This is a genomic window from Streptomyces sp. NPDC023838 (assembly GCF_040639555.1).
Lineage (GTDB): Bacteria > Actinomycetota > Actinomycetes > Streptomycetales > Streptomycetaceae > Streptomyces.
Window position 1 is genome coordinate 1 of record NZ_JBFAAD010000024.1, and the last position, 55,362, is coordinate 55,362.

Here is a 55,362-nt window from a genome sequence, read left to right on the forward strand (position 1 = left end):
CTCCGCGTTCAGCAGACGGCGCGAGACCGGCATCATGCGCCTGGTGGGTGCGTCGAGCTTCTACATCCAGGCGCCGTTCATCATGGAGGCCGCCTCCTGGCCAGGACTCGGGGCGACGGGCGGTTCGCGGCGTCGGTGCCGGACGTTCTCGCGCTTGGACTGTTCTGGGTCTAGCTGTCCCGGCGGCGCAGATAGAACATGAAGCCGCCGCCGGCCACGGCGACGAGTGCCAGGCCGATCGCGATCTCGCCCTTGTCGATGCCGTCCGAGGCGCCGCCGAGGCCGCCCCGCACGCCGCGCGACGGCGCGGTGGTGGTGCTGATGGTGGGCCTGGTGGTGGGCCGTGGCGTCGGGAAACCGCCGGCGATCGTGAGATCGGTGGTACCCCGCTCGCCGCCGCACGTGAACGCCACGGTGTAGGTGGCACCGCGCCGGGCGTTGAAGTCGACCTGGGCCGTCGTGGAGCTGTTCGGCGAGATGGTCACCGTGTTGAAGACGCCGGAGGAGGCGGTGGCGGTGGAGGAGCACCCGGTGACGTTCAGCGTGACGCTACCGCCGGGGGCGATGGTGGAGGGGGTCACGCTGAACCCGAACGACGTGAAGTTGCTGCCGTGCGCGCCGCCGCCGTCGGCGGCCAGGGCCGCCGCGGGGGTGGCGAGGGAGAGAGCCGCGGCGCCGAGCAGGGTGGCGGATGCAATGCGTATCGCGCCCATGGACAATCCTCCGGGTCCCCGAGGAGCACTGCGGAACTGTTTTCCACAAAAATCGGGAAATGCACCTCGATGCCCGACACGCTAGGAGTGGGCGGCGCCGACCGCGATCGGTGTCCGGCGAATGGGGCATTCCGTTCCCCCACCCGGCGGACCTGCCGGGGTGTCACCGGTGATTTCGGTCAACTGAACAGTTCGGGGAAGAGGTCGTGGAACGGCGCCGCGGTCGCCGACAGGCCCCGCCCGAGCGGGGCGTCGAAGTCCCAGATCAGGAAGAGCAGGAAGGCGATGAGCACGCTGAACAGCCCGGCGAGCAGCAGCTCGCGCCCGGTGCGGCGGATCTGGAGCGTGAAGATCAGGCCAACGGTCACCACGGCCCCGGTGATCAGCCCGAACCAGACGACCCCCGGCATGGTGGCCCCGGCGCCCTGCCCGCGCGTGGTGCGGGCGTCGTCGACGGCCGCCACCTGGTCGACCAGCGGCTGGTACGCCTGGCCCTCGTGGTCGTTCTTGGGCTGGTAGTCCGTCACGTCCCGGCGCAGCTGGGAGAGCAGGACCGCGCCCTTGTCGCCGAGCTCGCCCTTGACCTCCATGTGGTGCCACTCGGAGCGGACGACGTAGGTGACGTACGAGTCGACGTCGGCGCGGATGCGCTCGCGGACCGGGCCCGGGTAGACCTGGGCGCGCTCGCTCACCTCGTGGAGCGCCTGCGCCTCCTGGCGGACGGTCTCCGAGGCGGCGCCACGGGCCTCCCAGACGCCCGCGATGGCGAGGCCGAGGACGATCGCGTACACCACTCCCATCATCATCGTCATGTACTCCATGACGTCCGGGGTCTGGGAGGGGTCGTCGTCCTCCCCGATGCGGCGGTGGTTGACGACGACGATGGTCAGCACGACCGCGCAGGCGGCGGCCATCGCGATGACGAGGACGATCCAGTCCTTCAAGGGGGAACCTCCGACGGGGGAGAAGCGGAACGGCGCCGCGCGGCACGGACGGGGCGGGCGGGGGCGGACGGCTAGTGCGAGCGGGAGCGGAGCACCGCGACGGCGACCACCGCGGGCGCCGTGATCAGCAGGGTCAGCGTCACCGGGGAGAGCCCCGGCGCGGCCTTCTTCCGAGGCGGCCTGCGGTACGCGGGCAGGGCGACGGGACGCAGCCGCGGCGGCGGAGTGGCCGACGGGCTGGGCGGCGTCGGCGCGGGCGGCGGCGGAGGAGCCGGCTCGGTCGGTGCGGGCGCCACCGGACGCGGCTTCGGGGGCTGCGGCGCAGGCGGGGCCGGCGGCGCGGGCGGGGCCGGTTTCGGCGGGGCGGGCGGCGGCGCCGGCGGGGGCTTGGGCGCCGGGGGCTTGGGCTCGGGCGGTTTGGGTTCCGGCGGCTTCGGCGTGGGTGGCGCAGGCGACGGCGTACAGATGCCGCCCCCGGCGATCGCCACCGCCCAGTCGTCCCCGGCACCGCCCGAGACCGAGGCGTACGCGCAGGCGTCCGCGCGCGCGTACGGCGCGGGGCCGGTCAGCAGCAGGGCGAGAGCGGCGGCCGAGAGCAGCCGTTGGGCCAACTGGGGTACGTGCACGCCGAGGATCATCCGGCCCGGCGGGCCGCTCTGCCATGAGACCGGCGTGGATTCGCCTGATGGGGGGAGGTTGGCCGGGTTTGCGTTTGGAACCGATCGGGGGCGGTTCGGCGGCGGCGGGAAAATTCTTTCGCAGGAGTTGAACGCTCCGGGGGCCGTCACGCGTACCTAGGGCCATGAAAGGCGCACCCAGGCGCCACAAGAAGCAGACAATCAACGGGAGTTGACATGGCAACCTGGCGCAACGCCTCGCTCGCGGTGACGGCGGCGGCAGTACTGGCACTCACGGCGACGGCGTGCGGTCAGGACAAGGGAAGTGCCTCGCCCAAGGGCCAGCCGGTCGGCAACGCCGCCCCGGCGGCCGGCAGCGACACCGGATACGGATACGGGGACGGCGGCTACGGCTCGGCCAACGGCTCGGCCTCCCAGACGGCCGCCAAGTCGGCCGGGCAGCTCGCGGTGTGGGACAGCAAGGAACTCGGCAAGGTGGTGACCGACAGCGCCGGGTTCACGCTCTACCGCTTCGACAAGGACACCGCGAGTCCGCCGAAGTCGAATTGCGACGGCGACTGCGCGAAGCTGTGGCCGGCCGTGCCCGCCGGCAGCGTCACCGCCGCCCCCGGCACCGACGCGAGCCTCATCGGTGAGGTCACCCGCACCGACGGCAGCAAGCAGCTGACGATCGCCGGCTGGCCGATGTACCGGTACACCAAGGACGCCAAGCCCGGCGACGCCACCGGGCAGGGCGTGGGCGGCACCTGGCACGCCTCGGCCCCCGACGGCAAGAAGGCGGTGGCCTCGGCGGACAGCTCCGGAGGCGGGGAGCAGGAGCCGAGCCTGCCGGGCCTGTCGGTCCGAAACGACCCCAAGCTCGGCAAGATCATCGTCGATGCCCGGGGGATGACCGTCTACCGGTTCAAGAAGGACTCCGCCTGGCCCATGAAGTCGGCCTGCACCGGGGACTGCCTCAAGAAGTGGCCGGTGGTCGCGCCGGTCGACAAGAAGGACACCGAGGGCATCATCCAGAAGGGCTTCGTCACCTTCAACCGGCCCGACGGCGTCAAGCAGCAGTCCATCAACTGCTGGCCGGTCTACACCTACTCCGGCGACAGCAAGCCCGGTGACACCAACGGCCAGGGCGTGGGCGGCACTTGGTGGGCCGTGTCGCCCGAGGGAAAGCTGATCGCAACCGCCAAGTAACCCCCCTCCCAAGGCCGTCGGCCCGTCACCGTGTCCCCCGCGCGGTGGCGGGTTCGACGTGCGTTCGGGGAGATGCGGGGCCCGTTCGGGAAGATGTGACCGAACTTGTGTGTGACCAATAACGGATCGGCATTTTCCGTTTTTACTCGCCCTCCTGGCTGACGATCAGTAGCCTCAGCTCGAACACTGACCATGCACATGGCCACCACATCCCCCCGCGGCGAGTCGTTGGAGACATAGATGGAGCGTCCTGCCTGGGCCCCTACGGGCATCGACATCTCGGTGCCGAGTGTGTCCCGCATCTACGACTACTACCTGGGCGGCTCGCACAATTTCGAGGTCGACCGGGAAGCCGCGCGCAAGGCCATGGAGTTCATCCCCGGGCTGCCCAAGGTGATGCAGGCGAACCGGGCGTTCATGCGGCGGGCGGTCCGTTTCGCCCTGGATGAGGGAATCACGCAGTTCCTGGACATCGGCTCGGGCATCCCGACGTTCGGCAACGTCCACGAGGTCGCCCAGAACGCCACCCCCGAGGCCCGGGTCGTCTACGTCGACCACGACCCGGTCGCCGTCGCGCACAGCAGGGCCGTCCTGGAGGGCAACGAGCGGGCGGGCGTGCTCGCCGCCGATCTGCGCAAGCCGCAGGACATCCTCGGCAGCTCCGAGGTGAGCCGGCTGCTCGACCTGGACCGGCCGGTCGCGCTGCTGCTGGTCGCGGTCCTGCACTTCGTGGAGGACGCGGACGACCCGCGCGCCGCCGTCGCCGAGCTGCGCGACGCGCTCGCCCCCGGCAGCCTGCTGATCCTGACCCACGCCGCGTACGAGGGCACCCCGCTGAGCGAGGACCGGGCGGGCGGCGCGGTGGGCGTCTACCGCAACATCCGCAACCCGCTGGTCATGCGGACGAGCGAGGAGATCGCCACCTTCTTCGACGGGTTCGAGATGGTCGCGCCCGGACTGGTGCAGATGCCGATGTGGCGCCCGGAGTCCTCGCCGGAGCAGGAAGACCCCTATGCCTTCTCGGGGTTCGCCGGCGTGGGACGCATAGCGTGAGCACCCCGATCCAGTCGGACGGGCAGCTCCTCGATCCCGACGGCCCGGAGTCCAGGCTCAGACGGTTCGCCACGATCTGGAGCCGGGCGATCTTCCCGGTGACCGCCACGTCGCTGACCCGCCCCGAGTTCGAGCGCCATCTGCTGCCGCTGGCCCGCCGGCTCATCGAGGCGCTGCACCGCCGCCACTTCGACCCGGCGCCCGCGCACGAGATCGGCGCCGGCCTGGTCGGCGTCCACTGCACGGACCCGGACGCGCTCAGCCGTACGCTCGGCGTGGTCGACTCCTATCTCGTCCTGTACTGCGGTACGGGCGGCGAGCTGCGGGCCGAGGAGGCCCGGGCCCGGTGCGCCCGCCTCCAGCACGCGCTGGCCGCCGGGTTCGCCCAGGCGCTGCGCGAACGCACCCTGCGCGAGCAGGAGGCCATCGCCCGCTCCGCGCTCTCCGCGCGCAGCGCCGCCGAGGAGGCCCTGCACACCACCGAGGCCCGGTTCCGGGCGATCTTCGAGGGCGCCGCCGTCGGCATCGGGATCGCCGACCTCGAAGGCCGCGTCCTGGAGGTCAACGAGACCCTCACCCGGATGTTCGGCGGCGTCGAGGGGCAGATCCGCAGCCGCAACGTCAGCGAGTGGGTGCACCCCGAGGACGCGCCGCAGGTCTGGAAGCTCTACGAGGAGCTGGTCCGGGGCGAGCGCGACCACTACCGGGTCGAGAAGCCGTACTACCGCGGTGACGGCACCGTCCTGTGGACCAATCTGACGGTCTCGCTGCTGCGCGACGCCGAGGGCCGCCCGCAGTACCAGCTGGCCCTCCTGGAGGACACCACCGAGCGGCGGCTGCTCAATCTGCGCCTGCGCTACGAGGCCACCCACGACGCCCTGACCGGCCTGCCCAACCGCACCCTGTTCTTCGAGCGGCTCGACAAGGCGCTCGCGGCCGGCGACGGCAGGCGCTTCGGGCTCTGCTACCTCGACCTCGACGGCTTCAAGGCGGTCAACGACAGCCTCGGCCACTCGGCGGGCGACCGGCTCCTGGTGGAGGTCGCCGACCGGCTGCAGAGCTGTGCGACCGGGCCCGGCGAGATGGTGGCGCGGCTCGGCGGCGACGAGTTCGTGGCGCTGACCACCGGCACCGACACCCTGCGCGAGGTCGACGAGCTCGCCTCCCGCATCCTCAACGTGCTCTCCGCCCCGATCCGCCTGGAGGGCCGGGAGCTCACCGTGCGCGGCTCGATCGGCGTGGTCGAGGGCCCGGCGGGCGAGCGGGGCGCGGCGGAGGTGCTGCGCAGCGCCGACATCACGATGTACCGGGCCAAGGCGGCGGGCGGCAACCGCTTCGAGCGGGCCGACCCGGAGGCCGACGCCCGGGCGATCACCCGCCATGGACTCACCAACGCGCTGCCGGCCGCCCTGGAGCGCGGTGAGTTCTTCATCGAGTACCAGCCGCTGGTGCACCTCGTCGACGGCAGTGTGCACGGGGCGGAGGCGCTGGTGCGCTGGTCGCATCCGCAGCACGGCGTGCTCGGCCCTGACCGGTTCATCCCGCTCGCCGAGCACACCGGTCTGATCGTGCCGCTCGGCCGCTGGGTGATGGCCGAGTCCGTACGCCAGGCGAGGTTCTGGCAGGAGCTCCACCCGGGCTCGCGGGCCGGCGGCCCGCTGCGGATCAACGTGAACCTCTCGCCGACGCAGCTGCACCACCCCGGTCTGGTGGCCGACACGGTGGAGGTGCTCGAGCGGTCCGGTCTGGAGCCGGGCGCGCTGTGCCTGGAGGTCACCGAGTCCGCGCTGATCGGCGCCGACGACGACCTCCTCAAGCCGCTGCGCCAGCTCGCGGACATGGGCGTGGACATCGCGCTCGACGACTTCGGCACCGGCTACTCCAACCTGGCGAACCTGCGCCGGCTTCCGGTGAGCGTGCTGAAGCTGGACCGCTCGTTCACCCAGTCCATGCAGCAGCACCCGGCCGATCCGGTCGACATCAAGATCGTCGAGGGGATCGTGTCCCTGGCCCACAGCCTGCAACTGGCCGTGACCGTCGAGGGCGTGGAGACCGGGGCGCAGGCCGAGCAGCTGCGCGAGCTGGGCTGCGACACGGCCCAGGGCTGGTACTACGCCCGCCCGGGCGCCCCGGACCGCATTCACTCACTGGCCCTGACCGACGCCGTCTGACCTGAACCGATGCCGAGGGCCGGGGCCCGGCCCCGGCCGGGCGCGGGTCAGACCCCGACCCGCAGCAGGACCCGCTGCAACTCCCTCGCGGCGCGCGGCGGGTCCACGTCGCTGCGGTGGGCGAGGGCGATCGTGCGGCGCAGGCCCGGGCGGGCCAGCGGGGTCACCCGCAGATCGCGGCCCGCCCGCGCCGCCACCATGCTCGGCACCACCGCGATGCCGAGCCCGGCCCGTACGAAACCGAGCACCGCGTCCATCTCGCCGCCCTCGACCGTGAACACCGGCTCGAAGCCCTCCGCGCGGCAGGCCCCCACGGTGAGCTCGCGCAGGTCGTAGCCGTGCCGGAACATGACGAGCGGCGCGTCGCGCAGATCGCGGACGTGGACCCGCCCGCCGCTGCCGGGCGCGGGTTCGGCGGCGGCCGAGACCACCACCAGATCCTCGTGGAAGAGCTCGACGGTGGTCAGCGCGGGGGAGCCGGGGGGCAGCGGCAGGACCACCAGGGCGAGGTCGAGCGCGCCGCGCGCCAGCTCCCGTACGAGATCGTGCGAGCCGCCCTCCTCGATCAGGAGCTGGATCCCGGGATGGCGGTCGTGGAAGGCGCGCAGCACGTCCGGCAGCAGGCCGGTGCACAGGCTCGGGGTGGCGCCGAGCCGCACCCGGCCGCGCCGCAGCTGCGCCAGCTCCTGCACCTCGATCCGGGCGGTGTCCGCGTCGGCGAGGATGCGGCGGGCCAGTGGCAGCAGTGCCTCGCCCGCGTCGGTCAGCGCGATGTTGCCCCGGGCGCGGCTGAACAGCTCGGCCCCCAGCTCCTTCTCCAGTGCCCTGATCTGCTGGGAGAGCGAGGGCTGCGAGACATGGACCCGCTCGGCGGCGCGGGTGAAGTGGCGGGTCTCCGCGACGGCCACGAAGTACAGGAGCTGCTGGAACTGCATGGTTCATCATAGGCCATGGCTATGGAAATGAGCGTATTCATGTCTTGGACCTCTTGGTTCCCCGGGCCCTAGCGTCTATGGCATGGCTCTGGCAACGCGGACGGACCGAAAACCGTCCTTGACACGCACCGTGTGGGACTCGACCGTCGGCAAGAAGGCCGTCATGGCCGTCAGCGGCCTGATCATGCTGACGTATCTGGCCGTCCACATGTTCGGCAACCTCAAGATCTTCTTCGGAGCGGGCGACTTCAACGGGTACGCGCACTGGCTGCGCACCATCGGCGAGCCGTTCCTGCACCACGAGTGGGCGCTCTGGATCATCCGGGTGGTGCTGGTCGCCGCCGTGGTCGCGCACGCGGTCTCCGCGTACCAGCTGAGCCGCCGCGACATCAAGGCGCGCCCCAGCCAGTACGTGCACCGGCGCCCCCGCGCGAGCTACGCCACCCGCACCATGCGCTGGGGCGGGATCATCCTCGGGCTGTTCATCGTCTGGCACGTCCTCGACCTGACCACCGGCACCGTGCACTCCGGCGGCTTCCAGTCCGGCCACCCGTACCAGAACGTCGTGGACACCTTCTCCACCTGGTACGGCAACACCATCTACATCGTGGCGATGCTCGCCCTCGGCCTCCACGTCCAGCACGGCTTCTGGAGCGCCGCCCAGACCCTCGGCGCCGGCAACGCGGCCCGCGACCGGGTCCTCAAGACCCTGGCCAACGTCCTCGCGCTGGTGCTGACCATCGGATTCATCTCCGTCCCCGTCGCCGTCATGACCGGAGTGGTGAGCTGAATGACCTCATCCAACGACTACACGCGCTACGCGCTCGGCGAGCCGATCGCCGACACCAAGGCGCCCGCCGGACCCGTCGCCGAGCGATGGGACACCCGCCGCTTCGAGGCGAAGCTGGTCAACCCGGCCAACCGCCGCAAGCACACCGTCATCGTCGTCGGCACCGGCCTCGCGGGCGGCTCGGCCGGAGCGACCCTGGCCGAACAGGGCTACCACGTCGTCCAGTTCTGCTTCCAGGACTCACCGCGCCGCGCCCACTCCATCGCCGCCCAGGGCGGCATCAACGCGGCCAAGAACTACCGCAACGACGGCGACTCCATCCACCGCCTCTTCTACGACACCGTCAAAGGCGGCGACTTCCGGGCCCGCGAGTCCAACGTCCACCGCCTGGCGCAGATCTCCGTCGAGATCATCGACCAGTGCGTGGCGCAGGGCGTGCCCTTCGCGCGCGAGTACGGCGGCCTCCTCGACACCCGCTCCTTCGGCGGAGTCCAGGTCTCCCGTACGTTCTACGCACGCGGCCAGACCGGCCAGCAACTGCTGCTGGGCGCCTACCAGGCGCTGTCGCGGCAGATCGCGGCCGGCAACGTCGAACTGCACCCCCGCACCGAGATGCTGGACCTGATCGTGGTGGACGGCCGGGCGCGCGGCATCGTCGCCCGCGACCTGGTCACCGGCCGCGTCGACACCTACTTCGCGGACGCGGTGGTGCTCGCCAGCGGCGGCTACGGCAACGTCTTCTACCTCTCCACCAACGCCATGAACTCCAACGCCACCGCCGTGTGGCGGGCCCACCGGCGCGGTGCCTACTTCGCCAACCCGTGCTTCACCCAGATCCACCCCACCTGCATCCCGCGCACCGGCGAGCACCAGTCCAAGCTCACCCTGATGAGCGAGTCACTGCGCAACGACGGCCGGATCTGGGTGCCGAAGGCCAAGGGCGACACCCGCCCGGCGGCCGAGATCCCCGAGGACGAGCGCGACTACTACCTGGAGCGGATCTACCCCTCCTTCGGCAACCTCGTCCCGCGCGACATCGCCTCGCGCGCCGCCAAGAACGTCTGCGACGAGGGGCGCGGGGTGGGCCCCGGCGGCCAGGGCGTCTACCTCGACTTCGCGGACGCCATCGCGCGGATGGGGCGCGACAAGGTCGAGGAGAAGTACGGCAACCTCTTCGAGATGTACGAGCGGATCACCGCCGAGAACCCGTACGAGGTGCCGATGCGGATCTATCCCGCCGTGCACTACACGATGGGCGGGCTGTGGGTCGACTACGACCTCCAGACCACCGTGCCGGGCCTCTTCGCCATCGGGGAGGCCAACTTCTCCGACCACGGCGCCAACCGGCTCGGCGCCTCGGCCCTGATGCAGGGCCTGGCGGACGGCTACTTCGTGCTCCCCTCCACGATCAACGACTACCTGGCGCGCAACCCGCACCAGGAACCGGTCACCGCCGACCACCCGGCGGTCGCCGAAGCCGTCGCGGAGACCGAGGACCGGCTCAACCTGCTGCTCGCGGTCGACGGCGACCGCACCCCCGACTCCTTCCACCGCGAGCTCGGTGAACTGATGTGGGAGTACTGCGGAATGGCCCGCACCGAGGAGGGGCTGCGCAAGGCGCTGGAGCGGATCCCGGAGATCCGCGAGGAGTTCTGGCGCCGCATCAAGGTCCCGGGCACCGGCGAGGAGTTCAACCAGTCGCTGGAGAAGGCCAACCGCATCGTCGACTACCTGGAGCTCGCCGAGCTCATGTGCCTCGACGCGCTGCACCGCGCCGAGTCCTGCGGCGGCCACTTCCGCGAGGAGTCCCAGACCCCGGACGGCGAGGCCGCCCGGCGCGACGAGGAGTTCTCGTACGCCGCCGCCTGGGAGTTCACGCGGACCGGCGCCGCCCCCGTCCTGCACAAGGAAGACCTCGTCTTCGAGTACGTCCACCCCACCCAGCGGAGCTACGCATGAAGCTCACCCTGCGCGTCTGGCGGCAGAAGAACGCCGACGCCGACGGAGCGATGTCCACGTACGAAGTGAACGGCATCTCGGCCGACATGTCCTTCCTGGAGATGCTCGACACGCTCAACGAGGAGCTCATCCTCAACGGAGAGGACCCGGTCGCCTTCGACCACGACTGCCGCGAGGGCATCTGCGGCGCGTGCAGCCTGGTGATCAACGGCGACGCGCACGGGCCGGAGCGCACCACCACCTGCCAGCTGCACATGCGGGCGTTCCGGGACGGCGACACCATCGACGTCGAGCCGTGGCGGGCGGCCGCCTTCCCGGTCGTCAAGGACCTGGTGGTGGACCGCTCGGCCTTCGACCGGATCATCCAGGCGGGCGGCTACATCAGCGCCCCGACAGGGGCCGCGCCCGAGGCGCACGCGACACCGGTGCCCAAGCCGGACGCCGACTTCGCCTTCGAGCACGCCGAGTGCATCGGCTGCGGCGCGTGCGTGGCGGCCTGCCCCAACGGCTCGGCCATGCTCTTCACCTCCGCCAAGGTCAACCACCTCAACGTCCTGCCGCAGGGCGCGCCCGAACGCGAGACCCGGGTGCTCGACATGGTCGGCCAGATGGACGCGGAGGGCTTCGGCGGCTGCACCCTCACCGGAGAGTGCGCCACCGCCTGCCCCAAGGGCATCCCGCTGCCGTCGATCGCGGCGATGAACAAGGAGTGGCTGCGGGCGACCAGGAAGGCGCGGAAGGTCGGCCGCTGAGCGGTACGACAACCAGCCGCTGAAGGTCGGCGGGTCGATGGCGGCGGAGACGGGCCCTGCGGCGTTGTGGTCGCCGGGGGCGAGGGCGCTCGCGGCGGTCGTGGCGCCGAGAGTGCGGTCGGGCGTCAGCCGTCGAGCGCCTTCGCCAGATACGGGGCCGTGCGCCCGACACCCTCCGACGCGACCTCGCGCGGTGGGCCCGCCGCCACGATCCTGCCGCCCTCGTCGCCGCCGCCCGGCCCGAGGTCGACCACCCAGTCGGCCCCCGCCACCACGCTCATGTCGTGCTCGACGACCACCACCGAGTGGCCCGCGTCGACCAGGCCGTGCAACTGGCGCAGCAGCACCTCGACATCGGCCGGGTGCAGCCCGGTCGTGGGCTCGTCCAGCAGGTACAGGGTGTGCTCGCGCCGTACCCTCTGGAGCTCGGTCGCCAGCTTGATGCGCTGGGCCTCGCCGCCCGAGAGCTCGGTGGCTGGCTGGCCCAGGCGCAGATAGCCCAGGCCCACGTCGAGCAGCGCGGTCAGGCTGCGTGCGGCGGCCGGGGTGTCGGCGAAGAACTCCGCGGCCGCCTCCACCGTCAGATCGACCACCTCGGCGATGGTGCGGCCCCGGTGGGTGACCTCCAGTGTCTCGGGGTTGTACCGAGCGCCGTGGCAGTCCGGGCAGGGCGCGTACGTACTCGGCAGGAACAGCAACTCCACCGAGACGAAGCCCTCGCCCTGGCAGGTCTCGCAGCGCCCGCCCGGGACGTTGAAGGAGAACCGCCCCGCCTTGTAGCCGCGTGCCCGCGCCTCCTCGGTGGCGGTGAAGAGCTTGCGTACGACGTCGAAGAGGCCGGTATACGTGGCGAGGTTGGACCGGGGCGTGCGGCCGATCGGCCTCTGATCGACCGTCACCAGCCGCCCGACACCCGGAAGTTCCTCCGTGACCTCGCCCACCAGCGTGGACTTCCCGGAGCCCGAGACACCGGTCACCGCGGTGAAGACGCCCAGCGGCAGCTCGGCCGTCAGCCCCCGCAGATTGTGCCGGGTCACCGGGCCCACCTTCAGCCACCCGGACGGCTCGCGCACCTCGCGTACGGCCGCGGGAGCCGTGTCGAAAAGGAAGCGGCGGGTCTGCGACTCGGCCACCTCCGCCAGCGCGTGCGGCGGCCCGCTGTGCAGCACCTGCCCGCCGTGCACCCCGGCGTGCGGACCCACGTCCACCAGCCAGTCGGCGTGCCGCACCACGTCGAGGTGGTGCTCGACGACGAACACCGAGTTCCCGGCCGCCTTCAGCCGGTCCAGGACCGTGAGCAGGGCCTCCGTGTCGGCCGGGTGCAGCCCCGCCGACGGCTCGTCCAGGACGTACACCACCCCGAAGAGCCCCGACCGCAGCTGGGTCGCCAGCCGCAGCCGCTGCAGCTCCCCGGCGGAGAGGGTGGGGGCGGTCCGGTCCAGGCTGAGATAGCCGAGGCCGAGCTCGGTGACGGGGTCGATCCGGCTCAGCAGGTCGGCCGTCAGGACCTCGGCCGTGGGGCCGGCGTCGCCCGAACGCAGCACGTCGGCAAGGGAGTTGAGGGGGAGCGCGGCCAGCTCCGCGATGGTGCGGCCCGCGAAAGTGACCGCCAGTGCCTCGGGTCGCAGCCGGCTGCCGCCGCAGACCGGGCAGTCGGCGCTGGTCAGGAACCGCTCGGCCTTCGTCCGCAGCGTGGGGCTCTTGCTCTCGGCGAAGGTCTTCATCACATAGCGGTGGGCGCTCATGTACGTGCCCTGGTACGGACGTTGGATGCGGCCCGCCTCGCGCACCGGGTGCACGGTGACCACCGGCTGCTCGTCCGTGAACAGGATCCACTCGCGGTCCGCCGGGTCGAGCTCGCGCCAGGGCCGGCCGACGTCGTACCCGAGTGTGTCGAGCACATCGCGCAGGTTCTTGCCCTGCCAGGCGCCCGGCCAGGCCGCGATGGCGCCGTCGCGGATGGACAGCGAAGGGTCGGGGACGAGCAGCTCCTCGCTGGTGCGGTGGACGCGGCCCAGGCCGTGGCACTCGGGGCAGGCGCCGGCGGCCGTGTTCGGCGAGAAGGCGTCCGAGTCCAGACGCGCGGCGCCCGGAGGGTAGGTGCCCGCGCGGGAGAAGAGCATCCGCAGCGAGTTGGAGAGCGTGGTGACCGTGCCGACCGAGGAGCGCGAGGTCGGGGACGAGCGCCGCTGCTCCAGCGAGACGGCCGGCGGCAGCCCCGAGATCTCCGCGACCTTGGGCGCGCCCACCTGGTGGATCAGCCGCCGCGCGTACGGAGCCACCGACTCGAAGTAGCGCCGCTGGGCCTCCGCGTAGATCGTCCCGAAGGCGAGCGAGGACTTTCCCGACCCGGAGACACCGGTGAAGACCGCGAGCGCGTCCCGGGGGATGTCCACGTCGACGCCGCGCAGATTGTGCTCGCGCGCCCCTCGCACGCGTACGTACGGGTCGTGGGCGCGGTCGGTCTCGCTGGGTCCGGCGGGGCTTCGCATACCGGAAATTCTAGGCGGGCTCGCTGGTCAGGCCCGCGAGCCGGGCGAGGCGCCGGTAGGAGTCCAGCATCGCGCCCCGGTCGTATGTACTGGTCGTGACCAGGTACTCGTCCGCCGCGCTGCGCGAGAGCAGCTTCTCCAGGGCGTCCGCGACCTCGTCCTCGGTGCCGTGGATCTGGCCGCGCAGCGCCTCCTCGTACAACCCGCGCTCCCGGTCGGTCATCGCCAACGCCAGGATCTCCTCGGCCGGGGAGAGCGGCGGGAACTCGCCCCGGGTGCGCGAGTGCGCCGTCGACCAGGCCTCGGGCAGCAGGATGCGGCGCGCCTCCTCGGTGGTCCCGGCCAGGGCGACCGTGCCGGAGACCACCACGTACGGGCGGTCGTTCAGCGCGGACGGGCGGAACGCGTCGCGGTAGTCGTCGATGGCGCGCAGCATCGCGTCCTCGCCGCGCACATTGGCGATGACCAGGGCGAGACCGGCCTCGGCGGCGAGCCGGGCGCCCTGCCCGGTGGCGAGGACGAACGCGGGCACCCGCAGCCCCTCGGCGGGGCGGGCGTGCACCTGCGGATGGACCCGCTGCGTACCGTCGAAGTAGCCGAGCAGCTCGGTGAGCTGGGCCGCGAAGTCGTCGGCGTCCTCCTTGCCGCGCCCGAGCGCCCTGCGGATGCCGTCCGTGAACCCGACCGAGCGGCCCAGGCCCATGTCGATGCGGCCGGGGAAGAGGGACTCCAACACCCCGAACTGCTCGGCCACCACGAGCGGTTGGTGGTTGGGGAGCATCACCCCGCCCGTGCCGACCCGGATCGTCGAGGTCGCGGCGGCGACGGCCGCGGCGAGCACGGTCGGCGCGGAGCCCGCGACGCCGGGCACGCTGTGGTGCTCCGAGACCCAGAAGCGGTGGTAGCCGAGCCGCTCGGCCTCCTGCGCGAACGCCACGGTGTCCCGCAGTGCCCGCGGGCCGTCGTGTCCCGCGCGGATGCGGGAGCGGTCCAGGACGGAGAAGCGCGTGGAAGCGATCACTGAGCTCACACACCGTTCAACGTCTGTGCCGCGCCAGGATTCCCTAGGGTGGGCGCATGACTGGGAACAGCAGGCCACTGGCCGTATTCGACCTGGACGGCACGCTCTCGGACAGCGGTCACCGCCAGCACTTCCTGGAGGGCGCCAAGCGCGACTGGGCCGCCTTCTTCGCCGCCGCCCCGGCCGATCCGCCGCTGGCCGAGGGCGTCGCGCTGTGCCTGGCGGCCGCCGAGGAGTGCGAGGTCGTCTATCTCACCGGCCGCCCCGAGCGGTGCCGCCGGGACACCCGGGCGTGGCTGGCCGCGCAGGGCCTGCCCGACGGGACGCTCCACATGCGCCCCAACGCCGACCGCAGGCCCGCCCGCACCACCAAGCTGGAGCTCCTGCGCCGGCTCGGCTCCGGCCGCGAGGTGCGGATGCTGGTGGACGACGACGAGCTGGTGTGCGACGCCGCCGAGCGGGCGGGGTTCCGGGTCGTACGGGCGCGCTGGGCGGTGCCGTCCGAGGCGCTGAAGGACGCGCAGGAGCGGGAGGGCCGGACCTGAGCGGGCGGGGCCGAGCGGACCCCGCCCGGCCCCGGCCGTCGCGCTTCCCGGCCGTCACACCTCCTGGTCGTCGTCCAGCCGGAATCCGACCTTGAGGCCGACCTGGTAGTGCTCGATCTGCCCGTTGGCGATCTGGCCGCGCACTTGAGTGACCTCGAACCAGTCGAGATTCCTCAGGGTCTGCGAGGCGCGGGCGACGCCGTTGCGAATGGCCTGGTCGACGCCCTCGGGGGAGGTGCCGACGATCTCGGTGACGCGGTACGTGTGGTTGGACATGGAGGTGCACTCCTCTTCGTCGCGTCCCTCCACCGTGCCCCACCTCGCGCCGGTTCGCGAGGCGTCGGGCCGGGCAGGGGTGCGGCCTCGGTTCCGTAATGGGGCTTGACCGGTCCATTGGTACAGACCAAAATCGGCCGCACCCGAACTAGCCGACAGCGCTTTCCCCCCAGAAGAGCCGTCTGCGCTTTCCCCACGTCGGGTCATGACTGCCCGTGCCATGACGCAGAAGGTGACCTCCGTGAAGAACCGCTTCCTCCATGCCCCCGTCGTGCTCGTCACGGCCCTCGCACTCGGCAGCTGCGGCGCGCTGCCGGGCGTGGGCGGGGACTCCACCACCGCCGTCACCGTGTGGCTGATGAAGGACAGCGCCTCCGACGACTTCATCCAGCGGTTCACCGACGAGTTCGAGAAGGAACACCGCTCGGTCAGGCTGGACGTACGGATCCAGGAGTGGACCGGCATCGGCCAGAAGGTCACCACCGCCCTCAGGACGGGCGAGGCGCCCGACGTCATCGAGGTCGGCAACACCCAGGTCTCCCAGTACGCGGCGAGCGGCGGGCTGCTCGACCTCACCCTGGAGTCGCTGCGCGACTGGGGCAGCAAGGACTGGCTGCCGGGCCTCGCCGAACCCGGCAAGGTCGACGGGGTGCAGTACGGAATCCCCTGGTACGCGGCGAACCGCGTCGTCATCTACAACAAGGACCTGTTCGACGCGGCCGGCATCACCAAGACCCCGAAGACCCGCGCCGAGTGGCTCAGCGACACCGAGAAGCTGAACACCGGTGCCACCCAGGGCGTCTACCTCGCCGGACAGGACTGGTACACCCTCGCCGGGTTCGTCTGGGACGAGGGCGGCGAGCTCGCCCAGGAGAGCGCCGGGGAGTGGACCGGCACCCTCGCCACCCCCGCGGCCCTGCGCGGCATGGACTTCTACCGCCGCCTCCAGGCGCTCGGCGACGGCCCCAAGAACGCCGACGAGGCCACGCCCCCGCAGGCCGAGGTCTTCGCCAAGGGCAAGGTCGCCCAGATCATCGCCGTCCCCGGCACCGCCAAGGCCGTCCAGAAGGCCAACCCCGCCCTCGCCGACAAGCTCGGCTACTTCCCCATCCCCGGCAAGACCGCGGCCCAGCCGGGCGCGGTCTTCACCGGCGGCTCGGACCTCATCGTGCCCAAGCGGTCCGCGCACCGCACCGAGGCCGTGGAGGTGGTCAAGGCGCTCGCCGGGGAGAAGTGGCAGCAGGACCTCGCCGCCACCATGAGTTACGTACCGAACAAGCCCGCGCTCGCGGCCGCCGTGGAGAACCAGGCGGGCACGGCCGCGATGGCGCAGGGCGCGGCCCGCGGCAGGGCCACGCCCAACTCGCCCCAGTGGGCCGCCGTCGAGGCCGACAACCCGATCAAGCCGTACATGACCGCCGTGCTCACGGGAGCCGACCCGAAGACGGCGGCCAGTACGGCCTCCGCGCGGATCAGCTCGCTGCTGTTCCCCTGACGGGGGCGTCCGCGGCCGGGCCAGCGGTCGCGAGCGACAGCGCGAAGCGGCCGTCGGCGTCGGTCCACCAGTGGGTGGCCGTCAGCCCGGCGGCCGCCAGCTCGGCCCGTACGCCCTCGCGCCGGAACTTCGCCGAGATCTCGGTCCGCAGCTCCTCGCCCTCCTCGAAGCGGACGACGAGGTCCAGCTCGGGGATCTTCACGGTGAGGTCGGCGCGGGCGCGCAGCCGCATCTCGATCCACTCGTTGCGGGCGTCCCAGCGCGCCACGTGCGCGAAGTCGTCGAGGTCGAAGTCGGCGCCCAGCTCGCGGTCGATGACGGCCAGCACGTTCTTGTTGAACTCGGCCGTCACCCCCCGCGCGTCGTCGTACGCCCGCACCAGGACCGACTCCTCCTTCACCAGGTCGGTGCCGAGCAGGAAGCTGTCGCCCGGCTCCATCATCGCGGCGACGGACGCCAGGAACTCCGTGCGCTCGGCGGGCAGCAGATTGCCGATCGTGCCGCCGAGGAAGACCACCAGACGCGGCCCCGGAGTGGCGGGCAGGTGGAGCGGCCGGGTGAAGTCGGCGATCAGCGCGTGCACCGCGAGCGCCGGCCGCTCCTCGATCAGCGCCTTGGCGGCCCCGGTCAGCGCGCTCTCGCTGACGTCCACCGGGATGTACGTGAGCGGGTCCGGCAGCGCGTCGAGCAGCAGCCGGGTCTTCTCCGAGGAGCCCGAGCCGAGCTCCACCAGGGTGCGGGCTCCGGACGCGGCCGCGATCTCGGCGGCCCGCTGGGTGAGGATCTCCCGCTCGGCGCGGGTGGGGTAGTAGTCGTCGAGGCGGGTGATCTCCTCGAACAGCTCGCTTCCCCGGGCGTCGTAGAACCATTTGGGCGGCAGGGTCTTGGGCGTACCCGTCAGCCCGTGCAGCACGTCGGCGCGCAGCGCGGCCCCGGTGGCGTCCTCGGGCAGGGTGCGGGTCAGCTGGAACGGGTGGGACTCGTGCACGAGGAAGGCTCCTTGAGGGTGGTCAGTACGAGGTCGGTACGGGTCGCGACCAGCAGGGTGCGGTCGGGGACCTCGTGCCAGAGCGGATCGTCGTCGTAGGGCTCCGAGGCGACGACCGTGCGGTGGCCCGGCCGGACCAGGTACCACAGGGTGTCGCCCCAGGCCGTGGCGGCGATCGTCGCGCCGTCGGTGAGCAGCAGGTTCAGCCGTGAGCCCGGGGCCGCTTCGGCGACCTCGGTCACCGTCTCGGCCAGCGCCCGGCCCATCTCGTCACCCGCCCGCAGCCGGTGCAGCAGCAGGGCCCACACCAGCGCGGAGTCGCAGCGCGCCTCCAGGCGCAGCAGCTCCTCGGCCGGCAGGGTGGCGGCGAGCGGCGCGAGGGAGCCGGGCCAGCCCCTGATGGCCCCGTTGTGGCTGAACAGCCAGTTGCCGGCGGCGAAGGGCGCGGCCGCGGCCTCGCCGTCCGCGCTCGGCTCGGTGGCGTCCCGGACCGCCGCGAGCAGCGCGCCGGTGCGCACCACCCGGGCCAGGTCCGCGAAGGACGGGTCGGCCCAGATCGGCCCCGGACGGCGGTAGCGGCCCGGCACCGGGTCGCCCTCGGCGTACCAGCCGACCCCGAAGCCGTCGGCGTTGACCGTCCCGTACCGCTGCCGACGCGGCGCCCAGGACTGCCGGTACAGCGCGTGCGGCGGGCTCACCAGCAGCTCACCGAGCGTCAACGGCTCGCCCAGAAAGGCGATATGACGGCACATCAGGCATCCCTCGCGGTCCGGAACCCGGCGAAGATCTGCCGCCGCACCGGAAGGTCCCAGTTGCGGAAGGTGCCCCGGCAGGCCACCTGGTCCACGGCGAACGAACCGCCGCGCAACACCTTGTGGTCGGGCCCGAAGAACACTTCCGAGTACTCCCGGTACGGATAGGCCACGAAGCCCGGGTAGGGCATGAAGTCGCTGGACGTCCACTCCCACACGTCACCGATCAACTGCCGTACACCCAGCGGTGACTCGCCCGCCGGATAGGCCCCGGCGGGGGCCGGGCGCAGATGGCGCTGGCCCAGGTTGGCGTGGTCGGAGGTGGGGTCGGCGTCGCCCCACGGGTAGCGCCGGGAGCGGCCGGTGGCCGGGTCGTGCCGGGCCGCCTTCTCCCACTCCTCCTCGGTGGGCAGCCGCCGCCCGGCCCAGCGGGCGTACGCGTCCGCCTCGTACCAGCTCACATGGAGCACCGGCTCGTCGAGCGGTACGGGCTCGGTCACCCCGAACCGGCGGCGCAGCCACTGGCCGCCCTCGCGGCGCCAGAACAGCGGAGCCGTCAGCTCGTGCCGGCGGACCATGGCCCAGCCCTTGGGCTCCCACCAGCGCTCGTCGGTGTAGCCGCCGTCCTCGATGAACCGCAGATACGCACCGCAGGTCACCGGGGTGGTGTCGAGGTGGAAGGCCGGGACGATGCGGTGGTGGGCCGGACGCTCGTTGTCCAGGGCCCACGGCTCGGCCGAGGTGCCCATGGTGAACGGGCCGCCGGGGACGAGGACTTCGGTGGGCAGGTCCGCGGCGGAGCCGCTCGGCGGCTCGGGGGCGGAGAGCGCCGCCGGGCCCTTGCGGAGCTGATGGGTGATCAGCATCGTCTCGTCGTGCTGCTGTTCGTGCTGGGCGATCATCCCGAAGGCGAAGCCCGCGTCGACGAGGCGGGGGCCGCCCTCCAGTGGAGTGGTCTCCAGGACGTCGAGGGCCCGGCCGCGCACCTCGGCCGCGTACCGGCGCGCCTCGGCGGGGGAGAGCAGCGGCAGGGAGGGCCGGCTGGCGCGAGGGTGCTCGAACGCGTCGTACAGCGAGTCGATCTCCGGGCGCATCGCGTCCCGCCCGGCGACGGCCCGCAGCAGCCACTGCTCCTCCTGGTTGCCGATGTGCGCGAGGTCCCAGACCAGCGGCGACATCAGGGGCGAGTGCTGGGCGGTGAGGTCGTGGTCGTCGACGCACGAGGTGAGCGTGGCGGTGCGCGCCCGCGCGGCGGTGAGCGCGGCCAGGGCGCGCCGGCGCAGCGCCTCCGGGTCGGTGAGGGCCGCTCCGGTCGGTTCGGGGCCGGTCATGAGGAGGTGTCCTTCCCGGGGGCGAGCGCGAACGAGGTGTCCGCGGGAGAGAGGCCCCGTGCGACATGGCGGTCCCGGAAGGCGGCGACCGCCTCCTGGACCTCGGTGGTGGCGCCGAGCCGGGGCAGCGCGTCGAGCGCGGCCGCGAAGCAGATCTCGGCCGCCTCCCGCAGTTCGGGATCGGTGAGCCCGGAGCGGGCCGCGTCGACCCAGAGCGGGTTGCGCGGCGCGGGCGGTGAACCCGCCCGCTCGGCAAGGGATTTGACGGCACGATAGGCGGTCTCGGCCGCTTCCTGGTCGTCGAAGAGCGCGGTGGTCACGGCGAGCGGGACGATCCAGCCGTCCTCGCCGGGCTGTGCGTCGATCATGCGCAGCTCCAGGTGGCCGCGCGGCCGCACCGGCGGGAAGAGCGTGGTCAGGTGGTAGTCGAGGTCCTCGCGGGTGGCCGGGCGCGGCTTGCCGGTGCGCAGCCACTCCCGGAAGGTGAGCCCCTCCGGCGCGTCCCACGGGCCGTCGGCGGACCGGACGCACATCACCGGCGCGTCCAGGACGTGCGCGGCCCAGGCCGCCCGGGGCTCGGCGTCCAGCGGCGGGGCGAGCGCCCGTACCGGGTCGATCTCCGTCCACACCGCCTGCCGGGCGGAGCGCCAGCCGGTGCGTCTGCCCTCCTGCAAGGGCGAGTTGGCGAACGCGGCCACCAGGACCGCGCCGAGCAGATGGGCCAGCCGCCAGCGGCGCCCGAAGCCGAGCGGGCCCGGCTCCGCGTACCCGGCGTCGAGGCAGACCTGGACGGAGGCCGAGGCGCACATCATGGCCCGCCCGGCCGGGCCCGTCCGGTCGAAGTGGGCTTCCATGGCGTCGTACCGGGGGTCGTGCAGGAAGCGGCGCGGCGGCTGCCACGGCTCCTGGCCGAGCCCGGTGAGAGTGAGGTCCCTGGCGCGAAGAGCGGCCCGGACGGCCGTCAGATCGGCCGCCACGGAGTCGATGCACTCCATGAGGGAAGCGGCGGGAAGCGAGCTGAGCTCCAGCTGGCCGCCGGGTTCGACGGTGAGTGCCGACCGCAGGGGCAGTGCCCTTAACGAGGCGTAGGCGGCGGCGAGTCGGTCGTGCTGAACGGGTAGGTGGGGGTCGTGCAGATCATGGACGAGCCATTCCACTTCCACGCCGATGGCGCGAGGAGGGCCGTTCTTGAAGCAGATACATCGAAGGAGATCGTCCGCCTCCGTTTCGGTGAACTGTTTGGTCAGCATGGTCGCTTCCCCGACTCGGGGGCCTTTTCGGTGCACTGTCCCACCTAAGCCACTGCCGTCTTCTCGCACAAGAGTGCCCATCCGGACGGAAAGTATGTTGCGGGAGTGTTCTCCTGGCGTCAACGATGCTAAATATGAGTGCACGACTGCGCGACCTCGCGCGCCACACCGTGGCCGTCACCGAAGCCGGTGCGTACCGGACGTCCGCCGGGGCCACGGTCTCGATCGCCGCCTGGCTGGCGGCGGCCGTCGACGGAACCCGGCTCTTCGGCCCCGACCCGGTGCCGGTGACGCCCGGCACCGACCGTTCCAGCGTATGCGCGGTGACCGGCGAGAGCAGCCTGGAGGCGGCCCGGCGGCTGGTGGGCGAGGGCCCCGGGCAGGTGGCCGTGCTGAACTTCGCCTCCGCGCGCAACCCCGGCGGCGGCTTCCTGAACGGGGCGCAGGCCCAGGAGGAGGCGCTCTGCCGCTCCTCCGCGCTCTATACGACGCTGCTGCGCGCGCCCGGATTCTACGAGCACCACCGCGCCGACCGCGATGTCTTCTACACCGACCGGGTGATCCACTCGCCGGGTGTGCCCGTCTTCCGGGACGACCGGGGGCGGCTCCTGGACGAGCCGTTCCGGGTGGGCTTCCTGACCTCGCCCGCGCCCAACGCGGGAGTGATCCGCCGGCGCACCCCGGAGGCGGTGGACCGTATCCCGCACGCGCTCGCGCGGCGCGCCGAGCGCGTCCTGGAGACCGCGGCCGTCTGCGGCTACCGGCGCCTCGTGCTCGGCGCGTGGGGCTGCGGAGTCTTCCGCAACGACCCGGCCGGGGTGGCTGCCGCCTTCCACGCGCACCTCACCGGCGAGGGCCACTTCGCGCGCCACTTCGACGAGGTGGTCTTCGCGGTCCTGGACCGCACGGCGAACCGGGGGACCCTGCGGGCCTTCGAGACGGTGTTCGCGCGGGCGTGAGGGGCGCGAGGCCCGCCGTGGAGTGAGTGTCGGCGTCCCGGTTGCGCCGGACGGCGCAGTGAGCGGGGCCCGGCGGGCGGGCGGCGGCCAGGCTCGGGGCATGATCATCCGAGTCTGTACGGCGCTGCTCGCCGCCCTCCTCGCCGTCGTCGCCGCGCCCCCGCCCACGACCGCCGCAGACCCCGCAGACCCCGCGCCGCCCCGTACGGTCTCCGCCGCAGACCCCGCGCCGCCCCGTACGGTCTCCGCCGCAGACGCCGCGCCGCCCCGTACGGTCTCCGCCGCAGACCCCGCGCCGCCCCGTACCGTCTCCGCCTGGCTGCCGTACTGGGACCAGGAGGGCGCCTACCAGGACGCCCTGCGCCACGCGGCCCAGCTGCACACCGTCAGCCCGTTCTGGTACCAGGCGATCAGCGCCGAGCGGATCGACGGCCACCCGGGTGCGGGCGCCCAGCGCGTCGTCGACGGGCTGCACGCGGCCGGGATCGCGGTCGTGCCCACCGTCATGGAGACGATGAAACCCGGCGTCCTCGCCGCGATCCTCGCGGACCCGGCCCGCCGCGCCGCCCACATCACGGCCCTGCTCACCGTGGTGGGCAGCCGTTCCTACGACGGCCTGGACATCGACTACGAGTCCATCGCCCCGACCGGCGACGCCGGCTACCTCGCGGTGCGGGCGGACTACGCCACGTTCCTCACCGAGCTCTGCGGGCGCCTGCACGCCCTGGCGAAGAGCTGCGTCAGCACCGTGTCGCCGCAGACCGCGGCCACCGGGCGCATCTGGGACTACGCGGCGATCGGCCGGGCCGCCGACCGGGTGAGGATCATGGCGTACGACCGGCACCCGAGGGGCGGCGACCCCGGCCCGCTCGCCGGGGTCGACTGGTACGAGGAGATCCTGCGCCGGGCCACCGCGCTGATCCCGCCCGCCCGCATCGAGATGGCCCTGCCCGCGTACGGCTGGGACTGGCCCGCGGGCGGCGGTGGCTCCGCCCGGCACGTCACCATGCGGGAGGCGGAGGCCCTGCGCGTGGCCGAGGGCGTCCCGTACACGCTCGACCCGGTCTCCATGACGCCCCACTTCGGCTACACCGACGGGGAGGGCGTCGCCCGCGAGGTCTGGTACCAGGACGCCCGGGGCATCGAGGCCGACCTGCCGGTCCTGGCCCGCTACGGCGTCCGGAACACCTCCCTGTGGGCCCTGGACTTCGAGGACGCGGCGGTGTGGCCGGTGCTGGCGAGGGCCTGACCGGCGGCGGAGACCGTGACCGTCGGCGTGTTCCAGCCCGAGACCCGCAGCCGGGGCGCGGACCCGTGCAGGTCCAGGGTCCGGTAGGTGGCGGTCAGCGTCGTCGTTTCGCCGGGCCAGAGCGTGACCTGGTTGTCGGACCACTGGACGGGCAGGACTGGGACGCCGTTGGTGTCCACGAGGTGGACGTCGGTGAGCAGCGCCGGGGTCCTGCCCGTGCCGGTGTTGCTGAGCGTGACAGTCGTCGTCGAGGTGCCGTCGGCGCCCGCGCCGGTCGTCCCGGTGGCGGTGACCGTCGCCCGCGCCAGGGCGCCCAGGCCCTTCAGATCGGCGTAGGCGGTGGTGGGGGTGTAGTACCAGTCGGTGTGCTCGTAGTCGAGGACGTCCGCCTTGGTGGAGAGCCAGTAGACGTTGCGGCTGACCTCCTTGCCGGTGGCGTCGGTCAGCAGGAGCCGGGCGAGGTAGGTGGTGGAGAGGCCGCTCACGCTCGCCGGCACGGTGAACGCGCTCGTCTTCGCCCCGTCACCGCCCACGGCCACACCCGTGGCCGTCTTGTCGTACTTCTGGCTTCCGTCGGTGTTGAACAGCGTCACCCGGGCCGTGAGGCCGGACACCGGCGCGTGCCTGCCGTTCACCACGGTGACCGAGCGGTCGTCGTAGGAGTACTGGATGTGCAGCGGCTCGTTCGCCTTCTTTGCGCCGAAGTACGCGCCGCCCTGATCCAGGTAACGGTCCATCAACTGCCAGTGCAGCGAGGTCCATCCGCTGTTGAACATCCAGTAGACGACCCCGGTCGCGGGCTTCGAGGCGTCCTTGGCGTTGCGGGCGTACGCCTCGTACTGCGCGCGCACGTTCTCGTACTGGGCGAGCTGCGCCTTGCGCACATAGTCGTCCAGCCCGCTCGGGGGGCCGTAGCGGCCGGTCAGCGCCGCGTCGTAGAGGCTGAGGGTGGCGAAGACCGAGGAGGGGGAGCGGTGGTACTGCTTGGCCGACGGGCTTTTCCAGAGCGTGTCCAGCTCCGCCGGTGACATCATGCGGCGCAGGGTGTCCAGGGTCGGGATGTCGGGGCCCGCGCTGGTCTCGGAGTTGAAGCCGGTGGCTCCGCCCTCCTGTTTGTTGTACCAGTAGTTGGGCGGCACCCAGTCGTACGGGCCCGTCATCCTCATGCCCGAACTGCCGCTGATCGGGGCGGAGTTGTCGGAGACGGCGGCAACCACAGGGTTCGGCCAGTCGGCCGCCCGCAGCGCGTCCACGTAGTTCTTCTCGATCGTCCTGTCCGGGGCGAAGTCACTGCCGATGAGGAACGAGATGACACTGGGGTGGTCGCGCAGCCGGGCGGCCTCGGCGGCCATCGACGCCTTGGCGACCGGGTAGTCCGCCGCCGTCCACTTCTCGCCCGCCTCGCTCCCGTTGACCTGGCCCTCCCACTTGTCGCAGCACTCCCAGCCGGGGAGCGTGAGGATGCCGTAGCGGTCGGCGAGGTCGAAGAACTCGTCCGGCTCGATGTGCCCCTCCAGCCGGATGGTGTTGAGGCCCAGGTCGAGCGCGTACGTGAGCCGGTCCTCCACATAGGTGCGGTCCCAGCGCAGATACTCGTCCGGGGACCAGCCGCCACCCTTGATCAGCAGCGGGCGGCCGTTGACGGAGTACTGCCGGGCGCCGTCCGCGTTGAGCGGTGCCTTCACGTCGCGGATGCCGAACGACTCGTGCGCGGTGTCGGACGCGGCGCCGGAGACCGACGCGGTCAGGTCGAGTCCGTACAGCGCCTGATCGCCCATTCCGGCCGGCCACCACACGCGCGGCGAGGCCAGATGGAGCTGGGGGTAGGCGGCCGGGGCGAAGGAGACCGTCTTCGTCTCGTGCGCGGCGAGCGTCACGTCCTGGCTGAAGGAGACCGCGCCGATCGTGCCGGAGACCGTCGCGGTGACCGTGCTCGCCGAGTCGTTGCGCGCCTGCGCCTTCACCGTCAGGTCGGCGGTCGCGAGAGAGGGCACGGCGAGGCTGGTGACGACGTGCGCGTCGCGCAGCGCGACCGGGCCGCCGCGCCGCACCAGCACGTCCCTGACGATGCCCATGTTCTCGTCGGGCGGCGGCTGCAGCCAGTCGATCCACCCCATGGTGAGGTTCTTCGTGGGGTGGTTGGGCTGGACGCGGAAGGCGACCGTGTTGGTGCCGGACCTCACCACCGAGGAGATGTCCAGCTCATGACGGGTGTACGCGCCGGTGACCGCGTCCTTCCCCGCGATCTGCTGCCCGTTGACGAACACGTCGGCGGCCGAGATGACCCCGCTGAAGTCGAGATACGTACGCGAGGAGGTGTCCGCGACGGTGAAGTCCGAGCGGAACCACCAGGGGACGGCGAAGTCCGCGGTGGGGATGTTCTTCTGGTTGGTGGAGTAGAAGGGGTCGGCGTACGTGCCGGAGGCGAGCAGGGCCGCGAGGACGGTGGAGCGGGGCCCGGCCGGGTACCAGCCCTTCGCCGGGTAGCCGGGGCTGGAGACGGCGGCCGCCGAGTCGGTGACCTTGGCGGTGGACTGGATCGCGTACCCGGAGAGCGGCGTCGAGGCGGGCGCAACTGTCCTTTGATGAGAGGGAGTTGCGGGGGAGGCGCCGGTGGTCAGGGCGAGGACAAGGCCGAGCGCGGCGGCCGTGGCCGTGTTCCGGCGGATGCGGAGGGCGAGGTGGCGGTGGCGGTGGCGGTGGCGGTGGCGGTGGAACACGGTGGTCTCCCAGGGGTCCGGTCGGACGGCCGCGCTTCGCACTGGTTAGGAAACTTTACTAAGAGCCCTCTGAAAGTAGGGACATGAGCGATCCATGTCAACGACTGGCGGGCCTGTGTCCGCTCGACGGCCTTCCGGGCGCCCGCGCCCCCTCAACGGCCGCCAGGCGCAGGCGTCCGTCGCTCGAACGCCACGTCCCGCGCCGTCCCCAGCGCCGTCGCCACCGCGCCGAGCAGCACCGCGTCCTCGCCGAGCGAGCTCGGCGCCACCTTCGGGCGCAGCGGCGTCAGGGCGCGCAGGGTCTCCCGTACGGTCCGCAGCAGCAGGTCCGCGCTGTGCCCCACGCCCCCGCCGAGCACCACCAGATCCGGGTCGAGCACCGCGGCCACGGCCGCCACGGTGTGGGCGAGGCGCTCGCCCTCCAGCTCGACCGCCTTCACCGCGGCGGGATTTCCGGCCCGCGCGGCGTCGAACACGTCCTTCGCGGTGAGGGGCCCGGCCATCCCGTGCGAGCGCGCCGCCGCCACCACGGCGTCGCCGGAGACCGCGTCCTCCAGGGTGTCCGGCTTCTGCCGCCCGGGCCAGGGCAGGAAGCCGATCTCGCCGGCGCCGCCGTGCGCGCCCGTGAAGAGCCGGCCCTCGCTGACCACGCCCATGCCGAGGCCGGTGCCGATCATCACGTAGACGAAGAGGCGGCTGCCGGAGCCGACGCCGAAGGTGTACTCACCCAGGGCCGCCAGATTGGCGTCGTTGTGGACCGCCAGCGGCATCCCGAGCCCCTCGCGCATCCGGTCGAAGAGGCCGGGGCGGCCCCAGCCGGGCAGGTGCTGGGCGTACCGCACCCGCCGCTTCTCCTCGTCGTACACCCCGGGCGTGCCGACCACCGCCTGGGCGATCTTGTCCGCGTCCACCCCGGATCCGGCGACCAGTTGGTGGGCGGTGGAGACCACCAGAGCGGCCATCGTGCCCGAGGTGCGGGCCTGGTTGCGGACCTCCGAACGGGCCACCACAGCCCCGTCCAGATCCGCGAGCGCGACCCGCAGCCAGGCCCTCCCGATGTCGATGCCCAGCGCGTATCCGGCGGTCGGGTCCGGGGCGTAGAGCACCGCGGACCGGCCGCGCTCGGGTGTGTGGGTGCCCGCCTCGCGGACCAGGCCGGTGGCGGCGAGCGTGGCCAGCGCGCTGGAGACCGTGGGCTTGGACAGCCCGGTCTCGCGGGCGAGCTGGGCCCGCGACGAGGGGCCGTTGCCGCGCAGCCGGTCGAGCAGCAGCCGCTCGTTGCTGCTGCGCTGGCGCTGTGGGTTCCAGGGCTGCTCACCCTCGTCGCTGCTGGTCATCACATCATTCTCACGTATCGCTGCGGACGGTTTCCCGGCGACCTCTTGACGCTCAAAGTAAAGGTACTTAACTTGAGCACGCCCGGCACCCGGGCGCATCCCCCGGGCACCACCCCGGGCGCACCCCGGGCGCACCCCGGGCGCACCCCGGGTGCACCCCGGGTGCAGCACCGCACTGGCGAAGAGCCGTTGCCCGCACCGCCGTTGCCCGCGTCCCCCGAGCCCCAGGGAGGTCCCTCGTGTCCGGAACCCCGCCGCCGACCGGCGGCTTCGTCCGCCGTATCGGACTCTTCCAGGCCACCGCCATCAACATGAGCCAGATGTGCGGCATCGGCCCGTTCGTCACCATCCCGCTGATGGTCGCCGCCTTCGGCGGGCCGCAGGCCGTCATCGGCTTCGTCGCCGGTGCGGTGCTCGCCCTCGCCGACGGGCTGATCTGGGCCGAACTCGGCGCCTGTCTGCCCGGCTCCGGCGGAAGTTACGTCTATCTGCGCCAGGCCTTCCAGTACCGCAGCGGCCGTCTGATGCCGTTCCTGTTCGTGTGGACGGCGATGCTCTTCATCCCGTTGATCATGTCCACCGGCGTGGTCGGCTTCGTCCAGTACCTCGGCTACCTCGCACCGGACATGGGCAGGACCACCGGCGACCTGGTCGGGCTCGGCATGATCGCGCTGGTCGTGCTGCTGCTGTGGCGTGGCATCGAGCACATCGCACGCATCACCGCCGTCATGTGGGCCGTGATGATCGTCTCGGTGACCCTGGTCATCGTCGCCGCGGCCACCCACTTCAGCGGCGACCGCGCCTTCACCTACCCGTCGGGCGCCTTCGAGCTCACCAGCGACCACTTCTGGCTCGGCTTCGCCGCCGGTCTCACCATCGGCATCTACGACTACCTCGGCTACAACACCACCGCCTACATGGGAGCCGAGATCAAGAACCCCGGCCGCACCCTGCCGCGCTCCATCGTCTTCTCGATCCTCGGCATCATGGCGATCTACCTGCTGCTCCAGATCGGCACCCTCGGCGTCATCGACTGGCAGCGGATGACCGACCCCGGCGACATCGCCTCCACCTCCGTGGCGTCCGCCGTCCTGGAGGAGACCTGGGGCAAGGGCGCCGCCGACGTCGTCACCGTCCTCATCCTCATCACCGCCTTCGCCTCCGTCTTCACCGGACTGCTCGGCGGCTCCCGAGTGCCCTACGACGCGGCCCGCGACCGCGTCTTCTTCCGCCCGTACGCCAGGCTCCACCCCGAGCACCGCTTCCCGACCCTGGGCCTGGCCACCATGGGCGCCATCACGGCGATCGGCTTCCTCATCGGCCGCCACACCGACCTGGCCACCCTGATCCAGCTGCTCACCACGGTGATGGTGCTGGTGCAGGCGCTCGCCCAGATCGCCGCCGTGACGGTCCTGCGAAAGCGCCAGCCGGGGCTGCGCCGCCCCTACCGCATGTGGCTCCATCCGCTGCCCAGCCTCGTCGCGCTGGCGGGCTGGCTGGTGATCTACGGATACGCCGACAAGAACGCGCCCGGACGCCATCCCATCGAGTGGTCGCTGGCCTGGCTCGCGCTCGGCTGCGTCGCGTTCGCGGCGTGGGCCCGCTTCGAGAAGGTGTGGCCGTTCGGGCCGCGGGAGGTGCGGGAGGAGTATCTGGAGCATCCGGTGGTGGACGAGGCGGCGGTCTGACGCTGCGATGCTCCGACGATCCGACGCTCCGACGCGAGAGGGCCCCCGCCCGGGAGCGGGTGGGGGCCAACTGGCCTACCCGGAGGGTTACTTGCCGCCCTCCTCGCTGATCGGAATGGACTTCGAGACCGGTGCGGAGACGGCCGGGGCCTGCCCGTTCAACCCCTGCCCGTTCAGCCCCTGTCCGTTGGCCGGGGACGCGCCGTTCTGGTTCATCGACGACAGGAGCTGGCGTGCCAGGCCGAGCCCCGTGCCGCCCATCGTCAGCGCCTTGGCGAACATCTCCGACATGCCCTCGGCACCGTTGAGGAGCACCATGTGCTCCACGTTGCCGAACGCGGCCGCGCCCGCCTCGACGATCTGCGGCCAGTTCTCGGCCAGTTGCTGGGCGACCACCGCCTCCTGGTTCTCCGCCAGGGCCGCCGCGCGCGCCTTGATCGCCTCGGCCTCGGCCAGACCCTTGGCCCGCGCCGACTCGGCGTCCGCGAGACCGCGAGCCTGCGTCGCCGCCGCCTCGGCCTCACCGGTCGCCCGGGTCGCCTTCGCCGCCGCGAGCCCGCGCGCCTCGGTGGCCTGGGCCTCGGCGGCCGCGGCCGCCTTCACCCGGGTCGCCTCGGCGGCCGACGCCAGCTCGGTCTCCTTCGCCTTGGCCTGGGCCGCCGAGATGCGCGCGTCGCGCTCGGCCTCGGCCATCGTCCGCTTCTGGTACGCCTGCGCGTCCGCGGGCTTGCGCACGTCCGCCTGGAGCTGCTGCTCACGGCGGTGGGCCTCCAGCTCGGCCACCCGGGTCTCCTGGACCACCACCTCCTGGCGGGCGGCCGCCTCGGCGAGCGGACCGGCCTGCTTGGACTTGGCGGCCGCCTTGTCCCGCTCGGCCTGGTAGCCCGCCTGCAGGATCTCGCTGTCCCGGGTCGCCTCCGACATCCGGGCGAACGCCTGCTGCTCGGCCTCCGTGGCCAGCAGGTTGGCCTCGGCCTGCGCGATCCGCGCGTCCCGCTGCACGGCCGCCGCGTGCGGCATCGCCAGGTTCTTGATGTACCCGGTCGGGTCCTCGATCTCGTGGATCTGCAACGAGTCGACGATCAGACCGAGCTTCTCCATCTCCGTACCGCATGCGGCCCGGGTCTGCCCGGTCAGCTTCTCCCGGTCGCGGATCATGTCCTCGACCGTCAACCCGCCCACGATGGACCGCAGATGACCGGCGAAGACGTTGTGGACACGCTCCGACATCATCTTCTGCTGGTCCAGGAAACGCCGGCCGGCGTTGGCGATCGACACGAAGTCGTCGCCGACCTTGAAGATGACCACACCCCGCACCCGCAGCGGAATGCCCTGGTGGGTCACACAGTCCACCGACAGCTCGGTCTCGTTGAGGTCCAGGGAAAGCTTCCGCACTGCCTGCACTCCTGGCAGGACGAGTGTTCCGCGACCGGTGACGATCCGGAATCCCATGCCTTCGCCGAGACCCTCGGTCTTGTGCTTGGACCCGGAGATGATGAGTGCTTCGTTCGGCTCGGCCACCCGCCACATGAGCTTGAACAGACCGATCAGAACGATGATGGCGGCGAGAACCAGCCCCGCCGCGACGCCGACGACCATCGGCATGCGCCCCCTTCAAAAGCGGTGCCACTCGGCACCGACGAAGGGAGTGTGCTCCTGGGCGGGCCGCCGGAGAAGACGCTGACGGTTCCTTGTCGCAATCTTGATACCGGCAGGTGGCAGCGGCGCGACCAAGGATTCCCGGCCGGGCTCAACCGCCGTACGCCGCCGCCACGTAGACGGTCCTCGGCGGCAGGTACTCGACCACTGTCACCACCGTCCCGGTCTCCAGCCGTTCCCCGGCCGTGGCCGGATACGCGAGGAAGTGCTCGGCCCCGCCCCGGATCCGGACCATCACCTCGCCGACGAGCCCCGGCCCCACGGCGCCGGTCACCCGCCCGAGCAACCCCACCATGCCGTCGTCCCCCGAGCCGTACCCCATGTCCACGCCCTTCCCTCTGCCCCGGAGCGTATATCCGGTTCCACCGGTACCGACTTCGGCCAACCGCCGGACCGGGGCACCCGTGCTTCTGCAAGGATGCCGAACGCCATGAGCGATACAGCGAAGCAGCCGCAGCGGCCCGCCGAACGGCCCGTCCCGACCAGCGCCGACGTGGCCCGGCTGGCCGGTGTCTCGCGCGCGACGGTGAGCTACGTACTGAACAACACCTCGGCCGTACGCATCAGCGAGCCCACCCGGGCACGGGTGCGGGAGGCCGCCGAGGAGCTGGGCTATGTGCCGCACGCCGCGGCCCGCAGCCTGCGCGCCGGACGCACCCGGATCGTGCTGCTGCCCAGCGGGCACATCCCGGTCGGCCCGCTCTACAGCCGCTTCCTCAACGAGCTTCAAGGGGCGCTGCGGCGGCTCGACTACACGGTCGTCCAGTACGGCAGCTTCGGCCTGGGCGCCGACGACGCCGCCCGCGCCTGGGCCGAGCTGCGCCCGGTCGCCGTCATCTCCCTGGGCGAGACCGAACTGACCGCCCAGGGCGTCGAGCTGCTGAAGCGGTCGGGGGCGCGGGCGGTCGTCACGCTCGGCCCGCAGCGCGTCGAGGGCGCGCACTCGCTGCCGATGGACCAGCGCGAGATAGGCCGGTGCGCGGTTGGCCACCTGGTGGAGCGCGGCCACCGTCGGATCGGCGTCGTGGTGCCCGCCGAACCGGGACTGGAGCTCTTCTCCAGACCCCGACTGGCGGGCGCGCGCAAGGCCGTCGGGGGCACGGACGCGGTGGTCGAGCCGCTGGACCTGGCGTACGAGGAGGAGTCCGCGGCGCGGCTGGCCCGGCGCTGGCGGGGCCTCGGTCTGTCCGCGGTGTTCGCGTACAACGACGAATACGCGATGCTCCTGATGCGCGCGCTCCAGGACGAGGGCCTTCAGGTCCCGGGGCAGGCGGCTGTGGTGGGCGCCGACAACCTCCTCCTGGGCACCCTCCTGCGCCCTCGCCTCACCACGGTCAACATAGACATGATCGCGGGCCGCCACCTGGCACAACTGATCGACGCGGCAGTACGCGACCCGTCGGCGGTGGGGGCGCGGAGGGACTTGATGGGGGCGAGCTTGGTGCGGCGGGAGTCGAGTTAGCCCCACTCACCCAAGTTGGCCTCACTCACCCTTCCGTCCCGCTGCGTTGTGGGCATGCGTTCCGCCAGGGGCGGAACGGGTGGGCACAGCGGCCGGCGCGCAGGCAAACGGGGGTCCGGGGCGGAGCCCCGCAACGGGGTCTGGGGGCGGAGCCCCCAGCAATCCGCCTCAACCCCCACTCGGCCGCCCGCCCAGGGCTTTCGGGAAGGGGCGGGGTGGGAAAAATCCCCCCGCCGGCGGAGTGGCACTCCCAACCCCCCGCCCCCACCCCCCTACCGTCCCCCCATGCACCCCTCCCGCTTGACCATCCTCATCGTCCCCTCCCACGTGGAAACCCGCGGCACCGCCTCCGTAGCCGACAGCGCCGTCCGCTCCGCCCTCGTAGAGGCGACGGGCGAGACCGGCGAGACGGGCTACCCCCGCTACGCCGGCCACGGCATCGTCGCCGACATCGACCCCGGAACACGTACCGTCGAGGGCATCCTCGTCGACGGCACCGAGCTCGACTACGGCCTCACCGCACTCATCGCCCCCGAGGAGTGATCCAGCACCCCCAGCGCCGCCAGATCCGCCGAGATCAGCCCCGCCGTCGCCCGCAGCGGAGGAAGCAGCGAAGCCAGCATCTGGGACGGCGTCCCGCGCCGCGCGTGCCGCGCCACGTTCACCGCCGCCACCACCCGCCCGTCCGCCCCCCGCACCGGCACGGCGAGCGACCGCAACCCCTCCTCCAACTCCTCGGCCACCAGCGCGTACCCGTCGGCCGCGCACCGCTCCACGATTCGGGCCAGCTCGGCCGGGGAGGTCACCGTGTTGGGGGTGAGGGCGGGCAGCCCGTCCGGCAGCGGCGGCCGTTCCCCCGGCGCGAGACCGGCGAGCAGCACGCGCCCCATGGCCGTCGCGTATGCCGGGAACCGCGTTCCCACCGTGATGTCGATGCTCATGATCCGTACGGTCGGGACGCGCGCCACATAGCGGATGTCGCCCCCGTCGAGCACCGCCATCGACGCCGACTCGCCGGTCCGGGCCACCAGGCGCGCCAGATGCGGCTGGGCGACCTCGGCGGGCCCGCGCGCCGAGAGCCGGGCACAGCCCAGTTCGAGGACGCGGGGGAGCAGCCGGAAGTGGCGCCCGCCGGGCCCGCCGCACTCCACGTACCCCAGGTGTATGAGCGTGAGCAGCGAGCGCCGTACGGTCGCCCGGGCCAGGCCGGTCGCCCCGGAGACGGCCGTGAGCGTCAGCCCCTCGCCCCGGTCCGCGCCCAGCGCGCACAGCACCGCGAGGCCACGGGCGAGGGACTGCAGAAACCCGGGCCCGAGCTCCCGCTTGAGCCCGGCGGACGCGTCGACGAGGGCGCCCGCCACGGGAGCCGGCTCCACATCGCCCGCGCCCGGCCCCGCCGGCTCCGCACCCGCACCCCGCCCCGCCAGCGCCGCCTCCATCGCGCCCCGCGCCTCCCGAAGCCGGGGCAGCGCCGCCTCGCGCAGGGACTGGGGGGTGTGCCTGCTCGTATGGCTCGCCACGCTCACCGCGCACACCGTCGAGCCCGTCGCGTCCCGTACGGGCACCGCCACCGCGATCAGCCCCGGCTCGATCAGCTCCTCGTCGGCCGCCCACTCCGGCGCGTCGTCGGCGAAGAGCGCGCCCGGCGCGCAGCGGTCGGCGGGCAGGAGGTCCCCGACGCGGAAGGCGAGCGACATCGTGCGGCGGCGGGCGGCGGTCTGCAGGACGACGCGGACGCCCGCCCCGTCGGGCACGGCCACCGAGACGGACTCGTCGAGCTCGTCCGCGAGCCGCGCCACGAGCGGCCCGAGCGCCGCCGGCACACCGCTGCCGCGCAGATAGGCGCCGGACAGCGCCATCAGGCCCGGCGCGAGCGTCACTTCCCGGCCGTCGGCGCGGACCAGGCCGAGCCCGCCCAGGGTCGCCACCACCCGGTCGACCGTGGCCCGGGCGAGCCCGGTGGACCGTACGAGCGCACCGCGGTCCAGGTCGCGGGCGGAGAGCGCGCGCAGCACCGCGAGGCCGCGTTCCAGCGGGCCGACCGACATGTCTGTGGACACGGGTCCTCCAAGGGCCGTTGACAGCGCGCCGGGGCGGGCCGAGACTCGGCCTTGATTGTGAACCAAAGTTCACTGGGCGAACAGAGCGCGGCGAACCGACATCGGACCGATGCGTCGCGCACCACGCGGGCACGGCCGACCGAGCAGCGGGAGAGAACCGATGAGCATCCGGGACGTGTACATCGTCGACGCCGTGCGCACCCCGATCGGCAAGTTCGGGGGCGCCCTCGCTTCGGTGCGGCCCGACGACCTGGCCGCGCACGTGGTGAAGTCGCTCGTCGGCCGCTCCCCGCAGCTCGACCCGGCTCGCATCGACGACGTCTACTTCGGCGACGCCAACGGCGCCGGCGAGGACAACCGCGATGTGGCCCGGATGGCCGTGCTGCTCGCGGGGCTGCCGGTGTCGGTCCCCGGCGTCACCGTCAACCGGCTGTGCGGTTCGGGCCTGGAAGCCGTCATCCAGGCGGCCCGCGCCATCGCGGTCGGCGACGCGCACATCGCGGTGGCGGGAGGCGTGGAGTCGATGTCCCGCGCCCCCTTTGTGATGCAGAAGCCCGAGCGCGCCTTCCCCGCCGGTCACCAGCAGCTCTGGTCGACCACGCTCGGCTGGCGGATGACCAACCCGAAGATGCCCGCCGAGTGGACGGTCGCGCTCGGCGAGGGAGCCGAACTGATCGCGGACCGGCACGCGTTGACCCGCGAGCAGCAGGACGCGTTCGCCCTCGACAGCCACCGCAAGGCCGCCGAGGCCTGGGCGAAGGGGCTGTACGACGACGAGGTCGTCCCGTACGAGGGCGTCGACCTCGCCCGTGACGAGTGCGTCCGCGAGTCCTCCTCCATGGAGGCGCTCGCCCGCCTCAAGCCCGCCTTCCGCGAGGGCGGTTCGGTGACCGCGGGCAACTCCTCGCCGCTCAACGACGGCGCCGCGGCTCTGCTGCTCGTCGACGAGGAGGGGCTGCGCGCCACCGGCCGCGAGCCGCTCGCCCGCATCCGCACCTCCGCCGTCACCGGCATCGAGCCACAGCTCTTCGGCCTCGGCCCGGTCGAGGCGGTGCGCACCGCGCTCGCCAAGGCGGGCAAGGGGCTCGGAGACCTGAGCGTCTTCGAGCTCAACGAGGCGTTCGCGGCACAGTCGTTGGGGTGCCTGGCCGAGTGGCCGGACCTCGACCCGGCCGTGGTCAACCCGCGCGGCGGCGCCATCGCCATCGGCCACCCGCTCGGCGCCTCGGGCGCCCGGCTCGCCGGGGCGGTGGCCCACCAACTGGCCGCCGCGGGCTCGGGCGTGGGACTCGCCGCGCTCTGCATCGGCGTCGGCCAGGGACTCGCGCTGGTGCTGGAGCGCTGAACGCTCCGCTGAAAGTGCCGTGATGCGGCCGCGGGTTGTCCGTGGCCGCTCGCGTGGTTCCGCGCGCCCCTTGAGGGCGGCCCGCTCCGCGGACCCATATCACGTGTGACGGACGGGACATGTGGCCGTACGGCCCGACTAGGATGCCGCACGGAACTTCCCCGCGATCATGGCTTCCCCTCGGTCATCGCTCTCGACCACGCGTGAGACTGGAGATCCTTCATGACCCTGCTCGACCCCAAGACCTGGCAGGCGCGGACGCTGTCGGGGGGTGAGTACGAGGTCACCGAGCCGGCCACCGGAGAAGGCCTGGGCGCGCTCACCCTGGCCACCGCCGACGACATCGCCGAAGCCGTCGCGGCGGGCCGCGCCGCGCAGCCCGGCTGGGCCCGCTCCCCGCACTTCGCCCGCGCCGCCGTACTGCGTCGTGCGGGCGACCTGTTCACGGAGTACGCCGACGAGCTGCGTGAATGGCTCGTACGGGAGTCCGGCTCGATACCCGGCAAGGCCGGCTTCGAGCTGCACGTGGCCGCCCAGGAGTGCTACGAGGCGGCGGCGCTCGCCTCCCGGCCGCTGGGCGAGGTGCTGCCCAGCGAGGAGCCGAGACTCAGCTTCACGCGCCGGGTGCCGGCCGGCGTGACCGGGGTCATCGCCCCGTTCAACGCCCCCCTCATCCTCGCCATCCGCTCCGTCGCGCCCGCCCTCGCGCTCGGCAACGCCGTGATCCTCAAGCCCGACCCGCGCACCGCCGTCTGCGGCGGGCTCGCGCTGGCCGCGGTCTTCGCGGAGGCCGGGCTGCCCGAGGGGCTGCTCCACGTACTGCCGGGCGGCGCCGAGGCGGGCCAGGCGCTGGTCGCGGACCCCGGCGTCCCGGTGATCTCCTTCACCGGTTCGACCGCCGCCGGGCGCAGGGTCGGGCAGGCCGCCGGGCGTCTGCTCAAGCGCGTCCACCTGGAGCTCGGCGGCAACTCCGCGCTGGTCGTCCTGGAGGACGCCGACATCGAGGGCGCGGTGGCCCAGGCATCCTGGGGCTCCTTCTTCCACCAGGGCCAGATCTGCATGACCACCGGCCGCCACCTCGTCCACGCCTCGCTGTACGAGGAGTACGTGGAGCGGCTCGCCGCCCGGGCCGACGCGCTGGCCGTGGGCGACCCGTACCGCGAGCAGGTCCACCTCGGGCCGGTCATCGACCGGTCCCAACTCGCCAAGATCCACGGCCTGGTGGAGGCGAGCACCGCCCGCGGCGCCCGGCTCGCCGCGGGTGGTACCCACCGCGAGCTGTTCTACCGGCCGACCGTCCTCGCGGACGTCGACGACCACACTCCGGCGTACGCGGAGGAGGTCTTCGGACCGGTGGCGCCCGTACGCCCGTTCCGCACCCTCGACGAGGCCGCGGCCCTGGCCGCCGACGGCCCGTACGGACTCTCCCTTGGCATCGTCACCCGCGACACCGCGCTCGGCCTGGAGCTCGCGGACCGCATCCCGACCGGCATCGCCCACATCAACGACCAGACGGTCAACGACGAGGCGGTGGCACCCTTCGGGGGCGTGGCGGCGTCCGGGACGGGGGCGCGGTTCGGCGGCGCGGCGAATCTGGAGGCGTTCACGGAACTGCGCTGGACGACGGTACGGCGGGAACCGGCGGCGCACGGTTTTTAGGGCGACCTCGTGGTCCGGGGCGGGCCGCATCCCCTTCTTTTAGGGGCGCGGGGCTGTGACATTGTGCGGCTCCGCCGCGCGGGCGCGACCAGCCACACACAACCCGCAGCCGCACGAAGGCATGCGCACCCCACCGCCTAGTCTGAGCCCGTGAAAGCAGTGATCACCGGCTTCCTGCCCATCTGGGCACTCACCGCCTGCGGCTGGGCCGCCGGGCGCCACCAGGTGCTCGGCGCCCAGGCGCAGGCCCAACACGTGCTCGGCCGGTTCGCGTTCACCTTCGCGATGCCGTCGCTGCTGTTCCTCACGATGTCGCGCTCGCACCCGGGCGACCTGGCCCGGCCGGGCGTGGCCGTGTTCGCCGCGAGCCTGGTCACGGTGTTCGCGGCCGGGCTGCTCGTCAGCCGCTGGATGTACCGGCGCAAACGGGGTGAGCAGGCGATAGGCGCGATGGCCGCGTCCTATGTGAACTCCGCGAACCTGGGCATCCCGGTCGCCGTGCACGTCCTGCACGACACCTCGTTCATCGTCGCCGCCGCGCTCTTCCAGATGCTCTTCATCACGCCGCTGATCCTGGTCCTGATCGAGCTGGACGTACGGCGGGCCGGGCGCGAGCGGTGGGCGCGGATCCTTCAACTTCCCTTCCGCAACCCGGTGATCGGGGCGTCCGCCCTGGGGCTCGTGGTCGCCGGACTCGGGCTGCGGCTGCCCTCCGAGGTGGTCTCGCCGCTCCAGATCCTCGGCGGCGCCGCCGTCCCGTCGGCGCTCTTCGCGCTCGGCATGTCGCTGAACGCGCGCGCCCGCCCCGACGCCGACGGCCGGACCGAGCGGCTGATCCTGGTGGGGCTCAAGGTCGTGGCGCAGCCCCTGCTCGCGTACGCGCTGGGGCGCTGGCTCTTCGGGCTCGACGGGCACGCGCTGTTCGCGGTGGTGCTGTGCGCCGGGCTGCCGACCGCGCAGAACGCGTTCATCTTCGCGTCCGAGTACTCCCTGGACACCGAGCTGCCCAGGGACACCGTGCTGCTCTCGACGCTCCTGTCGATGGTGTCCCTGTCGCTCATCGCGTGGCAGTTGGGCTGAGGCGGGCGGGCCGGGGCGCCTTACTGCGCCTTGTTGGCCTCTTCGACCGACTTGCGGACCTCGTCCATGTCGAGCTTGCGCGCCTGCCCGATGACGTCCTCCAGCGCGGCCTCCGGCAGCGCGCCGGGCTGCGAGAAGATCGCCACGTTGTCGCGGACGATCATCAGCGTGGGGATCGAGCGGATCTCGAACGCCGCCGCCAGCTCCTGCTGGGCCTCGGTGTCCACCTTGGCGAAGACCAGGTCCTCGTGGCGCTCGGAGGCCGCCTCGTAGACCGGGCCGAACTGCCGGCAGGGACCGCACCAGGAGGCCCAGAAGTCGATCAGGACGAAGTCGTTGTCCGAAACGACCTGGTCGAAGTTCTCCTTGGTCAGCTCCACAGTCGCCATCACGCACTCCCTCTTCCTGGCCTCACCGTGAAGCCGCTTCGCACAACGGCGGCCGCCGTCGTGGTATTCCATGTGTTTTCCGCTGACGCACGGCTGCCCTGGTGGCTGCGAGGTACTCCTCGCACCCAGACTGTGCGTATGACGGAAGCCTTGGAATACGACGTGGTGGTGCTGGGAGCGGGACCGGTGGGCGAGAACGTCGCCGACCGGGTGCGGGCGGCGGGCCTGAGCGCCGCAGTGGTGGAGAGCGAACTGGTGGGGGGCGAGTGTTCGTACTGGGCGTGCATGCCCAGCAAGGCGCTGCTGCGCTCGGTGATCGCCCGCTCGGACGCGCGCAAGGTGTCCGGCCTGCGCGGGAGCGTGGAGGGCCCGCTGGACGTGCCGGCCGTGCTCGCGCACCGCGACGAGTACGTCTCGCACTGGCAGGACGACGGCCAGGTGCGCTGGCTGGACGGCATCGGCGCCCACCTCTACCGGGGCCACGGGCGTCTCTACGGCACCCGCAAGGTCAGCGTCACCAGCCCTGAGGGCGAGCACCACGTGCTGACCGCCCGGCACGCGGTCGCCGTCTGCACCGGCACCCGCGCCGTCGTGCCCGACCTGCCCGGCGTCGCCGACGCCAGGCCCTGGACCAGCCGCGAGGCCACCAGCGCGCGGGAGGTGCCCGGCCGCCTCGTGGTTGTCGGCGGGGGAGTGGTCGGCGTCGAGATGGCGACGGCCTGGCAGGCGTTCGGCGCCCAGGTGACGGTCCTGGTGCGCGGTGACGGGCTGCTGCCGAAGATGGAGCCGTTCGCGGGCGAGCTGGTCGCCGAGGCCCTGAAGGAGGCGGGCGCCTCCGTCCGTACGCGGGTGTCGGTCTCCGAGGTCGTACGGGACGGCAGCACCGGCACCGTCACGGTCGTCCTGGACGACGGCGGGCGCGTCGAGGCGGACGAGATCCTCTTCGCCACCGGCCGGGCCCCGCGCACCGACGACATCGGCCTGGACACCATCGGCATGGAGCCCGGCTCCTGGCTGCCGGTCGACGACTCCTGCCAGGTGGCGGGGAGCGACTGGCTGTACGCGGTGGGCGACGTCAACCGCCGGGCGCTCCTCACCCACCAGGGCAAGTACCAGGCGCGGATCGCGGGCGCCGCGATCGCCGCGCGTGCGGCGAAGGTCCCGCTCCTGGAGACCGACCCGTGGGGCGCCCACGCGGCCACCGCCGACCGCGCGGCCGTCCCCCAGGTCGTCTTCACCGACCCCGAGGCCGCCTCGGCGGGGCTGACCCTGGCCGAGGCGGAGGCGGCCGGGCACCGCGTCCGAGCCGTCGACTACGACATGAGCGGTGTGGCGGGCGCGGGCCTGTACGCCGACGGCTACCGGGGCCGCGCCCGGATGGTCGTCGATCTGGACGGCGAGATCCTGCTCGGAGTCACCTTCGTCGGCCCCGGCGTGGGCGAGCTCATCCACTCCGCCACGGTCGCGATCGCCGCCGAGGTCCCGATCGGCCGGCTGTGGCACGCGGTGCCGGCGTACCCGACGATCAGCGAGGTGTGGCTGCGCCTCCTGGAGACGTACCGCGACGACCGGTAGGCGCCTGTGTGGAGGTCGCCGTCAGCGTTCCTCGAAGACGAGGTTCTCCGGCGGCTCGGTCATCCGGACCGTCTGCTCGGCGACCTCCACAACGGTCGACAGGGTGGTGAACTGCCCCTTCGACACGATCAGTACGCGGTCGGGGCGCTGGTCGAGGAACGCCTTGAACCCGGCGAGCGAGGGGTCCCCGGCGCCGAGGACCAGATAGTCCGCCAGGCGCCGGAACAGCTTCGGCAGCACGACCGCGTTCTCGGTGAGCGAGGCCAGACCGTCGATCTTCGCGCCGCTCGCGGTCAGGTCCACCGGCCACAGTCCGTTGGCGGCCGTGCGCGCCTCCTGCACGGCGGCCGTCATCGCCGCGCGCAGCTCGACGAACAGCTTGGTGTAGTACGTCGGATAGGCGAGCCCGTCCGCCAACTGGGCGAAGTTGGCGGTCCGCTGGAGCAGCGCCGTGTCGACGAAGTGCTGCGCTCCGCTCGGGCCGGGCGCCGGGCCCCGTCCGGCCAGCGCCACACAGCGCCCGTGCAGGTCCGCGCCCCGGGTGAGGACGAACCCCTGGGCCTGGGCGGGCTCGGAGGCGGTGACCGTGCCGTGGGCGTCGCGCTCGACGCCGGTGAAGCCGAGCCAGGCGGTGAGCGCGTCCGCCGCCCGGTCCGAGAACGGCGGCGGCTGGTGCGACTCGCGGCCGTGCGCGGGGATGTAGTGCGTCTCCAGGCTGTCGATGCCGTCGAGCCGCAGCTGGGCGCCGCCGGTGCGATTGCGCTGGACGCGGTGCGGCCCGGGCACGAGGTCCCACTGGGCCGGGTCGGCCGGGTAGAAGCGGACGGAGTCGCCGTCCGGGCGTGCACCGGTCACCCGGTAGGTTCCTTCGATCACGAGCATTCCCACGACGGCCTCCTCCATGTGCGCACCGGGCACATCCAGCATCCGCCGCGCTCGCGCCGACGGCGCCCGGCCGGCGCGAGACTTACGGTCCGCCGGGCCCCGGCGCGCACAGCGCCGTACGCCGTTGCGCGTACCTTCCGTCCACTCCGCCCCCTGGGTTCGCCCGCACGACCCCCCGTAAGTAATACTCGACCTATGACTTCACGCATTACAAGCACGGGTGGCGAAGGCGTGCGGATCCGGCGCGCGGTCGCGCGCGACGCCAAGCGCCTCACCCGGCTCGTACGGTCCTCGCGCGCGTACGAGGGCCCGTACGCCGCGATGGTCGCGGACTACCGGGTGGGCCCCGACTACATCGAGACGCACGAGGTGTACGTGGCGGTCGGCGCCGACGAGCGGCTGCTCGGCTTCTACGCCCTGCTGCTCGCCCCGCCCGAGCTCGACCTGATGTTCGTCGCCGACGACGCCCAGGGGCTCGGCATCGGGCGGCTGCTCATCGCGCACATGACCGACCGGGCCAGGACCGCCGGCCTCGACCGCGTCCGGATCGTCTCGCACCCGCCCGCCGAGGGCTTCTACCGCAGCGTGGGCGCGCTGCGGACCGGCACCGCCCGGGCGAACCCGCCCGCGGTCATGTGGGACCGGCCCGAGCTGGAGATCCCGATCTCCTGAACGTTTATGACCGTTCCCCAACCGGGCGTGCGCTGTGCGCGAGGGGAGCCCGCTCCCGTACCCGGGCCGCCCTCGCGCGCCTCGTGGACCGCCTCAGGTGAGCGGCACCCCGACCTGGCCCCACGCCTTGGTGACGGCCTGGAGCTCGTCACCGTCGCCGTACAGGCTGCGGGCGGTGGCTACGGTCAGCCGGCCGAAGTCGGCGAACTGGGCGTCGCTCGCCAGCTCTCCGCCGGTCAGCGTGGCGTACCAGATCTTCCCGGCCCGCTCCCAGGCGTTGCCGCCCAGCGCGGTGGCCGCCAGGTAGAACGCGTGGTTGGGGATGCCCGAGTTGATGTGCACACCCCCGTTGTCCCGGCTGGTCCGCACGAAGTCGTCCATCGCGGCGGGCTGCGGGTCCTTGCCGAGCTGCGGGTCGTCGTACGCCGTGCCCGGCGCCTTCATCGACCGCAGCGCCTCGCCGTGGATGCGCGGGCCGAGCAGCCCGGCGCCGATCAGCCAGTCGGCCTGGTCGGCGGACTGCCCGAGCGCGTACTGCTTGATGAGCGAGCCGAAGACGTCCGAGAGGGACTCGTTGAGCGCGCCCGACTGCCCGAAGTACTCCAGGTTGGCGGTGTACTGCGTGACGCCGTGGGTGAGTTCGTGGCCGATGACGTCGACCGGGATGGTGAAGTCGAGGAAGAGCTCGCCGTCCCCGTCGCCGAACACCATCTGCTCGCCGTTCCAGAAGGCGTTGTCGTACTTCTCGCCGTAGTGGACGGTCGCGTCCAGCGGCAGACCGGAGTCGTCGATGGAGTGCCGGCCGTACGCCTTGAGATACAGCTCGAAAGTGGCACCGAGCCCGGCGTGCGCCCGGTTGACGGTCGCGTCCTGCGACGGCGTGTCGCTCTCGGAGTGCACCTTCGACCCGGGCAGCGTCTCCTGTGTCCCGGCGTCGTAGATCGTGCGGTTGGGCTTGTCGGACGGCGCGCCCGTGGGGGGCGCCATGCCACGCACAGTGGTGATCCGGCGCCGGGTGCGCTGGAGCGCGTCGTGCTCCAGGGTGCGGCGCGCGGGCTCGAATGTGGCGGGGTCCTCGGCCTGCGCGAGCTTGTCGAGGACATGGGGCGGGATGATGGTGCAGAACACGGTGTTGGTCTCCATGCCGAGCAATGTGGCACAGCGTGACCGCTTCGGTGATACCTGTAGTCGAGTTGGCCGAAAATCGGTGGCGGAGTCGGAACGGCCGCTTCTACGGAACGTGACGACGGCCCGCCAACCGCCCGCTCACAGCCAGCCGTTGCGGCGGAACCCCCGATGGATGGCGAAACAGGCGACGGTCATGACGGCGAGGGCGAGGAAGTACCCGTACCTCCAGTGCAGCTCCGGCATGTTGTCGAAGTTCATGCCGTAGATCCCGCACACCATCGTCGGCACCGCCACGATCGCCGCCCATGCCGTGATCTTGCGCATGTCCTCGTTCTGGGCCACCGTCACCTGCGCCAGATGGGCCTGGAGGATCGAGTCGAGCAGCGCGTCGAAGGAGCCGATCTGCTCGTTGACCCGGGACAGATGGTCGGAGACGTCACGGAAGTACGGCTGGGTGTCCGGGCCGATGAGCGGCATCGGCCCGGTGGCGAGGGCCTGGAGTGGCCGGTGCAGCGGGGTCACCGCCCGCTTGAACTCCAGGAGTTCGCGCTTGAGCTGGTAGATGCGGCCCGCGTCGCCGCGCCCGGCGGTGTCGCTGAACACGGCGGTCTCGACGGCGTCCACGTCGTCCTGCATGGCGTCGATGACCACGAGGTAGTCGTCGACGACGTGGTCCGCTATGCCGTGCAGCACCGCCGCCGGGCCCTTGGCGAGCTGGTCGGGCGTCTCCTCCAGGGCCTCGCGCAGCGGGCCCAGCGAGCCGTGCTTGCCGTGCCGCACGGTGACCACGAAGTCGGGCCCGGTGAAGATCATCAGCTCACCGGTCTCGACGACCTCGCTGGTCGCGGTCAGTTCCTCGTGCTCGACGTAGCCGACGGTCTTGAAGGTCGCGAACAGCACGTCGTCGTACGGCTGGACCTGTGGGCGCTGATGGGCGCGGACCGCGTCCTCGACGGCCAGCGGATGCAGGTCGAAGAGCTCGGCGATCCCGGCGAACTCCTCGGCGCTCGGCTCGTGCAGCCCGACCCACACGAACCCCTCCCCGGCCTTGCGCACCCGCCGTACGGCCTCCTCCACCGGGCAGTCGCCGGGCTGGCGCACCCCGTCCCGGTAGACCACGCAGTTCACCACGGCGCTGCCGAGCGGCGAGCGGGCCGGATGGCTGAGGTCCACCGTGCGGCGGTAGGCACGGCGGACCGCCCTGCGGAGGTTGCGGATCATGGGCACGGCTGAGCACTCCTTCGGCGGATCGGCCGCCAGTGTGCCATGCGCCGCTCAACGGGCCGCGGGCACGCCGAGTCCGCAGGTCACCGCTCTGCCGTGACCTCCCCGGCGACGTCCCCGCCGAAGGCGGCGGCCAGGCGCAGATAGCGGGCCGCGTCCCCGGGCCGTCCCTGGCGCTCCATGGTGCGGCCGAGCATGAGCGTGGCGTACTGCTCGACGGGGTCGCGCTCCAGCACGGCCCGCAGCTCGGCCTCGGCCTTCTTGAGCTGGGCGGAGTGGTAGTAGGCGCGGGCGAGCAGGAGCCTGGGGGCGACCTGCTCGGGCACCTCGTCGACGATGTCGGTGAGGATGCGTACGGCCGTGACGTACTCCTTGGCCTCGAAGAACAGCCCGGCGCGGTCCCAGCGCTCGGAGATGGTCCCGGACTCGTAGTAGCTGTCGACCACGGAAGTTCCTCTCAGCTCTCGTGTTCATGCGGGTACGGCTGGCGTAACAGGGGGCGATGGTTGAAAATTCCACAACCATGCCGCATGTGTGCGCGTGGGAGGCTGCCACCGGGTGCCCCGACAGGAATAGGTTGACCGACATGAGCAATCTCGATCGTCAAGCCACACTCTCCGTGTGCGGCGGCCGCGGCTTCGTCGTCGCCGAGCCGGTGCGCGAGCTGCTGTCGCCGCGCACCGTCAAGCTCGGCGAGTCCACCGAAGTCCGCCGGCTGTTGCCGAACCTCGGCCGCCGCATGGTCGGCGCCTGGGCCTTCGTCGACCACTACGGTCCGGACGACATCGCCGACGAGCCTGGCATGCAGGTGCCGCCGCATCCGCACATGGGGCTGCAGACGGTGAGCTGGCTGCACGAGGGCGAGGTGCTGCACCGCGACAGCCTGGGCAGTCTGCAGACCGTACGCCCGCGCGAGCTCGGCCTGATGACCTCCGGGCGGGCGATCAGCCACTCCGAGGAGAGCCCCCGCCCGCACGCCCGCCTCCTGCACGGCGCCCAGCTCTGGGTCGCCCTGCCCGACGCCCACCGCCACACCGAGCCGCACTTCCAGCACCACGCGGACCTGCCCACGGTCACGGCCCCGGGCCTGAAGGCCACGGTGATCCTGGGCGAGCTCGACGGCGCGGCGTCGCCGGGCACGATCTACACGCCCCTGGTGGGCGCCGACCTGACCCTGACGGCGGGCGCCGACCTCGCCCTGCCCCTGGACCCGGACTTCGAGTACGCGGTCCTGTCGATGTCCGGCGAGGCCCACGTTGACGGCGTCCCGGTCCTCCCCGGCTCCATGCTCTACCTCGGCTGCGGCCGCACCGAACTCCCCCTGCGCGCCGCCTCGGACGCGAGCCTGATGCTCCTGGGCGGCGAGCCGTTCGAGGAGGAGATCGTGATGTGGTGGAACTTCATCGGGCGGTCGCAGGAGGACATCGCGCAGGCGCGTGCGGACTGGATGGAGGGGGCGCGGTTCGGCGAGGTGAAGGGGTATGACGGGGAGCGGCTTTCGGCCCCCGCGCTGCCGTCGGTGCCGCTGAAGCCGCGGGGGCGGGTGCGCTGATCCGCCCGCATGCCGTACGGGTGACGCCCGCCGGCACCGCCGCCCCCGCAGGGGAGCGGTGCCGGCGAGCAGGTGTTACTTCGCGCGGTCCGGGTGGATGTGGCGCTGGACGAACTCGTAGGAAAGCGTGCCGAATTGCGGGCCCAGTTCCGTCGAGGCCTTGACCGCCGACGGGAAGTGGACGCCCGCCCAGACCCTGGTCTCGCCGCAGGTCCTGGCGAAGTCCGTCCAGGTGTCGTACGTCAGGGTGAGGTCCTTCGCCGGAGTGAGCCCCGGTTCGATGATCGACGATCCCGCCTTGCGCGGAATCGCGATGTGCACCTTGTCGCTTCCGAGGAAGAGCCGCGCCGCCTGGGCGTACGCGTAGCAGGCCGCGGTCGAGGCGGACGGGTACTCGGGGTGGTTGGTGACGGGCAGATAGCTGCGCCACTGGTTGCCCGTGATGTCATGGACCGTGCCCTTGCCGGGGCCGCCCCACGCGGTGACCGGGGTGTCGCCGTACAGGTACCGGATCGCGCTGAAGGGCCGTACCGAGTCGTAGGTCGCCTTCTGCTGCCACACCGCGATGCTGGTGTCGAAGAGGGCGATCTCGATGGTCGCGATGAACTGCACGAAGCCCTCGACGTCCAGGTGCGCGTCCTGGATCACGGCGTTGCCCGGGGCCTCCGCCAGGGCCATGAACTTGTCGCCGAAGAACTCCGCGGCCATCTTCCGGTAGTCGTTCAACCCGGCCGAAGCCGCCAGGATCTCATCGGCCTGGCGCTTGTACGCGCTCCGGTTGTGCACGTTGCTGTTGACCGGCGGGGGCACGTGGAACCGCGTCGGGTCCTTGTAGGTGAACGGGGTGGTGAGGCGCATCTGCGGCGTCACGAACTTCTGGATCTCGAAGGTGCCGTCGTCGTGGGGAACGATGGCCGGCTGCCAGCGCGAGGGGTCACGGAGTTCGTACGCGGTGTTGACCGGCTCGTACCCGGTGTAGTCCGCGTACGGCGCCTGCCGGCGTCCGCCCTCGTCGCCGTAGCGGTTCATGCCGTCGTGCCACCGGGCCTCCAGGACGCGGCGGGCCGCCAGATTGCCGATGCCGGCCGCGGTCCGGGTGTTCTCCTGGTGGTCGTCCGGATCGAGTCCGACCGAGGTCATCATCTCCCGCCAGGCCGCCGCGGCCTGCGGGATACGGGCGCTGAAGACGCGGTACGAGGTGTAGAGGATGGCGGTGTTCTTGTTGCGGTTGGTGCGTTCCGCGGCGGGTCGGCGGCCGAGGTTCGAGTAGATGCCGACCGCTGTGCGGTGGTAGGGCGCGATGGAGTCGAACCAGGACGTTTCGAGGAGCATGCCGTAGTCCACGATCAGGGTGATGTCCGAACCGTCCTTCGATATGACGGACCGCTCCTGCTCCTGGAGTGCCGGGTAGACCACTTCGAGCGCGGCATTGCCGTGATCGAAGTCGAACGACCGCGTGTGGGGGTGGACCGCGGGCTGGGCGGGCGCGGGATCGGCCGACGCGAGGTTGACGAACGAGCCGAGCAACAGGGTCACGCCGCAAGCGGCCGCCCACCGCCGAAAACGCGAACTCCGCAGCCGCCTCTGGTCCTTCATGGGTCAGTCTCCCTTCGGTCGTCGATGGGGATTGGCCAACGGAGGCACGGTAGGACCCGGCCGCCGTACGGAGTACGGCGCTATCCGGTCGTGTTCGAACCGGCCGCGCGGGGCGCCGCACACCCGTCGGCCCGGCCGAGGCGCGGCTTCCCGCGGTGACAGGCGGCGCATCCCCACCCATGTCGGAAAGTGTTCGGTGCGTGTCGTTCCAGACGCTCGTGCTGATCGCCCGCTGCCGTCAGGATGTTCCTGGTTGATCGTTCAGTTGATGGTTCAAGGGGCGAGCCCAGTGGGCGCGCCAAACAGGGGGAGAAGCAATGGAAACGGGTCACGTGGTCACGGTGTTCGGCGCGTACGGGCACACCGGCCGCTTCGTCGTCGCGGAGCTGCTGGCCCGGGGGTTCGTCCCGGTCCTGGCCGGGCGCGACGCGGGCAAGCTGCGGGCGCTCGCCGCGTCACACCCGGGCGTGGACGTCCGGCCGGCCACGGTCGACGACCCCGCCTCGCTGGACGCGGCGCTGGCCGGTGCCGATGCCGTGATCAACTGCGCCGGGCCGTTCGCCACGACCGCCGCGCCGGTGATCGAGGCGGCGCTGCGCGCCGGGATCCCGTACGTGGACGTGGCTGCGGAGATCGAGGCCAACGTCGACACGTTCGCCCACTTCGCGGACCGCGCCCGCGACGCGGGCACCGTCGTGCTCCCCGCGATGGCGTTCTTCGGCGGGCTCGGCGACCTGATGGTCACCGCGGCGATGGGCGACTGGACGGCCGCCGACGAGGCGCATGTGGCGTACGGGCTGAGCAGCTGGCACCCCACCGCCGGTACGCGCGACGCCGGCGCGGTCTCCGGGGAGCGCAGGCAGGGACGCCGTGTCCGCTACAGCCAGGGGCGGTTGGAGTACCACCAGGACGATGCCCTGCCCACCCTGAAGTGGTCCTTCCCCGACCCGCTGGGGGCCCGGGAAGTGATCGGGGAGTTCACCATGGCGGACGTCGTGACCGTCCCCAGCCACCTGGCCATCCCCGAAGTGCGTACGTACATGACGGTCGAGGCGGCCGGTGACCTCGCCGCTCCCGAGACCCCGGCGCCGACCGCGGCCGACGAGAGCGGGCGGTCCGACCAGATCTTCCTCGTCGACGTCGTCGTCCGCTCCGGCGGCGCCGAACGGCGTGCCGTGGTCACCGGCCAGGACATCTACGCCGTCAGCGCGCCGCTCGCGGTGGAAGCGGTGCACCGTGTACTGACCGGACGGACCAGGACGGCGGGCGTGGCCTCCGCCGGAGCGCTCTTCGACGCCCCGGACTTCCTCCGCGCCCTGTCCGCCCACCTCACGCTCGAACTGTCCCAGTAGGCCCCGCGGGGCGCCGACCGCACGCGCCTTCTCAACGGTCCGTGTGCGCTCGTCTGGTACGGGGCGCCCCCGCCCCCCAAATCCGGTCCCGTACAAGAGGTTTATCGCCAAGCGCCGTTATCCGAACCACCCCGCCGACCGGTCCGGGTTATCCAGGAACCCAGGGTGTCCGAGGGTCGGACGGCCTGCCTGAGGGGAGGCGGGGCGGTGGTTCTGACGATCAACGTGGCGGTCCTGCTGGCTGTCATCATCCTCGTGCGGCTCCGCCGACGCGTGCAGGCGCGGAGCCGGTCCGATCAGGCGCTGACCGCGGTCGTCGTGCTCGTGTTCGGCGTGCTGATCGCCCCGACCAGCTTCGGGCAGGGGGTCCTGAACGCCGTGGAGCAGCTCGCACAGAGCATTTCGGAGTCCGGAAGCCCGTGATGGCGGGCCGCGCATCCGCCCGACCACCGTTGAGCGGGCACATACGGCGGCGTTGTCAGGCGGTTCACCGCCCCTCGCGGTCACATGCCGTTGCCGCTGCCGTACGGGGCGTACAGATCGAGCAGTCGGACGCGGGCAGCGTGCAGACGGTGGGCCAGGACGCGGCCCACCCAGCCGCCGACGGCCGCGGCGAAGGCGGGGTCGGCCTCCATGAGGTCGCGTACGGCGTGAGCGTCGAACTCGTAGGCGCGTACGGGCGTCATGACCTGCGCGCCCAGCTGCCACACATAGGGGCGGAACAGCCAGGACCAGCCCACCAGTTCGTCCGAGGCGAGCGTCTCGATCACGGCCGGGCGTCTGCCGGGGACGTGCATGTCGAGGCTGACCGTGCCCGAGCGCAGGACCCAGAAGCGGTCCGCGTGACCACCTTCGTTGAAGAGGCGGGTCCCGGTGGGGAAGTCGACCTCGCGGGCGAGGGCGGTGAGGCGGCTGCGGTGCTCGTCGGCCAAGGCGCTGGTGAGCCGGGGGAGGGCGGGGGTGCTCATGGGCGGCCTCCTTGTCGAGTCCCCCTCCTGTGCCTCCAGTGTCACCCGCCCGCGACCAGGACGGCCTCCTCCAGGGTCGGAACCACGCGCAGTACGGCGCCCAGGCCTGAGATCGCCAGAATCCGGAGCGTGAACGCGTGCGCGCACACCACGGTGAGGCTGCCGTGGCGGGCGGTCACGCGGCGGCGGGCCGAGCTGAGCAGCCGCAGGCCCGAGCAGTCGAAGAAGGTGACCGCCGTCAGGTCGATCACGACTTTCGGTTCGTACGGGGCGGTCACCGCCTCCAGGTGCGGGACGATCTCGACGGCGCTGGCGATGTCGATCTCGCCGCGGAGGGCCAGGATGATATGTCCGTGCGTGCGATAGACGCGCGACGGCGGAGCGAAGTCCGGAAGGACGATGACCATGTGCTCACCTCGACGGAGGCGATCCGCCCGCCCGGCGGCGGACGGAGGACAGGGGGACAGACAGGACGGCGTGCGCTGGAAGCGTGGAGACGTCCGGCCCGAGGTGTGCCTGAGGTGTGCCTGAGGTGTGCCTGAGGTGCGCAGAACCGGGGCCTCCGGTGTGTGCATGCCCAACTCAAGTGGCCGTTGAACATGGTGCGTTGGCATATGACCAACTGGGTTGGGCATAGCTGGGCGGGTCGCAACCGGGGCGGTCGCCTCGATCGCCTCGGTCGGCCGGTCGGGTGAGCTTTCCGGCGTCAGAAACCATCCCCCGTGCGGGCGGCCCCGGGCTCCAGTCCGAGCAGGTCGTCGATGCCCGCCTTGATGCGCTCCGGCGTCGCCCGCGGTCCGGCCATGAGATGCTCGATCAGGCTCGGCACGAACGGCGCGAGGAGCAGATGCGCCAGGATCGCCGTGTCCGTCTCGGGGCGCGCCTGGCGCAGGAGCACCGACACATGGGTGTGCAGCGTCGCGTACACCGCCGTGCTGTAGCGCGCGCTCGGTGACGCGGCCTCCGCCATCTGCATGATCTCGCGCTGCTCCACGACCCGGTCGGCGAGTGCGTGCAGGAAGGCGCGCAGCCGGTCGGCGGGCGGGGCGCCGGGGCCGAGCGGCGGGGGGCCGGTCAAAAACGCCTGCTGGAAGCGCTGCTCGCTGTCGTCCATGAGGGCGAAGAGGAGCTGGCCCACATCGCCGAAGCGGCGGTAGACCGTGCCGACGCCCATGCGGGCGGCGTGGGCGACCGCGTTCATGGTGATGGCCTGGGGCCCCTGCTCGGCGGCCAGCCGGGCCGCCGCGTCGAGGATCTTCCGGCGGTTGCGGGCGGCGTCCGCGCGCTCCGGCGGCACCTGGCCCGTGACGGCGAGCTCGATGCGGGTCATGGCCCGAGGCTATCGGATAGCTATCCGCTTCGATCGCAGGGGCGGGCGGATTTCGCCCCCAGGAGCAGCGGACTCCGGCCGTCTGAGCAGGGGGTTTCAGCCCCGGAGTAGCTGGCCTCAGTCACCGGAGCACCCGGTTCCGCTCGCTGGAGCGGTCGGCGAGGCGTCGGGACCGCTCACGGACGGGTAATCGCGAGGCCGCAATCCCTTGCGAAGTGGATTCCTATCCGATTTACTCGTGATCAAGGGAACCGGATAGCTATCCGGTTCACGCCTACGTACGTCTTACGATCTCTGCTTGGGAGGGGCCTCGCCATGAGCGCCAAGGTCGCGGTCATTTACTACTCGTCCACCGGCAACGTCCACCAGCTCGCCAAGGCGGTCGCCGAAGGTGCCGAGAAGGCCGGCGCCGAGGTCCGGCTGCGCAGGGTCCCCGAGCTCGCCCCGGAGGCCGCCATCGACGCCAACCCGGCCTGGCGCGAGCACGTCGAGGCCACCAAGGACGTCGAGGTCGCCACGCTCGACGACCTGGAGTGGGCGAACGCGTACGCGCTCGGCTCGCCGACCCGATTCGGCAACATAGCCGCGCAGTTGAAGCAGTTCATCGACACCGCGGGCGGCCTGTGGCAGCGGGGTGTCATGGCGGACAAGCCCGCCACCGGCTTCACCAGTGCCTTCAACGCGCACGGCGGCAACGAGTCGACGACGCTCGCGCTGTACAACACGTTCCACCACTGGGGCTCGATCATCGTCGCGCCCGGCTACACCGACCCGGTCGTGTACGGCGCGGGCGGCAACCCGTACGGCACGGCGCACGCGGGCTCCGAGCCCGTCTCCGAGGGGACGCTGGTGGCGGCCCGCTACCAGGGCGAGCGCCTCGCGACCATCGCGGCGCGGCTGCTGGCGGGGACGCGCTGACCGATCCCGCTCCGTCCCTTCGGTGCCCCGGCCGTACGTCACGGTCGGGGCACCGACGCGTGCATCGACGCTGTACATCGACGCGTGCACCGACGTGTGCTTCGACGTGTGCATCGACGCGGTGCGGCCCGTGGGTGTTAGGTGCGGCCGCTCAGGGGCACCCGTACCAATCGACCGTACGTGCAGTCGAGTTCGGAGGTACAGCCATGGGTCTGGGCGGATGCATTCTGCTGATAGGGGCCGGAGCGATTCTCACGTTCGCGGTCGACTGGCATGTGCAGGGCATGAACATCCATGTGGCCGGTCTCGTCCTGATGGCCGTCGGCATCATAGGAACGGCCGCCTACGTCAGCATCTTCAAGCGCCGGCGGCTCCAGGCACCGCCTCCTGCCGCGACTGTGGTCGAAGAGGACCGCCGTTACTACTGAGGCGTGGAGAATCTGAGATGGAAGCCTTGTCGAAGAGGGTGACGACGCAGTCGACCGGACTGGTGGATGCGGCGGTCCTCGCCCTCGACTGCGCCGAGCCGGAAGCGCTCGCGGAGTTCTACGCCAAACTGCTCGGTGCGGAGCCGCCCGTGGAGCGCGACATCGAGCGGATCGAGATCACCGGCCGCGGCGGTACGAGGATGGCCTTCCGCCGCGACCACGGCGCCGCCCCCAACAGCTGGCCGCGCCCCGACGACTCCCAGCAGGCGCACTTGGAGCTGCTGGTGGCCCGCGACGACATGGACGCGGTCGAGCGCCAGGTGATCGCGCTGGGCGGCCGCCCGCTGGACACGAAGGACAACGGGGGTCCGCACGACACCCGGCTGTATTCGGATCCGGCGGGGCATACGTTTTCGCTGCGGAGCCAGTGACGGCGACCGCGCCCGCGTCGGCGCGGACCGCGGCCGGTGTCACCTCTGAGCATGCGCCACACGGCCGATGCGCCCGAGCGCCGTGGAAGCCACCGTCCCGTACGCGCTGCTGCCGCCCAGTGTCGGCGCCAGGTCGGGACAAGTGGCCGGCCGCGAACGGGATGGGCGTCGCGTAGGAAGGCCCCTCACCGGCAGGCAGCCCACGGAGAAACCGGACCGCGACCCGGAACCCGCCGGCCGCTCGACCGGAGGGCGCTGACGGAGGCGCGATGGCCCGAATCCCGCGCGGCGGACTCGGCGACTGGCGTTGGCGATCGGGATCGGGTGGTTATCCGTGCTGGCCGGGCTGGTAGTCGCCGGCGGGCGTCTGGACGATGACGTTCCCGCGGTTGAAGGCGTTGATGACGGCGATCTGGGTCACCAGGGCGGCGAGCTGGTCCTCGTCGTAGTGCTTGGCGGCGTTCGCCCAGACCTCGTCCGAGACACCGCCGGCCGCGTCCGCGATACGAGTGCCCTCCTCCGTCAGCTCCAGGGCGGCGCGTTCGGCATCGGTGAAGACGGTGGCTTCCCGCCAGGCCGCCACCAAGTGGAGGCGCACCGGGGACTCACCGGCGGCAGCGGCGTCTTTGGTGTGCATGTCGATGCATCCGGCGCAGCCGTTGATCTGGCTGGCGCGGAGCATGACCAGTTCGCGCGTCGCGGACGGCAGCGTCGAGTCCCCGAGCGCCTTGCTCGCCGCGATGATGTGCTTCCACGCCTTGACTGCGACCGGGCTGGCGAAGAGGTTCAACCGAGCATTCATCGTGCACTCCTGTGTCGTTGTTCGCTGTCGCCCCTCTAAGACAGGGCACCCCGGCAAGCTGTGACAGCGGCGAATGTGACGTGAGTCTCCCCTCTGAGGTGCCGACGACGTGCTGACGGCCGGGCGACGTGCTGATGGCCGTGCGACGTACTGACGGCCGGGCCGGGCGCCTCGGATACCCTGCTGGACGCCGTGTGGATCTTGGACGACACGGCGAAGCAGCGAGCTCGGCTGAGCGCCGCAGTAAGTGAGTTGGGGAGGGGTTCCGTGCCAAGCTCAACGGGTGTGACGGACGAGGCGGGCTACCGGCCACTGATGTTCTCCATCGCCTACGGGATGACCGGATCGGTGGGCGACGCCGAGGACATCGTGCAGGACGCGTTCCTCGGTCTGACCCGGGCGTACCAGGCAGGTACTGCGATCGCCGCTCCGAAGGCGTATCTGACCACGGCGGTGACACGGCTGGGAATCAACTACCTGAGTTCGGCGCGGGTGCGGCGGGAGACCTACGTGGGGAACTGGCTACCCGAGCCGGTCGTCGTGTCCACCGACCGGCCGGGGCCGGCCGAGCACGCCGAGCTGGCCGACTCCCTGTCGATGGCGTTTCTCGTACTCCTTGAGGCCCTCTCCCCGGTGGAGCGGGCGGTGTTCATGCTGCGCGAGGCGTTCGGGTACGGCTACCCGGACGTGGCGAGGGCCATCGGCAAGTCCGAGGCCAACTGCCGACAGATCTTCGCCCGCGCCAGAAAGCGCATCGCCGCCGCAGGCCAGGACGCCGACAGCGCGCCGCCCCCGGCGCGGCGGGCGGAGGGCGAGGAGCTCGCCCGTAGGTTCTTCGAGGCCGCCGAGGGCGGAGACATGGACGCTCTGCTCGGCATGCTCGCGCCCGAGGTGGTCTTCCACGGGGACGGCGGCGGCAAGGCGCGGGCGACCAGGAACCCGGTGGCCGAGCCGCAGCGCGTCGGCCAACTGTTCGTCGGCGGGATCCGCCGACTCCGGAAGCTTGGCGCCGACCTCCGGCCGGCCTGGGTCAACGGCCGCCCGGGCGTCGTGACATACGACGCCGAAGGGCGCGTGGTCAACGTGGTCGAGCTCGACATCGCCGACGGCATGATCCAGGCGATCCGCTCCGTGTCCAACCCTGACAAGCTCGGCCATCTCGGATCAGTTTCTGATTTGGCGCGGCTGCCGGTGAAATAGTCCACCCGCCCCCCGGGGCAGCGACAGTCCGGCTCTGAGGAACATCGATACAGCTCTTGGTGCCTTGGAGTTCCTCACAGGGGGAGTCCCAGTGCTCGCACCTGAACTCCAGTGCTCGCACTGGAACTCCAGTGCTGTAGCCGGCCTCGCCGCTACCCCAGTGCTCGCCTCCGCAACGGCACAGAACAATGGGGGCGTTGTCCGTACCCACACCGGCCTCGGCGCCCTCGGGTTCCCCGGTGGTAATGGAGCCAATGGCGTGGGGAGCAACGGTGGGCTCGGTGGCCGGGGCGGCACCGGCGGCGCGGCCGGCGCCGACGGCAACGGATGCACTGGAGGGTTCGGTGGCGCCGCCACACTCAATGGCACCGGTGGCAAGGGCGGCGTAGGCGGCGTGAGCG

Annotated in this window: 51 protein-coding genes and 1 pseudogene; 26 read left to right on the top strand and 26 right to left on the bottom strand. The window is 72.0% G+C overall.

The features are described from left to right. Nucleotides 1-94 (top strand): annotated as a pseudogene (locus tag AB0G17_RS25610) (ABC transporter permease); the annotation flags it as partial. Nucleotides 95-170: 76 nt separating this feature from the next. Here the strand turns inward: AB0G17_RS25610 and AB0G17_RS25615 are convergent. From AB0G17_RS25615 to AB0G17_RS25625, 3 genes are all read right to left on the bottom strand, one after another. Further along, nucleotides 171-713: a hypothetical protein gene (locus AB0G17_RS25615; RefSeq protein ID WP_361387251.1), complete on the bottom strand. Its 543-nt coding sequence runs from the start codon at nt 711-713 to the stop codon at nt 171-173. 179 nt (nt 714-892) lie between these two features. After that, a complete protein-coding gene (locus AB0G17_RS25620) occupies nt 893-1,657 on the bottom strand; it encodes a hypothetical protein (protein WP_361387254.1) in 765 nt (254 codons plus the stop codon). Nucleotides 1,658-1,728: 71 nt separating this feature from the next. Then, the gene (locus AB0G17_RS25625) at nt 1,729-2,283 is read right to left on the bottom strand and encodes a hypothetical protein (protein WP_361387257.1); all 555 of its coding nucleotides are present in this window, start codon (nt 2,281-2,283) and stop codon (nt 1,729-1,731) included. 228 nt (nt 2,284-2,511) lie between these two features. Here AB0G17_RS25625 and AB0G17_RS25630 point away from each other — a divergent pair, with 228 nt between their 5' ends. The 3 genes from AB0G17_RS25630 to AB0G17_RS25640 all read left to right on the top strand — a co-directional run bounded on the left by AB0G17_RS25630 (nt 2,512) and on the right by AB0G17_RS25640 (nt 6,707). After that, on the top strand, nt 2,512-3,483 hold the full coding sequence (locus AB0G17_RS25630; RefSeq protein ID WP_361387260.1) for an SCO0930 family lipoprotein: 972 nt from the start codon (nt 2,512-2,514) through the stop codon (nt 3,481-3,483). Nucleotides 3,484-3,723: 240 nt separating this feature from the next. After that, nucleotides 3,724-4,536, top strand: coding sequence for an SAM-dependent methyltransferase (locus AB0G17_RS25635; RefSeq protein WP_361387263.1), 813 nt, complete (start codon nt 3,724-3,726; stop codon nt 4,534-4,536). Then, the gene (locus tag AB0G17_RS25640; protein WP_361387266.1) at nt 4,533-6,707 is read left to right on the top strand and encodes an EAL domain-containing protein; all 2,175 of its coding nucleotides are present in this window, start codon (nt 4,533-4,535) and stop codon (nt 6,705-6,707) included. The genes AB0G17_RS25635 and AB0G17_RS25640 overlap by 4 nt, the downstream gene beginning before the upstream one ends. 47 nt (nt 6,708-6,754) lie before the next feature. Here the strand turns inward: AB0G17_RS25640 and AB0G17_RS25645 are convergent, their stop codons facing one another. Further along, on the bottom strand, nt 6,755-7,642 hold the full coding sequence (locus AB0G17_RS25645) for a LysR substrate-binding domain-containing protein (RefSeq protein ID WP_361387269.1): 888 nt from the start codon (nt 7,640-7,642) through the stop codon (nt 6,755-6,757). 82 nt (nt 7,643-7,724) lie between these two features. On the opposite strand from AB0G17_RS25645, the gene AB0G17_RS25650 reads away from it, so the two are divergent. Genes AB0G17_RS25650 through AB0G17_RS25660 form a run of 3 tightly spaced genes read left to right on the top strand, consistent with a single transcriptional unit; the run spans nt 7,725 to nt 11,143 of the window. Next, nucleotides 7,725-8,432 (top strand): succinate dehydrogenase, encoded by a 708-nt coding sequence (locus AB0G17_RS25650; RefSeq protein WP_361387272.1) that lies wholly within the window; start codon nt 7,725-7,727, stop codon nt 8,430-8,432. Next, nucleotides 8,433-10,391 carry a fumarate reductase/succinate dehydrogenase flavoprotein subunit gene (locus tag AB0G17_RS25655; protein WP_361387275.1) on the top strand — a complete coding sequence of 653 codons (1,959 nt, stop codon included), beginning with the start codon at nt 8,433-8,435 and terminating at the stop codon, nt 10,389-10,391. Continuing rightward, entirely contained in the window at nt 10,388-11,143 is a 756-nt protein-coding gene (locus AB0G17_RS25660) for a succinate dehydrogenase/fumarate reductase iron-sulfur subunit (RefSeq protein WP_361387278.1), read from the top strand. Before AB0G17_RS25655 ends, AB0G17_RS25660 begins: the two co-directional genes overlap by 4 nt. 125 nt (nt 11,144-11,268) lie before the next feature. Here the strand turns inward: AB0G17_RS25660 and AB0G17_RS25665 are convergent, their stop codons facing one another. Both AB0G17_RS25665 and AB0G17_RS25670 read right to left on the bottom strand, forming a co-directional pair. Continuing rightward, nucleotides 11,269-13,635, bottom strand: coding sequence for an excinuclease ABC subunit UvrA (locus tag AB0G17_RS25665; protein ID WP_361387281.1), 2,367 nt, complete (start codon nt 13,633-13,635; stop codon nt 11,269-11,271). A 10-nt stretch (nt 13,636-13,645) separates the two neighbouring features. After that, a complete protein-coding gene (locus AB0G17_RS25670; RefSeq protein ID WP_361387284.1) occupies nt 13,646-14,665 on the bottom strand; it encodes an LLM class flavin-dependent oxidoreductase in 1,020 nt (339 codons plus the stop codon). 47 nt (nt 14,666-14,712) lie between these two features. Between AB0G17_RS25670 and AB0G17_RS25675 the strand changes: the two genes are divergently transcribed. Continuing rightward, nucleotides 14,713-15,201, top strand: coding sequence for a hypothetical protein (locus tag AB0G17_RS25675; RefSeq protein ID WP_361387287.1), 489 nt, complete (start codon nt 14,713-14,715; stop codon nt 15,199-15,201). 54 nt (nt 15,202-15,255) lie between these two features. Here AB0G17_RS25675 and AB0G17_RS25680 read toward each other — a convergent pair whose 3' ends face one another. Continuing rightward, nucleotides 15,256-15,477: a dodecin gene (locus tag AB0G17_RS25680; protein WP_361387290.1), complete on the bottom strand. Its 222-nt coding sequence runs from the start codon at nt 15,475-15,477 to the stop codon at nt 15,256-15,258. A gap of 241 nt (nt 15,478-15,718) precedes the next feature. Here AB0G17_RS25680 and AB0G17_RS25685 point away from each other — a divergent pair, with 241 nt between their 5' ends. After that, nucleotides 15,719-16,972: an extracellular solute-binding protein gene (locus tag AB0G17_RS25685; protein ID WP_361387576.1), complete on the top strand. Its 1,254-nt coding sequence runs from the start codon at nt 15,719-15,721 to the stop codon at nt 16,970-16,972. On the opposite strand, the gene egtD is transcribed toward AB0G17_RS25685, so the two are convergent. The 4 genes from egtD to egtA are packed head-to-tail and all read right to left on the bottom strand — an operon-like array spanning nt 16,950 to nt 21,293. Further along, nucleotides 16,950-17,960, bottom strand: a complete 1,011-nt coding sequence (gene egtD / locus AB0G17_RS25690) for an L-histidine N(alpha)-methyltransferase (RefSeq protein WP_361387293.1) — start codon at nt 17,958-17,960, stop codon at nt 16,950-16,952. The two genes, AB0G17_RS25685 and egtD, sit on opposite strands and share 23 nt — an antisense overlap. Next, nucleotides 17,933-18,712 carry an ergothioneine biosynthesis protein EgtC gene (gene egtC / locus AB0G17_RS25695; protein ID WP_361387296.1) on the bottom strand — a complete coding sequence of 260 codons (780 nt, stop codon included), beginning with the start codon at nt 18,710-18,712 and terminating at the stop codon, nt 17,933-17,935. The genes egtD and egtC overlap by 28 nt, the downstream gene beginning before the upstream one ends. Beyond that, on the bottom strand, nt 18,712-20,043 hold the full coding sequence (gene egtB / locus AB0G17_RS25700) for an ergothioneine biosynthesis protein EgtB (protein WP_361387299.1): 1,332 nt from the start codon (nt 20,041-20,043) through the stop codon (nt 18,712-18,714). Before egtB ends, egtC begins: the two co-directional genes overlap by 1 nt. Beyond that, entirely contained in the window at nt 20,040-21,293 is a 1,254-nt protein-coding gene (gene egtA, locus AB0G17_RS25705) for an ergothioneine biosynthesis glutamate--cysteine ligase EgtA (RefSeq protein WP_361387303.1), read from the bottom strand. Before egtA ends, egtB begins: the two co-directional genes overlap by 4 nt. A 134-nt stretch (nt 21,294-21,427) precedes the next feature. Between egtA and AB0G17_RS25710 the strand changes: the two genes are divergently transcribed. Together AB0G17_RS25710 and AB0G17_RS25715 are read left to right on the top strand one after the other, a co-directional pair. Continuing rightward, nucleotides 21,428-22,252: a TIGR02452 family protein gene (locus AB0G17_RS25710; RefSeq protein WP_361387306.1), complete on the top strand. Its 825-nt coding sequence runs from the start codon at nt 21,428-21,430 to the stop codon at nt 22,250-22,252. A 100-nt stretch (nt 22,253-22,352) separates the two neighbouring features. Beyond that, on the top strand, nt 22,353-23,501 hold the full coding sequence (locus AB0G17_RS25715; protein ID WP_361387309.1) for a glycosyl hydrolase family 18 protein: 1,149 nt from the start codon (nt 22,353-22,355) through the stop codon (nt 23,499-23,501). On the opposite strand, the gene AB0G17_RS25720 is transcribed toward AB0G17_RS25715, so the two are convergent. Both AB0G17_RS25720 and AB0G17_RS25725 read right to left on the bottom strand, forming a co-directional pair. After that, nucleotides 23,423-26,122, bottom strand: coding sequence for an exo-beta-D-glucosaminidase (locus AB0G17_RS25720; protein ID WP_361387579.1), 2,700 nt, complete (start codon nt 26,120-26,122; stop codon nt 23,423-23,425). The two genes, AB0G17_RS25715 and AB0G17_RS25720, sit on opposite strands and share 79 nt — an antisense overlap. 251 nt (nt 26,123-26,373) lie before the next feature. After that, a complete protein-coding gene (locus tag AB0G17_RS25725) occupies nt 26,374-27,558 on the bottom strand; it encodes an ROK family transcriptional regulator (protein ID WP_361387312.1) in 1,185 nt (394 codons plus the stop codon). A 239-nt stretch (nt 27,559-27,797) separates the two neighbouring features. Here AB0G17_RS25725 and AB0G17_RS25730 point away from each other — a divergent pair, with 239 nt between their 5' ends. Further along, nucleotides 27,798-29,246 (top strand): APC family permease, encoded by a 1,449-nt coding sequence (locus AB0G17_RS25730; protein WP_361387315.1) that lies wholly within the window; start codon nt 27,798-27,800, stop codon nt 29,244-29,246. An 87-nt stretch (nt 29,247-29,333) separates the two neighbouring features. Here the strand turns inward: AB0G17_RS25730 and AB0G17_RS25735 are convergent, their stop codons facing one another. Next, nucleotides 29,334-30,851 (bottom strand): SPFH domain-containing protein, encoded by a 1,518-nt coding sequence (locus tag AB0G17_RS25735; protein ID WP_361387318.1) that lies wholly within the window; start codon nt 30,849-30,851, stop codon nt 29,334-29,336. Between the two features lie 145 nt (nt 30,852-30,996). Further along, nucleotides 30,997-31,227, bottom strand: coding sequence for a hypothetical protein (locus AB0G17_RS25740; RefSeq protein WP_361387582.1), 231 nt, complete (start codon nt 31,225-31,227; stop codon nt 30,997-30,999). A 108-nt stretch (nt 31,228-31,335) separates the two neighbouring features. Here AB0G17_RS25740 and AB0G17_RS25745 point away from each other — a divergent pair, with 108 nt between their 5' ends. Both AB0G17_RS25745 and AB0G17_RS25750 read left to right on the top strand, forming a co-directional pair. After that, nucleotides 31,336-32,367 carry a LacI family DNA-binding transcriptional regulator gene (locus AB0G17_RS25745; RefSeq protein ID WP_361387321.1) on the top strand — a complete coding sequence of 344 codons (1,032 nt, stop codon included), beginning with the start codon at nt 31,336-31,338 and terminating at the stop codon, nt 32,365-32,367. Nucleotides 32,368-32,652: 285 nt separating this feature from the next. Continuing rightward, nucleotides 32,653-32,910, top strand: a complete 258-nt coding sequence (locus AB0G17_RS25750) for a hypothetical protein (RefSeq protein ID WP_361387324.1) — start codon at nt 32,653-32,655, stop codon at nt 32,908-32,910. On the opposite strand, the gene AB0G17_RS25755 is transcribed toward AB0G17_RS25750, so the two are convergent. After that, nucleotides 32,874-34,415: an IclR family transcriptional regulator C-terminal domain-containing protein gene (locus tag AB0G17_RS25755; protein WP_361387585.1), complete on the bottom strand. Its 1,542-nt coding sequence runs from the start codon at nt 34,413-34,415 to the stop codon at nt 32,874-32,876. The genes AB0G17_RS25750 and AB0G17_RS25755 overlap by 37 nt on opposite strands. A gap of 172 nt (nt 34,416-34,587) precedes the next feature. Here AB0G17_RS25755 and AB0G17_RS25760 point away from each other — a divergent pair, with 172 nt between their 5' ends. The 3 genes from AB0G17_RS25760 to AB0G17_RS25770 all read left to right on the top strand — a co-directional run bounded on the left by AB0G17_RS25760 (nt 34,588) and on the right by AB0G17_RS25770 (nt 38,511). Further along, nucleotides 34,588-35,772 (top strand): thiolase family protein, encoded by a 1,185-nt coding sequence (locus AB0G17_RS25760; RefSeq protein WP_361387327.1) that lies wholly within the window; start codon nt 34,588-34,590, stop codon nt 35,770-35,772. 222 nt (nt 35,773-35,994) lie between these two features. Continuing rightward, a complete protein-coding gene (locus AB0G17_RS25765) occupies nt 35,995-37,431 on the top strand; it encodes a benzaldehyde dehydrogenase (RefSeq protein ID WP_361387330.1) in 1,437 nt (478 codons plus the stop codon). A 150-nt stretch (nt 37,432-37,581) separates the two neighbouring features. Next, nucleotides 37,582-38,511, top strand: a complete 930-nt coding sequence (locus AB0G17_RS25770) for an AEC family transporter (RefSeq protein WP_361387333.1) — start codon at nt 37,582-37,584, stop codon at nt 38,509-38,511. A 20-nt stretch (nt 38,512-38,531) separates the two neighbouring features. On the opposite strand, the gene trxA is transcribed toward AB0G17_RS25770, so the two are convergent. Then, nucleotides 38,532-38,900 carry a thioredoxin gene (gene trxA, locus AB0G17_RS25775; protein WP_361387336.1) on the bottom strand — a complete coding sequence of 123 codons (369 nt, stop codon included), beginning with the start codon at nt 38,898-38,900 and terminating at the stop codon, nt 38,532-38,534. A gap of 138 nt (nt 38,901-39,038) precedes the next feature. Here trxA and AB0G17_RS25780 point away from each other — a divergent pair, with 138 nt between their 5' ends. Continuing rightward, nucleotides 39,039-40,475 (top strand): NAD(P)/FAD-dependent oxidoreductase, encoded by a 1,437-nt coding sequence (locus AB0G17_RS25780; RefSeq protein ID WP_361387339.1) that lies wholly within the window; start codon nt 39,039-39,041, stop codon nt 40,473-40,475. Between the two features lie 21 nt (nt 40,476-40,496). Here AB0G17_RS25780 and AB0G17_RS25785 read toward each other — a convergent pair whose 3' ends face one another. Beyond that, the gene (locus AB0G17_RS25785; protein ID WP_361387587.1) at nt 40,497-41,357 is read right to left on the bottom strand and encodes a nuclease; all 861 of its coding nucleotides are present in this window, start codon (nt 41,355-41,357) and stop codon (nt 40,497-40,499) included. 198 nt (nt 41,358-41,555) lie between these two features. Between AB0G17_RS25785 and AB0G17_RS25790 the strand changes: the two genes are divergently transcribed. Then, the gene (locus tag AB0G17_RS25790) at nt 41,556-42,032 is read left to right on the top strand and encodes a GNAT family N-acetyltransferase (protein ID WP_361387342.1); all 477 of its coding nucleotides are present in this window, start codon (nt 41,556-41,558) and stop codon (nt 42,030-42,032) included. Between the two features lie 93 nt (nt 42,033-42,125). Here the strand turns inward: AB0G17_RS25790 and AB0G17_RS25795 are convergent, their stop codons facing one another. The 3 genes from AB0G17_RS25795 to AB0G17_RS25805 form a co-directional block, all read right to left on the bottom strand. After that, nucleotides 42,126-43,175 carry a M4 family metallopeptidase gene (locus tag AB0G17_RS25795; RefSeq protein ID WP_361387345.1) on the bottom strand — a complete coding sequence of 350 codons (1,050 nt, stop codon included), beginning with the start codon at nt 43,173-43,175 and terminating at the stop codon, nt 42,126-42,128. A 123-nt stretch (nt 43,176-43,298) separates the two neighbouring features. Then, nucleotides 43,299-44,381 carry a magnesium and cobalt transport protein CorA gene (locus AB0G17_RS25800; RefSeq protein WP_361387590.1) on the bottom strand — a complete coding sequence of 361 codons (1,083 nt, stop codon included), beginning with the start codon at nt 44,379-44,381 and terminating at the stop codon, nt 43,299-43,301. A gap of 86 nt (nt 44,382-44,467) precedes the next feature. Next, nucleotides 44,468-44,830 carry a tetratricopeptide repeat protein gene (locus tag AB0G17_RS25805; protein WP_361387348.1) on the bottom strand — a complete coding sequence of 121 codons (363 nt, stop codon included), beginning with the start codon at nt 44,828-44,830 and terminating at the stop codon, nt 44,468-44,470. A 140-nt stretch (nt 44,831-44,970) separates the two neighbouring features. On the opposite strand from AB0G17_RS25805, the gene AB0G17_RS25810 reads away from it, so the two are divergent. Continuing rightward, nucleotides 44,971-45,936: a pirin family protein gene (locus AB0G17_RS25810; protein WP_361387351.1), complete on the top strand. Its 966-nt coding sequence runs from the start codon at nt 44,971-44,973 to the stop codon at nt 45,934-45,936. Between the two features lie 75 nt (nt 45,937-46,011). Here the strand turns inward: AB0G17_RS25810 and AB0G17_RS25815 are convergent, their stop codons facing one another. Beyond that, entirely contained in the window at nt 46,012-47,532 is a 1,521-nt protein-coding gene (locus tag AB0G17_RS25815; RefSeq protein ID WP_361387354.1) for a DUF6851 domain-containing protein, read from the bottom strand. A gap of 317 nt (nt 47,533-47,849) precedes the next feature. On the opposite strand from AB0G17_RS25815, the gene AB0G17_RS25820 reads away from it, so the two are divergent. Together AB0G17_RS25820 and AB0G17_RS25825 are read left to right on the top strand one after the other, a co-directional pair. Further along, on the top strand, nt 47,850-48,884 hold the full coding sequence (locus AB0G17_RS25820; protein WP_361387357.1) for a saccharopine dehydrogenase NADP-binding domain-containing protein: 1,035 nt from the start codon (nt 47,850-47,852) through the stop codon (nt 48,882-48,884). Nucleotides 48,885-49,091: 207 nt separating this feature from the next. Continuing rightward, complete coding sequence (locus AB0G17_RS25825) at nt 49,092-49,307, top strand: hypothetical protein (RefSeq protein ID WP_361387360.1); 216 nt, start codon at nt 49,092-49,094, stop codon at nt 49,305-49,307. A gap of 80 nt (nt 49,308-49,387) precedes the next feature. Here the strand turns inward: AB0G17_RS25825 and AB0G17_RS25830 are convergent, their stop codons facing one another. From AB0G17_RS25830 to AB0G17_RS25840, 3 genes are all read right to left on the bottom strand, one after another. Continuing rightward, complete coding sequence (locus AB0G17_RS25830; RefSeq protein WP_361387363.1) at nt 49,388-49,852, bottom strand: cyclic nucleotide-binding domain-containing protein; 465 nt, start codon at nt 49,850-49,852, stop codon at nt 49,388-49,390. 41 nt (nt 49,853-49,893) lie between these two features. Beyond that, the gene (locus AB0G17_RS25835; RefSeq protein WP_361387366.1) at nt 49,894-50,259 is read right to left on the bottom strand and encodes an STAS domain-containing protein; all 366 of its coding nucleotides are present in this window, start codon (nt 50,257-50,259) and stop codon (nt 49,894-49,896) included. Between the two features lie 299 nt (nt 50,260-50,558). After that, on the bottom strand, nt 50,559-51,182 hold the full coding sequence (locus AB0G17_RS25840) for a helix-turn-helix domain-containing protein (protein ID WP_361387369.1): 624 nt from the start codon (nt 51,180-51,182) through the stop codon (nt 50,559-50,561). Nucleotides 51,183-51,497: 315 nt separating this feature from the next. Here AB0G17_RS25840 and wrbA point away from each other — a divergent pair, with 315 nt between their 5' ends. The 3 genes from wrbA (at nt 51,498) to AB0G17_RS25855 (ending at nt 52,959) form a co-directional block, all read left to right on the top strand. Next, on the top strand, nt 51,498-52,100 hold the full coding sequence (gene wrbA, locus AB0G17_RS25845; RefSeq protein ID WP_361387372.1) for an NAD(P)H:quinone oxidoreductase: 603 nt from the start codon (nt 51,498-51,500) through the stop codon (nt 52,098-52,100). 206 nt (nt 52,101-52,306) lie between these two features. Then, entirely contained in the window at nt 52,307-52,528 is a 222-nt protein-coding gene (locus AB0G17_RS25850) for a hypothetical protein (protein ID WP_361387375.1), read from the top strand. A gap of 17 nt (nt 52,529-52,545) precedes the next feature. Next, entirely contained in the window at nt 52,546-52,959 is a 414-nt protein-coding gene (locus tag AB0G17_RS25855; RefSeq protein WP_361387378.1) for a VOC family protein, read from the top strand. Between the two features lie 328 nt (nt 52,960-53,287). On the opposite strand, the gene AB0G17_RS25860 is transcribed toward AB0G17_RS25855, so the two are convergent. After that, nucleotides 53,288-53,761 (bottom strand): carboxymuconolactone decarboxylase family protein, encoded by a 474-nt coding sequence (locus tag AB0G17_RS25860; RefSeq protein ID WP_361387381.1) that lies wholly within the window; start codon nt 53,759-53,761, stop codon nt 53,288-53,290. A gap of 267 nt (nt 53,762-54,028) precedes the next feature. Here AB0G17_RS25860 and sigJ point away from each other — a divergent pair, with 267 nt between their 5' ends. Continuing rightward, nucleotides 54,029-54,961 carry an RNA polymerase sigma factor SigJ gene (gene sigJ, locus AB0G17_RS25865; RefSeq protein WP_361387384.1) on the top strand — a complete coding sequence of 311 codons (933 nt, stop codon included), beginning with the start codon at nt 54,029-54,031 and terminating at the stop codon, nt 54,959-54,961. The last annotated feature ends 401 nt before the right edge of the window (nt 54,962-55,362 follow it).

Bases quoted from the DNA above. Each gene is read 5' to 3' on its own strand.
- AB0G17_RS25615 (WP_361387251.1), bottom strand. From the start codon at position 713: ATGGGCGCGATACGCATTGCATCCGCCACCCTGCTCGGCGCCGCGGCT.
- AB0G17_RS25630 (WP_361387260.1), top strand. From the start codon at position 2,512: ATGGCAACCTGGCGCAACGCCTCGCTCGCGGTGACGGCGGCGGCAGTA.
- AB0G17_RS25635 (WP_361387263.1), top strand. From the start codon at position 3,724: ATGGAGCGTCCTGCCTGGGCCCCTACGGGCATCGACATCTCGGTGCCG.
- AB0G17_RS25645 (WP_361387269.1), bottom strand. From the start codon at position 7,642: ATGCAGTTCCAGCAGCTCCTGTACTTCGTGGCCGTCGCGGAGACCCGC.
- AB0G17_RS25650 (WP_361387272.1), top strand. From the start codon at position 7,725: ATGGCTCTGGCAACGCGGACGGACCGAAAACCGTCCTTGACACGCACC.
- AB0G17_RS25655 (WP_361387275.1), top strand. From the start codon at position 8,433: ATGACCTCATCCAACGACTACACGCGCTACGCGCTCGGCGAGCCGATC.
- AB0G17_RS25660 (WP_361387278.1), top strand. From the start codon at position 10,388: ATGAAGCTCACCCTGCGCGTCTGGCGGCAGAAGAACGCCGACGCCGAC.
- AB0G17_RS25665 (WP_361387281.1), bottom strand. From the start codon at position 13,635: ATGCGAAGCCCCGCCGGACCCAGCGAGACCGACCGCGCCCACGACCCG.
- AB0G17_RS25675 (WP_361387287.1), top strand. From the start codon at position 14,713: ATGACTGGGAACAGCAGGCCACTGGCCGTATTCGACCTGGACGGCACG.
- AB0G17_RS25680 (WP_361387290.1), bottom strand. From the start codon at position 15,477: ATGTCCAACCACACGTACCGCGTCACCGAGATCGTCGGCACCTCCCCC.
- egtC (WP_361387296.1), bottom strand. From the start codon at position 18,712: ATGTGCCGTCATATCGCCTTTCTGGGCGAGCCGTTGACGCTCGGTGAG.
- egtB (WP_361387299.1), bottom strand. From the start codon at position 20,043: ATGACCGGCCCCGAACCGACCGGAGCGGCCCTCACCGACCCGGAGGCG.
- egtA (WP_361387303.1), bottom strand. From the start codon at position 21,293: ATGCTGACCAAACAGTTCACCGAAACGGAGGCGGACGATCTCCTTCGA.
- AB0G17_RS25710 (WP_361387306.1), top strand. From the start codon at position 21,428: ATGAGTGCACGACTGCGCGACCTCGCGCGCCACACCGTGGCCGTCACC.
- AB0G17_RS25715 (WP_361387309.1), top strand. From the start codon at position 22,353: ATGATCATCCGAGTCTGTACGGCGCTGCTCGCCGCCCTCCTCGCCGTC.
- AB0G17_RS25725 (WP_361387312.1), bottom strand. From the start codon at position 27,558: ATGACCAGCAGCGACGAGGGTGAGCAGCCCTGGAACCCACAGCGCCAG.
- AB0G17_RS25735 (WP_361387318.1), bottom strand. From the start codon at position 30,851: ATGCCGATGGTCGTCGGCGTCGCGGCGGGGCTGGTTCTCGCCGCCATC.
- AB0G17_RS25740 (WP_361387582.1), bottom strand. From the start codon at position 31,227: ATGGGGTACGGCTCGGGGGACGACGGCATGGTGGGGTTGCTCGGGCGG.
- AB0G17_RS25745 (WP_361387321.1), top strand. From the start codon at position 31,336: ATGAGCGATACAGCGAAGCAGCCGCAGCGGCCCGCCGAACGGCCCGTC.
- AB0G17_RS25750 (WP_361387324.1), top strand. From the start codon at position 32,653: ATGCACCCCTCCCGCTTGACCATCCTCATCGTCCCCTCCCACGTGGAA.
- AB0G17_RS25755 (WP_361387585.1), bottom strand. From the start codon at position 34,415: ATGTCGGTCGGCCCGCTGGAACGCGGCCTCGCGGTGCTGCGCGCGCTC.
- AB0G17_RS25760 (WP_361387327.1), top strand. From the start codon at position 34,588: ATGAGCATCCGGGACGTGTACATCGTCGACGCCGTGCGCACCCCGATC.
- AB0G17_RS25765 (WP_361387330.1), top strand. From the start codon at position 35,995: ATGACCCTGCTCGACCCCAAGACCTGGCAGGCGCGGACGCTGTCGGGG.
- trxA (WP_361387336.1), bottom strand. From the start codon at position 38,900: ATGGCGACTGTGGAGCTGACCAAGGAGAACTTCGACCAGGTCGTTTCG.
- AB0G17_RS25780 (WP_361387339.1), top strand. From the start codon at position 39,039: ATGACGGAAGCCTTGGAATACGACGTGGTGGTGCTGGGAGCGGGACCG.
- AB0G17_RS25785 (WP_361387587.1), bottom strand. From the start codon at position 41,357: ATGCTCGTGATCGAAGGAACCTACCGGGTGACCGGTGCACGCCCGGAC.
- AB0G17_RS25790 (WP_361387342.1), top strand. From the start codon at position 41,556: ATGACTTCACGCATTACAAGCACGGGTGGCGAAGGCGTGCGGATCCGG.
- AB0G17_RS25795 (WP_361387345.1), bottom strand. From the start codon at position 43,175: ATGGAGACCAACACCGTGTTCTGCACCATCATCCCGCCCCATGTCCTC.
- AB0G17_RS25800 (WP_361387590.1), bottom strand. From the start codon at position 44,381: ATGATCCGCAACCTCCGCAGGGCGGTCCGCCGTGCCTACCGCCGCACG.
- AB0G17_RS25810 (WP_361387351.1), top strand. From the start codon at position 44,971: ATGAGCAATCTCGATCGTCAAGCCACACTCTCCGTGTGCGGCGGCCGC.
- AB0G17_RS25815 (WP_361387354.1), bottom strand. From the start codon at position 47,532: ATGAAGGACCAGAGGCGGCTGCGGAGTTCGCGTTTTCGGCGGTGGGCG.
- AB0G17_RS25820 (WP_361387357.1), top strand. From the start codon at position 47,850: ATGGAAACGGGTCACGTGGTCACGGTGTTCGGCGCGTACGGGCACACC.
- AB0G17_RS25830 (WP_361387363.1), bottom strand. From the start codon at position 49,852: ATGAGCACCCCCGCCCTCCCCCGGCTCACCAGCGCCTTGGCCGACGAG.
- AB0G17_RS25835 (WP_361387366.1), bottom strand. From the start codon at position 50,259: ATGGTCATCGTCCTTCCGGACTTCGCTCCGCCGTCGCGCGTCTATCGC.
- AB0G17_RS25840 (WP_361387369.1), bottom strand. From the start codon at position 51,182: ATGACCCGCATCGAGCTCGCCGTCACGGGCCAGGTGCCGCCGGAGCGC.
- wrbA (WP_361387372.1), top strand. From the start codon at position 51,498: ATGAGCGCCAAGGTCGCGGTCATTTACTACTCGTCCACCGGCAACGTC.
- AB0G17_RS25850 (WP_361387375.1), top strand. From the start codon at position 52,307: ATGGGTCTGGGCGGATGCATTCTGCTGATAGGGGCCGGAGCGATTCTC.
- AB0G17_RS25855 (WP_361387378.1), top strand. From the start codon at position 52,546: ATGGAAGCCTTGTCGAAGAGGGTGACGACGCAGTCGACCGGACTGGTG.
- AB0G17_RS25860 (WP_361387381.1), bottom strand. From the start codon at position 53,761: ATGAATGCTCGGTTGAACCTCTTCGCCAGCCCGGTCGCAGTCAAGGCG.